Genomic DNA, 56,388 nt, shown 5'->3' with positions numbered 1-56,388 from the left:
CGGCCTTGGGGGCTGACCAGCCGGCAAGCCCAATACCACATGGTCGATCCGTTCCAGACCTTGTGCCCGGGCAAGTTGGGTGAGGCTGGCCGCCATGCGTTGGCTGGCTTCATCAGATGCGCGACCCAACGATGCGTCCAGCGCGTGGACGCCGGCGAGTGCTTGCTGGTGAAGCGATGCCGAGGCATCGCTCAGCGTTGGGATGCTGGTTTCCGGCCGTTCGGTTGCCGGTTGCGGCTGCGAAGGACTGGTGGGCCGCACGCGCTCTGCCTTGCGAATGGACTCGATCAGCTCCCGCGGTGTATCGGTGAACAGCAGTTCGCCTGCATCCAGGGACTGCCCGGTAACCTTGTTCACGGTACTGGTCGCCCACGATGCGCAGGTATTGCCATATGACCAGGTGACATTTTCGCCCAAGGCCTGGTCAAGTCGCTTGACCTGCTCGGGAGTCAATTCGTAATAGCGTGAGGCCGAAGGTGTGGCCCGGGCTTCCATGCCTTCGCGGATGTCCGAACCTGGGCCATTGTCCTCAACGAGTGGATGGTTGTCTGGCCACAGGCCATGGAACGTCGTATGGCCGTTTCGCGTCACCGAGATCCAGGCGTGGCCGTCCACGAACTGATTGAACGACCCCTGTGTATTGGGGTCTACGTGACTATGGATGCCGAGGACGACCTTGTCGCTCATGGGATGCCCTTACGGATAAATCTGTGTTTCGCCATCGGCGTACAGCATCACCACGCGCGGCGCCATCAAGGGAATTTCCTGACGGGCCGGGCCAGCAGGTCCGGGCTTCACGTCGCGCCGCAGCATGGTTGTGCATTGGCCGGATATGGGGCAGCGATCAACAACGACTTTCATGGTGTCCCCTTCCACGACATAGCTCATCCCTGCCGCGTAATACATGCTTTCCATCGGTTCATTGAACTGGACCTGGAGCTTCGACGCGGAGAGCTGGGTGACGACGACCGGCTCAAGGCTCGATTTGGAATAGCTGGGTTTCACGTGATCTCCTGAACACCCTGACAGGGGGGCCGCCAGCGCAACCCACGCGAGCGCAGCGTACACATGGCGGCGAGTGATGCAGGCTCTCGTCACGGAGCGGCTCCTTCGTTGGTCCGCTGATTATGCACGGGACGACCTATGAGGCGCGTGCAACAGAGCACAGCCTGGAAACCGGGTGCAGGAGCTGGCAACGGTATACGGTCAGGGCCGCGCCTGCCCCGAGGCCGCGGGCGGGTGTGTGGAGCAGCGCCGGGCAGGGCCCGGCGCACCCATTACCCCTTACCAGGTGTACTTGATCCGCCCGTACACATACGCACCGTTGAAGCCGAACGGCGAGTAGTTGCTGTACGGCAGCATGCCGAAGGTGGAGTTCTGCAGGTCCTCGGTGCGGTCCGGGTACTTGTCCAGCAGGTTGTCGGCACCCACGGTCAGGGTCCAGTTGCTGCTGGGCTTGTAGCTGGCCGAGGCATCCACCACCCAGGCGTCGCCGTAGGTCTGGTCACGCAGCGCGGTGGCCGAGTTGCGCACGGTGAATTTGCCGTAGCGGGTGGCGGCCAGGCCCAGTTCCCAGTGGTCCGAGCGCCAGGTGCCGCTCAGGATCGCCTTGTCGCGCGGGTAGCTGTCCTCGATGCGACCGATCTCATCACGGCCGATCAGCGACTGGGTCAGGCCCAGCGTGCCGAACACCGGCGGGGTGCCGCCAACGCGGCGCACTTCGGTGTCGTTGTAGCTGTATGCCGCGGTCAGCTCCAGGCTGCTGGCGCTGAACGGCACCGTGTAGCTGGAGACGAAGTCGACACCGCGGGTGCGCGTATCCAGGCCGTTGGTGAAGTAGGAGAACGCGGTCACCTGCGGCAGGCCCAGGGTGCCCAGCAGCGCGCTGGTCGCGGCATTGGTGGTGATGCTCGACGACAGCGCGATGCGGTCATCGATGTCGATCTGGTAGGCATCGACGGTGATGTACAGGCGGTCGACCGGCTGCAGCACCAGGCCCAGGCTGTAGGAGGTGGAGGTCTCGGCCTTCAGCGGCGAGGCGCCCAGCGCCTGCGCGGCCTGGCTGGTGGTCGGGAAGGTGCCGCGCTCGACGAATACGCCATTGAGGAACTGGCTGGTCACCGCCTGGTAGCCCTGCTGCGCCAGCGAGGGCGCGCGGAAACCACTGGAGGCGGTGGCCCGCAGCGCCACCTTGTCGGTGAACGCGTAGCGCGCCGACAGCTTGCCCGAGAAGCGGTCGCCGAAGTCCGAATAGTCTTCGTAGCGGCCGGTGATGCCGGCCGAGAACTTCTCGGTCAGGTCCGCTTCCAGGCCGGCGTAGACCGCGTAGTTGTGGCGGTCGGCATGCACTTCATTGGTCGGGGTGAAGCCCGCGAAGCCCTGCGCGCCGCTGCCGGTGTACGAGTTCAGTTCGCCCGGGTTCTGGTCCCACTTTTCCTTGCGGTACTCACCACCGAAGGACAGCGTGACCGGGTAGGCCAGGCCCCAGTCCAGCGACTTGGTCAGGTCGGCATTGAAGATGTCCTGCTGGTACTTCAGCGTGCCGTCGTAGAACGAGCGCGGGCTGGTTGCGCCGAGGCTGTAGTTGATGCTGTTGCGGGTGTGGAAGTCCAGGGTGTTCTCGCCGTGGTTCAGGCTCAGGTCCCAGGTCCAGCCGTTGTCGGTGTTGCCCTTGACCCCGGCCACCAGCGAGCGGTCCTTGGAATACTGGTTGATCTCCGGCACGTAGCCGTCCGGGTAGGTCTGCGCCAGCAGCGCGCTCTGCCCGCTGTGGTTGCGCGAACGGTAGAACGCGAACGAGGTGATGTCGCGGTTGCTGAGCAGCGCGCTGGCGTAGCCGGTCACGTGGTCGCTGAAGTCGAAGCTGGCGTTGGCCGAGGCCGCGGTGGCATCCACGCGCGGGTCGCCGACGATGAAGGTCTTCTGGCCGATGCTGGGGAAGTTGCCGGTGTTCGGCGTGGTGCCGCGGTACGGGCCGGCGCGGTTGCTCTCGTCCTGCTGGCTGATCTGGCCGGCCACCTGCACGCGGCCGCGGCCGTTGCCGAACTCGACGCCGGTGTCGCCGGACAGCTGGTACTTGTTGCCGTCGCCGGCCGAGTACTGGCCGTAGTCCACTGCCAGGCTGCCGCCACGGCCGCTGCCCTTGAGCACGATGTTGATGACGCCGGCGATGGCGTCCGAGCCGTACTGCGCCGAGGCACCGTCGCGCAGCACTTCCACGCGCTCGATCGCGGCGATCGGGATCGCGTTGATGTCCACCGCCGACGAGCCACGGCCGATGCTGCCGTTGACGTTGATCAGCGCCGAGGTGTGGCGGCGCTTGCCGTTGACCAGCACCAGCACCTGGTCCGGCGACAGGCCGCGCAGCTGCGCCGGGCGCACGCCGCTGGTGCCGTCGGTCAGCGCCGGGCGCGGGAAGTTCAGCGAGGGCAGGGCGCGCGACAGTGCGGTGGCCAGTTCACTGGTACCGGTGGACTGCAGCACTTCGGGGGTGATGATGTCGATCGGCGACTGCGATTCGGCGACCGTGCGGTCGGCCACGCGGGTGCCGGTGACGATCACCGTGTCCAGGGTGTTGGCGGCGGTGCCGGCCTGCTGTGCAGCGGCGACGAACGGAGAGCCACCGAGTGCGACAGCGACGGCGGCGGCGATCAGGCGGGTCTTGCGGGTCATCGGGATGGGCTCCGGTTGGCGGGGGGCGGCACCGGAATCGACATCACGAGCGTGAGGCGGACGGCGGTTGTTGCGGTGCGCAATACAGCAATTAACGGGATATTCAGTGCCTGTCAAATGCCAGGCTTCAGAAAAAACGTTGCAGCAGCAACCATTTAGCCCGGATCAGCGCTGGCAGGAAGGGACCCCGGGACGCGCGCGGCGGGGACGTGGGAGAGAGGAACGTCGGCCACTGCGCATCCCGGGACGCGTCAAGTATTCGTTAACGCTAGAATTGCGTCGCAGGAACAGTGCTCACCAGCACATTCCATCCGGTTATATGGACCCCTCCCCCGATGATCTCCCTTCGTAATTTCGCCTTGCGCCGCGGCGAGCGGCTGCTGTTGTCCAATGTCGACCTGACCCTGCACGCCGGTTACCGGGTAGGTGTGGTCGGCCGCAACGGTGCTGGCAAGTCCAGCCTGTTCGCGGCGGTGAAGGGCGAGCTGGAGGCCGACAAGGGTGACGTCGACCTGCCCGGCAAGGTGCGCATCGCCAGCGTGGCCCAGGAAACCCCGTCGCTGCCGGATCCGGCGCTGAGCTTCGTGCTGGGCGGCGATACCGAGGTGGCCGCGGTGCTGGCCGAAGAGGCCGAGGCGACCGCGCGCGAAGACTGGGAGGCGGTGGCCAACGCGCACACCAAGATGGCCGAGATGGGGGCCTACGACGCCGAAGCGCGTGCCGGCAAGCTGCTGCACGGCCTCGGCTTCCCTGCCGAGACGCACCACCGTGCGGTGTCCTCGTTCTCCGGCGGCTGGCGCGTGCGCCTGAATCTGGCCCGCGCGCTGATGATGCCCAGCGACCTGCTGCTGCTCGACGAACCGACCAACCACCTGGATCTGGACGCGGTGTACTGGCTGGAACAGTGGCTGCTGAAGTACCCGGGCACCCTGCTGCTGATCTCGCATGACCGCGAGTTCCTCGACAACGTGGCCACCCACACCCTGCACCTGCATGGCGGCGGCGCCAAGCTCTACCCGGGCGGCTACACCGATTTCGAGCGCCAGCGCGCCGAACAGCTGCGCCAGCAGCAGATCGCGCATGAAAAGGAACAGGCCGAGCGCGCCCACCTGCAGAGCTTCATCGACCGCTTCAAGGCGCAGGCCAGCAAGGCCGCGCAGGCGCAGAGCCGCATGAAGCGCCTGGCCAAGCTGGCCGGCACCGAAGCGGTGCGCGCCGAGCGTGAGTTCCGCATCGAGTTCGCGCCGCCGGCGAAGCTGCCGTTCTCGCTGATCCGCCTGAACCACGTCGAGGCCGGCTACGGCAAGGACGCGGTGATCCTGCATAACGTCGGTTTTGGCCTGGAAGCGGGCCAGCGCATCGGCCTGCTCGGCCCGAACGGTGCCGGTAAGACCACCCTGGTGAAGACCCTGGTGGGCGAGCTGGCGCCGATCGTTGGCGAGCGCATGGCGCATCCGGACCTGAAGATCGGCTACTTCGCCCAGCACACGGTGGAGTCGCTGCACGAAGGCCAGTCGCCGATGGAGCACTTCCGCGAGATCGCCCCGGACGCACCGAACCAGTCGTTCCGCGATTTCCTCGGCAAGTGGAACTTCCCGGGCGACCGTGCATTCGAGCCGGTCGATGGGTTCTCCGGTGGCGAACGCGCCCGCCTGGCGCTGGCGCTGATCGCCTGGCAGCAGCCGAACGTGCTGCTGCTGGACGAACCGACCAACCACCTTGACCTGGAAATGCGTGAAGCGCTGGCCGAAGCGCTGGCCACCTTCGAAGGCGCGATCGTGATGGTCTCGCATGACCGCCACCTGATCGGCCTGGTCTGCGATACCTACTGGCGCGTGGCCGATGGCGTGGTCGAGCCGTTCGATGGCGACCTGGATGCCTACGCCGCGTGGCTGCGCACCCGCCCGCAGGCGCAGGGCACCAAGGCACGCATGGAGCAGGTGGAAGAACCGGTGGTGGTCAAGACCGCGCCGGTGGCGCAGGTGGTGCAGAAGAAGCCGGTGAACCCGCACAAGCTGGCCGCCGCCGAGGCCAAGGTGGCCGAACTGGAGGGCGCGCTGGCCGAGCTCGACCGCCAGCTGGCCGACCCGGCCAACTATGCCGATGCCACCCGCATGGCGGTGATCGGCCGCGACCGCGAAACCACCGCCGCGCAGCTGGAGAAGGCCGAAGCGGCGTGGATGGAGCTGCTGGAGTCCTGATCACGCAAAAAAGGGGACGGAGGGGATTAAGTCGTTTGTGCCACAAACGACTTAATCCCCTCCGTCCCCTTTTTTGTTACGTGCCCTGCGCCTGCAGCCATTCGCGGAACCGCTTGGCCGGTTCGCGCTCGGCGCGCGAGCGCAGCCGCGTCAACCAGTAGCGGCCCAGCTCCAAGGTGGTGCCGAAGGGCTGCAGCAGGCGGCCTTCGGCCAGTTCCTGCTCGAACATGCACAAGGGCAGCAAGGCCACGCCGGCGCCCCCGGCGGCGGCCATCGCCACCGTCAGTGAGGAATCGAACACCGGCCCGCGGGCTTCCACGCCGCTCACCCCGGCCGCCTGCAACCAGCGCGGCCATTCGTCGCTGCGGTAGGAACGCAACAACGGCAGTGTGGCGAGGTCCCGCGGTTGCTTCAGCCGCCGCGCCAATGCGGGGGCGCACAGCGGTGCGAAGGGCGCATCGAGGATTGCCGTGCAGGCCTGGCCCTGCCAGTCGCCATCGCCGAAGCGGATCGCCAGATCCAGCCCTTCGCCGGCCAGGTCGATACGGTTGTTGTGGGTCTGCAGGCGCAGCTCGATGTCCGGGTGCGCGGCTTCGAACGCCGCCAGCCGTGGCAGCAGCCAGCCGGTGGCGAAGGTACCGACCACGCCCAGCGTCAGTACTTCCCGGGCCGGCCCGCCGGTGTAGCGCGCAATGCTGGCGGAGATGCGTTCAAACGATTCGTTGAGCACCGGATACAGCGCCGCGCCCTCGTCGGTCAGCGCCACGCCGCGCGGCAGGCGATGGAACAGGCGGATGCCGAGCCGGTCTTCCAGGCCCCGGATCTGGTGGCTCAGTGCGGCCTGGCTGACGCACAGCTCCAGCGCGGCTCGGGTGAAGTTCTGGTGGCGGGCGGCCGCCTCGAACGCACGCAGCGCGTTCAGTGGCAGGGTGGGGTGCAGCATCGGAGAGCCGTGAGCCAGGGTGATGGCTGATCCTACCCGTTCAATGAGGAATTTCGTAAATCTCAAACATTTGATCGCGTCAGGCATGAGTTCAACTTATGGCTTGCCCTGATTTTTCGCGCTGGTCGGTCGCAGGGGAGGCGCCAATAATCGAGCGGTCACCAGGAGAACCCCTATGCTCGCCCGTCGCCGATTCCTGCAGTTCAGTGGTGCTGCCGTTGCGTCCTCGCTGCTTGCCCCGGCGCTGGCGCAACCGGTTTCCGCCTCGTCTGGCATACCCGCCGCGAACGCCGCCATTGCCGGCGCCGCCGATTTCGCCGCGCTGGAGAAAGCCAGCGGTGGCCGCCTGGGTGTCACCGTGCTGAACACCGGCAACGGCCGTCGCATCGGCGGGCATCGGCAGGATGAGCGCTTCCCGATGTGCAGCACGTTCAAGTCGATGCTGGTCGCCCATGTGCTGAGCCTTGCCGATGCAGGCCGCGTTTCGCTCGACACCCGTGTGCCCATCGCCGGGAAGGATCTGCTGTCCTACGCTCCGGTGGCGCGCCGCCACGTGGGCAAGGATCTGACAGTGCGCGACCTGTGCCGGGGCACGCTGACCACCAGCGACAACACGGCGGCCAACCTGCTGCTGGAGGTGGTGGGCGGGCCATTGGCGCTGACGGCATTCCTGCGCGGGCAGGGCGACAGCATTACCCGCAATGACCGCAACGAGCCGGACGTGAATCTGTTCGTGAAGGGAGACCCGCGCGATACCACCAGCCCGGCCGCGATGGCCACCAGCCTGGCCCGCTTCGCGGTGGGCAATGGCCTGCAGCCTGCATCGCGCCGGCAGTTCGCCGATTGGCTCATCGACAACCAGACCGGCGATGCCTGCCTGCGCGCCGGGCTGGGCAAGCGCTGGCGGGTGGGGGACAAGACCGGCAGCAACGGTGATGACACGCGCAACGACATCGCCGTGCTGTGGCCGCATGCGGGCGGCACCGCGTGGGTGGTCACCGCCTATCTGCAGGGCGCATCGGTCGATGACGACCAGCGCGCAGCAGTGCTTGCACGGGTGGGGGCGCTGGCCGATGCGATGATCGGATGAGGTAACCGGGGTCATCGGGAAATGGCTTGCCGGATCGGTCGGGCACGCGCATCCTGCGCGCGTTCGAACCCCACGGAAGACCCCGATGAGCCATGAGTTGATCTACCTGCTGCTGATCTTCGCGCTGCTGGTGATCCCGCGCGCACTGCAGCGCTTCAGCCTGCCGGCGCCGTTGACCTGCCTGCTGTTCGGCATCATCGGCATGCTCTGGCTGGGCGACCAGGCACACGACGCGGTGATCGGCCTGCTGGCCACGCTGGGCATTTCCTCGCTGTTCCTGTTCGCGGGCCTGGAAGTGGATCTGCAGGCGCTGCGGCGTGGCATGTGGCCGCTGCTGGCGCACCTGGTGATCCGTACCGGCACGCTGTTCGGCGTGGGCTGGCTGGCCTGGCGCTATGCGGGGCTGCCATGGCAGGCCGCTGGGCTGCTGGCGCTGGCGCTGCTGACGCCCTCCACCGGCTTCATCATGGATTCGCTGTCGCGGCTGGGCTTGAGCGAGGACGAGCGGTTCTGGGTCACCAGCAAGGCCATCGCCGGCGAACTGCTGGCGCTGGCGGCGTTGTTCATCGTGCTGCAGGCCGGCGACCCGGGGCACATGGCGCTGTCCAGCCTGGCCCTGCTGGCGATGATGATCGGCCTGCCGCTGCTGTTCATCGCGCTGGGCCGCTGGGTGGCGCCGCACGCGCCGGGCTCGGAGTTCTCGCTGCTGGTGATGGTCGGCATGGTGGCGGCGTACATCACCTATCTGCTGGGCGTGTATTACCTGGTGGGCGCGTTCATCGCCGGCCTGGTCGCGCGCCTGCTGCACCAGCGCATGCCGCTGCTGGCCTCGCACGAGAACCTGCACGCGCTGCGCCTGTTCGCCTCGTTCTTCGTGCCATTCTATTTCTTCAATGCCGGCACCAAGGTGCCCAGCGAAGCCCTCAGTTTCGAGGCGCTGGGGCTGGGCATCGTGATCACCCTGGTGGTGCTGCCGCTGCGCATCGGCGTGGTCTGGCTGCAGCGCCGGGTGATGTTCGGCGAGAGCTTCCGCAGCAGCCTGCGCGTCTCGCTGGCGCTGGCCCCGACCCTGATCTTCACGCTGGTCCTGGCGGCGATCATGCGCGAGCGTTTCCAGATTCCGGCGGTGCTGTTCGGCGCGCTGCTGCTGTACGCCGCACTGACCACACTGTTGCCGTCGCTGGTGTTCCGCACACCCTTCGACGTCGATCCGGTGGAGCAGGAGCCGGCGGGCGAGGGCGAGTCCGCGCCGGTAGCGGCCACCGAGACGCGGCCGGAACCTCACATCGCCGAACGCTGACCGGTTGCCGCGCGCGGTTTGCGCCCGTCGGCCATGGCCGTTAGGGTTGGGGCATGAAACTGCCTGCCGTTGTCACCGCTTCCGCTCTCCTGCTCAGCCTCGCTGCCTGCTCGCAGCGTTCCGATACGGTCGCGCATGATCTGGCGACCGCACCGGCCGATGCCTTCATGGCCGCCATCGCCGCGCATTGCGGCCAGGCCTATGAGGGCCGGGTGGTGGAGGACACGCCGGCACCGACCGGCAAGGACCCGTTCGCCGGCCAGCGCCTGGTCATGCATGTGCGCGGCTGTGCCGACCCCGCCCATGAACTGCGGATTCCCTTCCATGTGGGGGATGACCATTCGCGCACCTGGGTGCTGACCCGCACCGAAAACGGCCTGCGCCTGAAACACGATCATCGCCACGAAGACGGTAGCCCCGACGCGATCACCCTCTATGGCGGCGACAGCACGCCACCGGGCACCGCCGAGCGCCAGCAGTTCCCAGCCGACTCCGATTCGGTGGCGATGTTCCGTCGTGCCGACATGCTGGCCTCCACGCACAACACCTGGGCGATGGAGATCGACCCCGACCAGACGTTCGTCTACGAACTGACGCGCCCGGAAGGCCGCCGTTTCCGCGTGAAGTTCGACCTGAGCAAGCCGGTCGAGCTGCCGCCCGCACCGTGGGGCGACGAGAAGGCGCCAGCACCCTGATCTTCGGGTCGGATCCCTCCTGCGGAGGGTCCGACCCGGTCACTGCATGAACCCATGGGTCAGAGCCCTGGCCGTCGGCCAGGGATCCGACCCCGGGGCTCAGCGCGCGCTGAAGCGTGCGCGGCAGCCGTTGCTCACCCACACCTGGCCGCGTGCATAGCCCCAGCTGCGGCCTTCCTGGCAGGCACTGCCGGACAGCTGCTGTTGCAGCACCGGCCGGCCCTGGCGCTCATCCCAGTCGCAGTTCTGCGTGCGGTTGTTGTTGCTGCTGCAGGTGATCGAATAATTGCTGTTGCCGCCGCCCCAGCCACCGCCGCCGCCGCCCCAGCCGCGGGCCTCGGCGAACTCGGCGCGGCAGCCGTTGCTGACCCAGACCGCGCCGTTGCGCACGCCCCAGGTGCGGCCTTCGTCGCAGGGGCTGCCGGACAGCTGGCGGACCAGGCGGGCGTTGCGCCAGCCGACCGGGCAGCTGCGCTCACGGTTGCTCTGGCTCTCGCAGCGGATGGTTTCGCCGGGACGGCCGTTGTTGCCGCCCCAGCCACCGCCATTGCCACCGCCCCAGCCGCCGCGGGCTTCAACGAACTCGGCGCGGCAGCCATTGCTGACCCAGATGCTGCCATTGCGGCTGCCCCAGGTGCGGCCCTCGTCGCAGGCGCTGCCGGACAGCTGGCGGACCAGCTGCGCATTGCGCCAGCCGGTGCTGCAGACACGTTCACGGTTGTTCTGGCTTTCGCAGCGGATCACCCCGTCCTGCGCAGCGGCCGGAGCAGAGGGCAGGGCGAGCACGGCCAGAGTGCTCAGGGTCACGGCCAGGCTGGCCAGGGACAACGATTTCATGGCGGCATCCCATACGGTGGCAGGTGCCCGACTATAGGGACCGGGGCGATCAAGCCGGCGTGACTGCCCGGATTTGCCCCGGCCGGGGCCTCGGCCGCAGAATACGAGGCTTTCCGGCCCCCATCCGGTGCCGGCGTTCTCCAGCGGAGCTTCCCCCCATGCGTACCCACTTCTGCGGCCTGGTCGACGAGACCCTGATTGGCCAGACTGTCACCCTCGCCGGCTGGACCGACGTGGCCCGTAACCAGGGCGGCGTCTGCTTCATCGATCTCCGCGATCATGAAGGCATCGTGCAGGTGACCGTGGAGGTCGACAACGCCGACGTGTTCGCCGTGGCCGCGTCGCTGGGCTATGAGGACGTGCTGCAGGTGGAGGGCGTCGTGCGCGCCCGGCACGCGGTGAACGACAAGATGCGCACCGGCAAGGTGGAAGTGATCGCCACCGCCATCACCGTGCTGAACAAGGCCGCCCCGCTGCCGTTCCACGCCCACGAGAACCCGGGCGAGGAAACCCGCCTGAAGTACCGCTACCTGGACCTGCGCCGCCCCGAAATGCAGCGCATGCAGCGCACCCGCATCAAGCTGGTGCAGGCGCTGCGCCGCCACCTGGACGAAAAGGGCTTCCAGGACATCGAGACCCCGATCCTGACCAAGGCCACGCCGGAAGGCGCGCGCGACTTCCTGGTGCCGGCGCGCATGCATCCGGGCGAGTTCTACGCCCTGCCGCAGAGCCCGCAGCTGTTCAAGCAGATCCTGATGGTGGCCGGGTTCGACCGCTACTACCAGATCGCGCGCTGCTTCCGCGACGAGGCCCTGCGTGCCGACCGCCAGCTGGAATTCACCCAGCTGGACATGGAGTTCGCCTTCGTCCGCGAACGCGATGTGCAGGACTTCGTCGAGGACATGATCCGCGCCATCTTCAAGGAAGTGGTCGATGTCGAGCTGGATGCCAGCTTCCCGCGCATGACCTGGGCCGAGGCGATGCGTCGCTATGGTTCGGACAAGCCGGATCTGCGCATCGCGCTGGAACTGGTCGACGTGGCTGAACTGGTCAAGGACAGCGAGTTCCCGGTGTTCACCGGCCCGGCCAACGACGCCGAAGGCCGCGTCGCCGCGCTGCGCATCCCGGGCGGCGCGTCGCTGAGCCGCAAGCAGATCGACGAGTACGCCGCGCATGCCGCCAAGTACGGCGCCAAGGGCCTGGCCTACATCAAGATCGCCGACAACGGCGAAGTCAGCTCGCCGATCCAGAAGTTCTTCAGCGAAGAGCGCTTCGCGGCGCTGGTGGCCCATGTCGGTGCCGGCAATGGCGATATCGTGTTCTTCGGTGCCGGTGGCTACAACAAGGTCTCCGACTTCATGGGCGCGCTGCGCCTGAAGGCCGGCAAGGACTTTGGCCTGGTCGCCGACGGCTGGGCACCGCTGTGGGTCACCGACTTCCCGATGTTCGAGTGGGACGAGGAAGAACAGCGCTACGTCGCCCTGCATCACCCCTTCACCGCACCGGCCGTGGACGACATCGCCGATCTGCGCGCCAATGCCCGTACCGCCGTCTCGCGCGGTTACGACATGGTGCTCAACGGCAATGAAATCGGCGGCGGTTCGATCCGTATCCACCGTCCGGACATGCAGAGCGCGGTGTTCGAGCTGCTGGGCATCGGTGCCGAAGAGGCCCGCGCCAAGTTCGGCTTCCTGCTCGACGCGCTGAACTACGGCGCGCCGCCGCACGGTGGCATCGCCTTCGGCATCGACCGCATCGCCGCGCTGATGGCCGGAACCGAGTCGATCCGCGACGTCATCCCGTTCCCGAAGACCACCGGTGCACAGGATCTGATGACCGACGCGCCGTCGCCGATCGTCGACGCGCAGCTGGCCGAAGTGCACATCCAGGTTCGCCCCAAGACCAACTGATCAGGAGATCCAGGCAATGACCGAGTTTGCGTTTTCGCTGGAGTGGGAAAAGCTGGGCAATGAAGGCTCCGAGGCCACCCTGGTCACCGAGCGTGCACGCGTGTTCGGGGGGTGGCTGGTCCGCGTCGGTACCAATCCGGCCGCGATGGCCCTGACCTTCGTCGCCGACGGCGAAGGCCGTTGGGACGGTGAAGACTTCGGCGTCGAGGACTACGAGGACGACGAAGAGGAAGAAGAGTACGACGAGGACGAGGAAGGCGAGGAAGAAGAGGACGAGGACGAAGAGGAATACGAGGAAGAGGACGAGGAAGAAGAAGCGGAATCGCCTGGAAAGGCTTGACCCGCGCTTCGCCCTGACGTCAACTTCCTGCATGTATTCGATCCGCCGCGCCACTGTGGACGACGCGCCGACCCTGTCGGCGCTGGCCGCACGCACGTTCACTGAAACCTTCGGCCATCTGTACCCGCCGCAGGACCTGCAGGCCTTCCTCGAGGAGGCCTACACGGTCGAGCGCCAGCGCGTGATCCTGTCCCACCCCGATTACGCGGTGTGGCTGCTGGAATTGGATGGGGAGGCGGTCGGCCATGCCGCCGCCGGCCCCTGTGGCCTGCCGCATCCGGATGTGAAACCCGGTGACGGCGAACTCAAGCGCCTGTACCTGGTCAAGACGCAGCAGAGCTGCGGCTGGGGCAGCCGCCTGCTGGAAACCGCGCTGGCCTGGCTGGAACACGAAGGCCCGCGCACGTTGTGGCTGGGCGTGTGGTCGGAGAACTTCGGCGCGCAGCGCTTCTACGCCCGCTACGGCTTCGAGAAGGCCGGCGAGTACCTGTTCCCTGTCGGCGACACCCAGGACCTCGAATTCATCCTGCGCCGCGCGCCGCGCGCGGCCTGACGTTCACCGCCGCTTGCCGCGCGCGCGTGTTCAATCACCTCACGTTCCTGCCCCGCTGACCGCCAGGCTGTTTGCATGACTCCCCCCGTATTGCTGCTGCATGGCATCTGGAATGCCCGTGCCTGGGTCGGGCCACTGGCCTGGCGCCTGCGCGCGCGTGGTTTCCAGGTACACGCGTTCGGCTATCCCTCGGTGTTCGGTGGCCCCGATGTGGCAGTGCCGCAGTTGCTGGAACGTCTGGCCGACGCCGGGCCGTTGTCGCTGGTCGGTCACAGCCTGGGCGGACTGCTGGCACTGGAGGCGCTGCGCCGCGATCCGCAGCTGCCAGTGCAGCGCGTGGTCTGTCTGGGCTCGCCGCTGCGCGGCAGTGGTACCGCGCGCTCGTTGTCCGATCATGGCTGGGGCCTGGCGCTGGGGCGCAGCAGCGAGCTGCTGCTGGACGGCCTGCCGGACTGGCAGGGCAAGGCCGAGGTTGGCCTGATCGCCGGTTCGGTGCCGCACGGGCTGGGCAGCCTGCTGGGCGCGATCGACGATGCGTCCGACGGCACCGTGGCCCTGGCCGAGACCCGCCTGCCGGGCCTGGCCGACCATTGCGTGGTGCGTACCAGCCACAGCGGCCTGGTGGTGTCGCCCGACGCCGCGCGGCAGACCGCGCATTTCCTGCGCCACGGCCACTTCGACCACAGCCGCGACGCGGCGGCGGCATAGGGGCAGGGGAGGCGGGGCCGCCTTGTAGCGCCGAGCCCATGCTCGGCTGCATTCCGTCGGGCCCATTGAGCCGAGCATTGGCCCGGCGCTACAACAATACGGGCCTAGACACGGTTGCAGCGCCCGATCAGGTAGAATCCGCGCCTTGATCCTGAAGCAGCCAGACGGTAGCACCCATGGGTAGAGGCCCCTCCATCGAAGCCCGCAAGAACGCGTCCGACGCGAAGCGCGGCAAGATTTTCACCAAGATCATCCGCGAGATCGGCGTTGCCGCGCGCGGCGGTGGAGGCGACCCCAACAACAACCCGCGCCTGCGCGTGGCGGTGGACAAGGGCTTGGCCGTGAACATGTCCAAGGACGTGATCGAGCGCGCCATCAAGAAGGCCACCGGTGAACTGGAAGGCGTCGATTACGAGGAAATCCGCTACGAAGGCTATGCCCCGGGTGGCGTGGCCGTGATCGTCGACTGCCTGACCGATAACCGCGTGCGCACCGTGGCCGACGTCCGCCATGCGTTCAGCAAGTGCGGCGGCAACATGGGTACCGAAGGCTCGGTGGCCTTCATGTTCAAGCGCCTGGGCGTGCTCAGCTTCGCCCCGGGTGCCGACGAGGAAGCCATCACCGAAGCAGCCATCGAGGCCGGCGCCGACGACATCGTGGTCTACCCCGATGACGGCTCGATCGACGTGGTCACCAGCCCTGACGCGTTCAACGCAGTCAAGGACGCAATGGTCGCCGCCGGGCATGTCGCCGACCACGCCGAGATCACCTTCCGCGCCGACAACGACATCAAGGTCGAAGGCGAGGTCGCCCTGCAGGTCAAGAAGCTGCTGGACATGCTCGAAGACCTGGACGACGTGCAGGACGTGTATTCCAACGCCGAACTCGGCGCCGACGCCTACGCCTGAGCCGTCCTCGACGGCCTGGGCGCGGGCCGTTGAACGGTCACCGCGGACAGTCATGAGCCCATACGCCTGCCAGCGCCCCCCGTTCCGCCCCGCCAGGAGCGCGGCATGACCCGCATCCTCGGCATCGACCCCGGTTCGCAGCGGACCGGGGTCGGCATCATCGATGTCGACGCCGCCGGCCGCGTCAGTTACGTGCACCACCAGCCGCTGGTGCTGCTGGGCGCCGACGACTTCCCGCAGCGCATGAAACTGCTGGTGCTGGGCCTGGCCGATCTGTGCCGCGAGTACCAGCCCAATGAAGTGGCCATCGAAAAGGTGTTCATGGCGCGCAATCCCGATTCGGCGCTGAAGCTGGGCCAGGCCCGCGGCGCGGCGATCTCGGCCGTGGTGCTGCGCGACCTGCCGGTGCACGAATACGCCGCCAGCGAGATCAAGCTCGCGGTGGTCGGGCGCGGTGGCGCCGAAAAGCAACAGGTTCAACACATGGTCGGGCTCATGCTCAACCTGAAAACCAAGCTGCAGGCCGACGCGGCCGACGCGTTGGCGGTGGCGATCACCCATGCCCACGTAAGGGCGACGGCCAACCGCCTGGGGCTCAGTGCCCGCCAGGCGTGGGGCCGCAAATGAGGAGCTGCACGCAATGATCGGTCGACTGCGCGGCATCGTCGCCTACAAGGCGCCGCCGTGGCTGGTGGTGGACGTGAACGGAGTGGGCTACGAACTGGAGGCGCCGATGAGCACCTTCTACGACCTGCCCGAGCTCGGCCGCGAGGTCACCCTGTACACCCATTACTCGCAGAAGGAAGACAGCGTCTCGCTGTACGGCTTCCTGCGCGAGGGCGAGCGGCGCCTGTTCCGCGACGTGCAGAAGGTCAGCGGCATCGGCGCGAAGATCGCGCTGGCCGTGCTGTCCGGTGTCAGCGTCGAAGAATTCGCGCGCATGGTCCAGGCCGGCGACATCACCGCGCTGACCCGCATCCCGGGTATCGGCAAGAAGACCGCCGAACGCATGGTGCTGGAACTGCGTGACCGCGCGGCCCAGTTCGGTGCCGGCGGCGCGCTGCCCACCGGCAGTGGTCCGGCCCCGGCCGATCCGCTGTCCGATGCCACCGTGGCCCTGCAGCAGCTGGGCTACAAGCCGGCCGAAGCGGCCCGCATGGCCCGCGATGCCTTCAATGAAGGCGACGAAGTGGCCACCGTGATCCGCAAGGCGCTGCAGTCCGCGCTGCGCTGAACCGCGTCCCTTTCCCCCAACCTACCGCCTGAGCTTCGCCAGGAGTCCCATGTCCAGCAGTCAAACCCCGCACGCAGCCGCCCCCGGCGGCCATGGCCACGCCCCCTCCGCTGGAGGACTGGCGCTGGTCATCGGTGCGATCGGCGTGGTGTTCGGCGATATCGGTACCAGCCCGCTGTACACCCTGAAGGAAGCGTTCTCGCCACACTACGGGCTCAACAGCGACCACGACACCGTGCTGGGCGTGCTGTCGCTGGCGTTCTGGGCGCTGAACCTGGTGGTGACCCTGAAGTACGTCACCATCATCATGCGCGCCGACAACGATGGCGAAGGCGGCATCATGGCGCTGATGGCGTTGACCCAGCGCACGCTGCGCAACGGCTCGCGCTCGGCTTATGTGGTGGGCATCCTCGGCATCTTCGGCGCCTCGCTGTTCTTCGGCGACGGCGTGATCACCCCGGCCATGTCGGTGCTCAGTGCGGTCGAAGGCCTGGAGGTGGCCGCGCCCGGACTTCATGTCTTCATCGTGCCGGTCACCCTGGTGGTGCTGCTGGCGGTGTTCGCCGCGCAACGCTTCGGTACCGAGAAGATCGGCAAGGCGTTCGGCCCGATCATGGCAATCTGGTTCGTGTCGCTGGCGGCAATCGGCATCTACAACATCGTCGATGCGCCCGAGGTGCTGAAGGCCTTCAACCCCTGGTGGGGCATCCGCTTCTTCATGGAGCACGGCTGGCACGGCATCTTCATTCTCGGTGCAGTGGTGCTGGCGGTGACCGGCGGCGAAGCGCTGTATGCGGACATGGGCCACTTCGGGCTGCGCCCGATCCGCCACGCCTGGTACTTCTTCGTGCTGCCGTGCCTGGTGCTGAACTACCTGGGGCAGGGCGCACTGGTGCTCAACCACCCCGAGGCCCTGAAGAATCCGTTCTTCGAGGCAGTGCCGTCGTGGGCGCTGTACCCGATGATCATCCTGGCCACCATGGCGGCGGTGATCGCCTCGCAGTCGGTCATCACCGGCGCATTCTCGGTCTCGCGCCAGGCCATGCAGCTGGGCTACATCCCGCGCATGCGCATCAAGCACACCTCGCACGACACCATCGGCCAGATCTACATCCCGGGCATCAACTGGGGCATTGCGGTGATGGTGTTCGGGCTGGTGCTGGCGTTCCGCAGTTCGTCCAACCTGGCCGTGGCGTACGGCATTTCGGTGTCGGCCACGATGCTGATCGACACCCTGCTGCTGGCCGTGGTGGCGCGGACGTTGTGGCCGAAGTCGCGTGGCTGGCTGCTGCCGCTGTGCGTGGTGTTCTTCATCATCGACCTCGGCTTCGTCATCGCCAACGGCGCCAAGCTGCTGCAGGGCGCCTGGTTCCCGGTGGTGCTGGGCATCTTCCTGTTCACCATGATGCGCACCTGGCGCCGTGGCCGCGAGCTGCTGCGCGACGAGATCCGCAAGGACGGCATCCGCCTGGATACCTTCCTGCCGGGCCTGATGCTGGCCCCGCCGGTGCGCGTGCCGGGCACCGCGGTGTTCCTCACCGCCGACCCGACCGTGGCGCCGCATGCGCTGATGCACAACCTCAAGCACAACAAGGTGCTGCACGAGCGCAACGTGTTCCTGCACGTGGAAACCCTGCCGATCCCGTATGCGATGGAAGGGCAGCGGCTGAAGATCGAATCAGTGGGTGACGAGTTCTACCGCGTCTACGTGCGCTTCGGCTTCATGGAGACCCCGGACGTGCCGCTGGCGCTGATGCGCTCGTGCGACCACGGTGGCATCTATTTTGATCCGATGGACACCACCTTCTTCGCCAGTCGCGAGACCATCGTCGCCACCGCCAACCGCGGCATGCCGATCTGGCGTGACAAGCTGTTCGCGCTGATGCACCGGAATGCCGCTCCTGCGACCGGCTTCTTCCGGATTCCGGGCAACCGCCTGGTCGAACTCGGGGCCCAGGTCGAGATCTGACGCGCGCGGGGTCGGATCCCTTTTCCGTAGGAAAAGGGCTCTGACCCCATGTTCCCGGTGTTCCGGTTCGGGGTCAGAGCCGTTTTCCTCTGGAAAACGGATCCGACCCCATACGCTTTTGCCGCATAATCAGCACATGACCGACGACCGTATCATCGGCGCCGGCGCCACCCGCGAGGATGACGCCGCCGACGCCAGCATCCGCCCCAGGCGCTTGGCCGACTACCTCGGCCAGGCCCCGGTGCGCGAGCAGCTGGAGATCTACATCGAAGCGGCCAAGGCCCGTGGCGACGCGCTCGACCATGTGCTGATCTTCGGGCCGCCCGGCCTGGGCAAGACCACGCTCAGCCACGTCATCGCCAACGAGCTGGGCGTGGCCCTGCGGGTGACCTCCGGCCCGGTGATCGAGAAGGCCGGCGACCTCGCTGCACTGCTGACCAACCTGCAGCCGCACGACGTGCTGTTCGTGGACGAGATCCACCGCCTGTCGCCGGTGGTCGAGGAAGTGCTGTACCCGGCGATGGAAGACTTCCAGATCGACATCATGATCGGCGAGGGCCCCGCCGCCCGTTCGATCAAGATCGACCTGCCGCCGTTCACCCTGATTGGTGCCACCACCCGCGCCGGCCTGCTGACTGCGCCGCTGCGCGACCGCTTCGGCATCGTCCAGCGCCTGGAGTTCTACAGCGTCGAGGAGCTGACCCGGATCGTGCGCCGTTCGGCCACCATCCTCGGCATCGACTGCACCGCCGATGGCGCCGGCGAGATCGCGCGGCGCGCGCGCGGCACCCCGCGTATCGCCAATCGCCTGCTGCGCCGCGTGCGCGACTACGCGCAGGTGAAGGCCGGCGGCCACATCGACGAGGCCGTGGCACAGGCCGCGATGAAGATGCTCAAGGTCGATCCGGAGGGCTTCGACGAGCTCGACCGGCGCCTGCTCAAGACCCTGGTCGACTACTTCGACGGCGGCCCGGTCGGCATCGAATCGCTGGCCGCGGCGCTGTCCGAAGAGCGTGGCACGCTGGAAGACGTGGTCGAGCCGTACCTGATCCAGCAGGGCTTCCTGGTGCGTACCGCGCGCGGCCGCATGGCCACCCACAAGGCTTACCGGCACATGGGCCTGAAGCCGAAGAACCCGCCGCAGGACCTGTTCGCGGAGGTTCCCGATGTCGGTTGAGCCCCGATTCAGTTGGCCGACACGCATTTACTGGGAAGATACCGACGCAGGTGGGGTGGTCTACCACGCCCGCTACGTGGCCTTCATGGAACGGGCCCGGACCGAATGGATGCGTGCGCTCGGCTACGGCCAGGAGCGCATGCGCGCCGAGCACGGGATGGTCTTCGCGGTGCGCTCGATGCAGATGGATTTCATCAGGCCGGCACGGCTGGATGACACCCTGCAGGTGACTGCCCGCCTGGTCCAGCTGAAGAAGGCCAGCATGGTCTTCGACCAGCAGATCCTGCGCGACGGCGAGCTGCTGCTGTCCGCGCAGGTCCGCATCGCCGCACTGGAAGCGGCCAGTTTCCGCCCGCGTGGCATGGACGATGCCGTCCTTGCCGTGCTGCAACCCCACCTCCACCCCGAATCCGAACATTGAGGAACAACGGATGATCGCAACGCTCCTGGCCCTGCAGGCCACGGTCACCGAGGCACTGCCGGCCGACGTCAGCAACGCCGCGACACAGACCCTTGCCCAGGCCACCACCGGCGGCGGCATCAACTACCTCGAACTGATGGCCAAGGCCAGCCTGCCGGTGAAGATCATCGTGCTGCTGCTGCTGGTCGGCTCGTTCGTCAGCTGGGTGATCATTTTCCGCAAGGCCCGCGTGTTCAAGCAGGCCACCCGCGAAGCCGACGAGTTCGAGAACCGCTTCTGGTCCGGCGCCGACCTGGGCAAGCTGTACAGCGCAGCCACCGACCGCAGCCGCAGCGTGACCGGCCTGGAAGCCATCTTCGAAGCCGGCTTCCGCGAGTACACCCGCCTGCGCGACAAGCGCCGGCTGGATGGCCGTGCGCAGCTTGAAGGCGCGCAGCGCGCCATGCGCACCACCTACACCCGTGAAGTGGACCAGCTCGAGCGCAACCTGGAGCTGCTGGCCAACATCGGCTCGACTGCCCCGTACGTGGGCCTGGTCGGTACCGTGTTCGGCATCATGGTGACCATGCACGACATGATCAGCAGCGGTGCGCAGGCCGGTATCGCCGCCGTCGCGCCGGGCATCTCCGAGGCACTGTTCGCCACCGCCATCGGCCTGTTCGTGGCGATCCCGGCGGTGTGGGCCTACAACCGCTTCACCACCCGCGTGGAGCGCATGTCGGTGCGGTTCGAGACCTTCGCCGAAGAGTTCAGCTCCATCCTGCAGCGCCAGAGCGCTGGCGACGAGTAAGCGCCTGACCCGGGAGTCCAAGCCATGTCCGCTGCCATCGGTCGCCGCAAGCGCCGCAAGCTGAAATCGGAAATCAACGTCGTTCCCTACATCGACGTCATGCTGGTGCTGCTGATCATCTTCATGGTCACCGCACCGCTGCTCACCCTGAGCTTCGACGTCGACCTGCCGCAGTCCAACGCCAAGGCGCTGGAGAGCAAGCAGAACCCGGTGATCGTCTCGGTGCGCCAGGACGGCCAGCTCAGCCTGAAGCTGCCCGACGCCAAGGAGCCGGCCGCCGTGTCGGCCGAGGAACTGGAAGGCCGCCTGGCCGGCATCGCCGCCCAGGACAAGGGCGTGCGCGTGATCGTCGCCGCCGACCGCGCCGTGGCCTATGAGAAGGTCATTGCCGCGATGGACGTGATCAAGCGCGCCAAGGTAGACAAGGTAGGCCTGGCCACCGATGCACGCTGACGCCCTGCCACCCCCGCATCAGCGCGAACCCGGCTGGGGTCTGCCCCTGGCGCTGGCTTTGCTGGTGCACCTGCTGGTCGCGCTGGTCTTCATCGTGGCCTGGCTGTGGTCGCCCCAGCGCAACACCGATGCCGCCGCTGGCGACCCCTCGGTCGAGGCCAGCCTGGCGCTGTCCGCCTCCGAGGCGTCCGCCGCACGCCAGGCGCTGCGCCAGTCAGAGAAGCTGGAGGACCTGCCGCCGCCGGTCGCCGAGCCGATCCCGGTGCCGGAAGACACCATTCCGCCGCCGCAGCCGATTCCCGAGCCGCGCCCGCAGGACGCGCCCACGCCCCAGCAGCAACAGGCGCAGGAGCGTGTTGCGCAGCCGGACACCAAGGACCAGGAAGCGGTGAGCGCACTGGCCATCTCGCAGGAGAAGGCCAAGCAGGAACAGGAAGCCAAGCGCCGCCAGGAGCAGATCGACCTGACCGAACGCAAGCGCCAGGAAGAAGCGGAGCAGAAGCTGCGCCTGGCCAAACAGCAGGAAGCGGACGAGAAGAAGAAGCAGGCCGAGCAGGAGCGCGTCGCGGCTGACAAGGCCGAGGCCGAGAAGCAGAAGAAGATCGCCGAGATCCGTGCCCGCCGCGAGCAGGCCGAGAAGGAAGCCAAGCTGGCCGAGCGGAAGCTGCGCGAGGTCGCCGCCGCGCGCAATGCTGCCGGCAGTGCCGCTGCGGGCTCCAGCGGCGCTTCCCAGCCGGCGGCCGGTGGTGGTGGCAACAGCGACGATCTTTCAGCCAAGTACGCCGCAGCGATCCAGGCCAAGGTGCTGTCGCAGTGGGTGCGCCCGGATACGGTGCCGCTGGGCCAGCGTTGCCAGATCACCATCACCCAGATTCCGGGCGGCACGGTGATGCAGGCCAAGGTCAGCCCGAACTGCCCCTATGACGAGGCCGGCAAGCGTTCGATCGAGGCCGCGGTGCTCAATGCGCAGCCACTGCCGTACCGCGGCTTCGAGTCGGTGTTCGCGCGTACGCTCAACTTCACCTTTACCGCCCAGGATCGCTGAGGCGGGCAGGGCAGGGGTGGCCTCGGGCCACTTCTGCCCACGGATGTCGCGCTTGCCTCTGGCGTGCTCGGTTTCGGCCGGGCAGGCTGCAGGCTGCTGTCGAACACCGCCCCGAGGGGCGGCGTGACCGGGGCAGGCAGGTGCGATGTTAGCCACGACGTTAACGGTGCGTGAGAGGACGGGCTGGAACTGACCCGGAATTCACGTACCCTTGGTTCATGATTGCGAAGCGGTTCACTCCCGCTTTGTTATCCCTCGTTCCGGTTTCCCCCTATTGAGCGCTCCATGAAAAAGATGCCTCGCTGGCTTGCCGTGTTTGCGGCCCTGTTGCTGCCCTTTGCTGCCGTCGCGCAGCAGAAGGGGCTGGATATCGACATCATCGGCGGCAATGCCTCCGCCCTGCCGATCACCATCGTGCCGATGCCCTACCAGGGTTCGTCGGCCGCTCCGCAGACCGACGTCGCCGGCGTGGTCCGCGCCGACCTGGAGCGTTCGGGCCAGTTCCGCACGCTGCCGGAAGCGCAGATCGTCGAGAAGCCCTTGCGTGGCGGTGACATCCAGTTCGCCACCTGGCGCGCGCTGAAGCAGAACTACATCGTGGTCGGCCGCGTGCTCGATGCCGGTGCCGGTGCCTACCGCGTCGAGTACGAACTGTTCGACGTGCCCAAGGGCGAGCGCCTGCTGGGCCTGGCGATGACCGCCCGTGGCAACGCCATGCGCGACGTCGCCCACCAGATGGCCGACGCCATCTACGAGAAGATCACCGGCGTGCGCGGCGCCTTCTGGACCCGCATCGCCTACGTGACCGCCAGCGGCAAGGGCGATGCCATGCGCTATGCGCTGATGGTGGCCGACTCCGACGGCTACAACCCGCAGACCATCGTGCGTTCGGCCGAGCCGCTGCTGTCGCCGTCGTGGAGCCCGGATGGCAGCAAGCTGGCCTACGTCAGCTTCGAGCGTGGCAATTCGGCGATCTACATCCAGAACATCGGCACCGGTGCGCGCGAACTGGTCACCAGCTTCCGCGGCATCAACAGCGCCCCGGCGTTCTCACCCGATGGCCGCAAGCTGGCCCTGACCCTGTCGCGTTCGGGCAACCCGGAAATCTACGTGATGGACCTGGGCAGCAAGCAGCTGACCCAGCTGACCAACCACTTCGCCATCGACACCGAGCCGACCTGGGCGCCGGATGGCAGCGCGGTGTACTTCACCTCCGACCGCGGCGGCCGCCCGCAGGTCTACAAGGTCGGCGCCGGTGGCGGCAGTGCCGAGCGCGTGACCTTCCAGGGCAACTACAATGCCAAGCCCTCGGTGTCCTACGACGGCAAGAAGATCGCCGTTGCGCAGGGCTCGGGCAACAGCTACAAGATCGCGATGATGGACAGCTCGCTGGGTTCGCCCCGCTGGAGCACGCTGTCCCCGGGTTCGCTGGATGAATCTCCGAGCTTTGCGCCCAACGCAAGCATGGTGTTGTACGCCGCCCGCGAGGGTGGCCGTGGTGTGCTGTACGCCGTTTCCGCCGATGCGCGCGTGCGCCAGCGGTTGGTTCTGGCTGACGGAGATGTGCGCGAACCGGCATGGTCCCCATACCGTACCCAGCGCTAAAAGAGTGTTAATATTTTCGCTGTCTTGAACCCCTCATCGGCCTAGGAGCCACAAAGGTATCGCCATGAACAAGTCCACCCGCGTTCTGCTTGTTTCCCTGCTGTCTGTGGCCGTCCTGGCCGGTTGCTCGAAGAAGGTGAAGGAAGAGCCGGCAACCCCGGTCGACACCGGCACCTCCACCACCACCCCGACCGGTCCGTCGACCTCCGGCCTGTACGGCCCGGGCGACCTGGACACCGACGCTTGCCTGCGCCAGCGCGTTGTCTACTTCGACCTGGACAAGGAAGACGTGAAGCCGGAATTCCAGGCCATCATGGCTTGCCACGCCAAGTACCTGCGTGACCGTCCGTCCTCGCGCATCACCCTGCAGGGCCACACCGACGAACGCGGTTCGCGCGCGTACAACCAGGCCCTGGGTGAGCGTCGTGGCAACGGCGTCAACTCGGCCCTGCAGGCCAACGGTGGCTCGGCTTCGCAGCTGACCGTCGTGTCCTACGGTGAAGAGCGTCCGGTCTGCACCGAGTCGAACGAGTCCTGCTGGTCGCAGAACCGTCGCGTCGAAATCGTCTACACCGCGCAGTAATCCATGCGCATTGGCATCAAACTGATGCTGGTCGTTGCGGCAGCCCTCGTGGCTGCCGCACCGGCGCATGCACAGCGACAGAGCCTGGCCGACCGTGTCGGCGCGCTCGAGCAGCAGATGTACAACAACAGCGCCAACCAGGACCTGTTGAACCAGATCAATCAGCTGCGGCAGCAGGTCACCAGCCTGCAGGCCTCGATCGAGCAGTTGCAGCACGACAACGCCCAGCTCAAGCAGTCCGCCCAGGACCAGTACCTGGATCTGGACAGCCGCCTGAACCGGTTGGAAGGGGGCAATGCCGCCCCGGCCCTGCCGCCCGTTCCGGCGAGCGCGCCGAAGGCCGCACCGGCCCCGGCAAAACCCGCAGCGGCGGCCACTTCCGAGCGGCCGCCTTCCGTCCACGGTGATGCCGGCAGTCTTGCCGCCACCGGCGACGAGCGCACCTCCTACAACGTCGCCTTCGATTCGCTGAAGGCCGGCAAGTACGATGATTCGGCGCAGTTGTTCCTGAGCTTCCTGCAGCTGTACCCGAACGGCGTCTACGCGCCGAACGCGCTGTACTGGCTGGGCGAGAGCTACTACGCCACCCGCAACTTTCCGATGGCCGAGACCCAGTTCCGCGAACTGCTCTCGCGCTATCCGACCCACGACAAGGCCGCCGGCGGCCTGCTCAAGGTCGGCCTCTCGCAGTATGGCGAGGGCAAGGTCGACCAGGCCCAGCAGACGCTGGAGGCCGTCGTGGCGCAGTACCCCGGCTCGGACGCCGCGCGCACCGCGCAGGACCGTCTGCAGTCCATCCGCCTCGGCAAGCAGATCCGCTGACCCGGCGTACAATAGGTGCCCTGTAGAGCCGAGCCCACGCTCGGCTGCTTTCGTTTCCGGTTCGGCAAACCCGCCCGGATCCGGCAGCGCCGGGCCCTGTCTGCCCGGTTGTTTTCGTAGAGCCGAGCCATGCTCGGCTGCGTTCGTTACCGGCCACGGTAGCCCACCCGCCACGTGTCCCACCAAGAAGTACCCGCCATGACCGCCGTTACTCCGTCCAGCGCCGCCGCCACGCCCAGTGAGATCGTGCAGTCGCCCCTGCCACGCCTGAGGATCACCGAGATCTTCACCTCGCTGCAGGGCGAAGCCGATACCGCCGGCTGGCCAACCGTGTTCGTGCGCCTGACCGGCTGCCCGCTGCGTTGCCAGTACTGCGACACCGCCTATGCCTTCCACGGCGGCACCTGGTGGGATATCGACGACATCGTGGCCGAGGTGCTGGCCCAGGGCGTGCGCCACGTGTGCGTGACCGGTGGCGAGCCGTTGGCGCAGAAGCGCTGCCTGGTGCTGTTGGAAAAGCTGTGCGATGCCGGCATGGACGTCTCGCTGGAAACTTCCGGTGCGCTGGACGTCAGCGCGGTGGACCCGCGGGTGTCGCGCGTCGTCGACATCAAGACGCCGGGTTCGGCCGAAGCCGCACGCAACCGCCTGGAAAACCTGCCGCTGCTGACCGCCCGCGATCAGATCAAGTTCGTCATCTGCAACCGCGAGGACTACGACTGGGCCAAGGCGATGGTCGCCGGGCACGGCCTGGTGCAGCGCTGCACCGTGTTCTTCTCGCCCAGCAAGGGCGAGATCACCGCGCGGCAGCTGGCCGACTGGATTGTCGAAGACCGGCTGCCGGTGCGCTTCCAGATGCAGTTGCATAAAATCCTGTGGAACGACGAGCCGGGCCGATGAGCCGGCGCAGCGTCCCCTGATGTAACTCCGGCGCGGGACAGCGTGCTGGCTTTCCCCTCCCAACCGGATGTTTTTCCCATGAAGAAGGCAGTCGTGCTTCTCTCCGGCGGCATGGATTCAGCCGCCGTCATCGCCATGGCCCAGGAACAGGGCTTCGCCGTGCATGCCCTGAGCGTGCGCTATGGCCAGCGCCATACCTCCGAACTGGACGCTGCCGCCCGCGTGGCCAAGGCCCAGGGCGTGGTCGCGCACAAGACCGTGGACGTGGACCTGCGCAGCATCGGCGGCTCGGCACTGACCGACGACATCGACGTGCCGGAGGCCGGCGGTGCCGGCATTCCGGTCACCTATGTGCCGGCGCGCAACACCATCATGCTGTCGCTGGCCCTGGGCTGGGCCGAAGTGCTTGGCGCCAACGACATCTTCTGCGGCGTCAACGCCGTGGATTACTCCGGCTACCCGGACTGCCGCCCCGAGTTCGTGGCGGCGTTCCAGGCGCTGGCCAACCTGGCCACCAAGTCGGGCGTGGAAGGTGCGGGCATCAAGGTGCACGCACCGCTGCAGTTCCTCAGCAAGGGCCAGATCGTCAGCGAAGGCGTGCGCCTGGGCGTGGACTTCGGCCTGACCGTGTCCTGCTACAACGCCGACGCTCACGGCGCCGCCTGCGGTCATTGCGATGCCTGCCGCCTGCGCGCGCAGGGCTTTGCCGAGGCCGGCGTGCCCGACCCCACGCTGTACGCCTGACCGCGTCTGGTAGAGCCGGCCGCTGGCCGGCTTCACTGCAGGTGCGAACCGCCCCTTCTTGGTGGGTGCAAGCCGCCCCCTCTCGGTGGGTGCGCCCGCCCCCCTCTCGGTGGGTGCGAACCGTTGGTTCGCACTCCTTGACCTAGCGGGCCTGCAACCATCCCGATGCCTCGATGAAGCCGCGCACCGCGTCCGGATCGGCGTAGTCCAGTTCGATCATCCGCGCGATGGCGGCCCCCTCGTCGGTCTGTTGGCGCATGTACTCCTGCGCGATGCGGTATCCGGCGTAGTAGCCCAGATCACTCACCCCGAACGGATTGCGCGCGCTGTTGTACAGCCAGTTGTCCAGGCTGTCACCGTGCATCTCGGCAAGGAAGCGCGTGCGGATTTGTGCCTCGTGCGCGGGCCCATAGGCGTACAGCGGCAGTGCCGGACGGCGACCGCTGATGCGCTCTGCCACGTATTCGGCTACGCCTTCGCGTACTGCGTACTGGGCCAGGCTGCCAGTGGTCTCGCGCTGCTGGGTATGCACGTACTCGTGCAGGTTGTTCTGCGCGTTGTTCGCACCGGGGCGGCTGTCGTAGAAGATCCGCAGGCGGCCGCGCATCGGCTCGGGCAGCTCGCTTACGTCCACGCGCTCATCGCCCAGCGCCATCTCCGCCCCGATCAACACCTTGTCGCCCAACGTGGTGCCGCCGGTACGCAGCACGCCCATCGCGTAGGTGATGGTGGCCGGACGCAGTGCAGGGTAGAGCGCGCGGAACGCGTCCAGGTCCCGGTCCAGCGTGGCGCTGGCCTGCTGCGCGTTCGCAGTCAACGGCCGTACCGAAGTCCAGAAGCGTGGCCATGACTGCATGGCCTCGGCGTATTCGCGGGCCGTGTAGTTGCGGACCTGCGTCAGTGCATGCAGTCCGGGGCTGCCGGGATCGATGTAGCGTTGCTGGACCAGCACCACGCGGCGTTCGGCATCAGGCTCGGCGCGCACCGCGTCATAGGTGGCCCAAAAGCGGGCGATGTCGTCAGTGACGACCTGGGACGGCGAGGCCACTGCTGTGCAGGGCAACAGCAGGATGGCGATCAGATAGCTGGAAAAGCGCATCCGTGGCTCCGGGTGTTGAACATGGATGGGATGCGTGGAAGGCCCGGAAGGTTTAAGCGGGCTGACCCGACCGGGTAGTGCCGGCCGCTGGCCGGCACACGCACCAACCCTGTACTTCGCGCGACCCGGCAAAGTAGGGTAGAATGCGGACCCCGCCGAAAGGCCGGGCGATGCATCGGGCCGTTAGCTCAGTCGGTAGAGCAGAAGACTTTTAATCTTTTGGTCGAAGGTTCGAATCCTTCACGGCCCACCATTGCATTGACGATCAAGGCGCCCAAGGGGCGCCTTTTTTGTTGCTTCCTTCAAAGCACTTCCGCAATGGGGGAAGTGCCGCTGCAACGATGCGGTGTTGCAGGTGCCATCGACTCCCCGGCGCCCGCTGGCAGCGGGTGCGGGGAGGCGGCGCTCCGCGCACCCGCTTCCGTCGCTGCTGCCCCCACGTCACTCACCTTAAAAAAAATTACCTTTAAGGTAACAATAATGGTAATTTCAGGTAATTGATCTCATCAGAACCGGCCGTTTCCGGCCGGCCAGGGACGCTGTCAGCCGTAATGCGCGCGCAACAGCCCGGCGTCGTGGAAGGAAATGCCCTCGCGGATGCACTCCTCCGCGCGCTCCATGTCCTTGTGCAACTGGATCAGTGCGTCGTCGGCGAGCTGCTCGATGTTGACCACACCGCAACATGCCTGATCGATCACATGCTGCATGGGTTCGCCCCAGCGTCGGCGTACGTTGCGGATCATGCGGCAATGCCACTCGCGCATGATCGCGTCCATGCGCCTCTCCCCGCGGACCACATGTGCGTCTCCCGCCACCACCCGCAATGCCGGCGCCGGGGTGCGCTCGCCGCGCAGTTCCTGGGTCCTAGCGGCCAACCGCTGTGCGAGCTCCTCGAGTCGCGTGTGAGTCATCCCTTGCCTCCCTGATCCGTCTTGCCAGAAGCTTCGTCAGGTCGAGCACATTGTCCGGTGCAGAGGGCTGACCGAACTCGTCCACGACCATGAATGCGGTCTCCAGCAGCACGGGATCGTAGATCCATTCCGGTGGATCGCCGACCAGCTCCAGGTAGTGCGAAAGCACCTTGACCGCAGCGCTCATTTTCTCGAAATCCAGTCCCGTAGATTGAGACTGAAGCGACACGTCCCCGTCCTGATCGACGCGATCCAGCGTTCCATGTGGAAGCTGCATCACTGATTCAAGATCGCGCGCAAGCCGATGGCCGATGCTCTTCGGGTTGCTCTCGGAAATCCACTGGCTGACCTGGGGCTGGGCCCAGCGGGTGCCACCGTACAGGCGGGCCCACTCGGCCGGGCCGCCGGCGGCGGCCACGCGGAGGCGCATGTTGAGGGTGCGAGCGGTACTGGCGTCCATCTGTAGATGGTGCGCTGCATTACCAATCCAGCAAATGACCAAAACGGTATTGACTACCCATTACCGTAGCAGTAATGTGTGGCCCATGAACCTCATCGACTACGCCATCTCCCAAGGGGGCTACGGCACCCCCAGCTGTCCCGTCATGCGCCGCCTGGCCCACCAGACCGGTTGCGCGCTGCGGACCCTCTACATGATCGCCCGCGGCCACAAGCTGCCCGGCGCGCGCCTGTGCCGGCGCATCGAGCTGGCCACTGCGGGCGCCGTGCGCCGCGAATCCCTGCGCCCGGATGTGTTCGGTCCGGCCCCGTCGCCCGTCAAAGGAGAAGCCACCCATGCAGCTTGATACGTTCGGTGAGTATGTCCGCAGCCGCCTGGAGCACTGGGGCGGCGAATATGCGCTGCATCGCGACTGCGAATACCTCGGCTTCCAGTCGCGCAACCTGCTGGCGGTGCTGATCGAGCATCGTGGTGACATGCCGGGGCGGGCCCAGGGCTACAAGCCTCTGGAAACCGATCAGCTGGCGCAGCAGATCGAAGACATCATCACGGCGGTCGCGCGTGACAACGTGGCGATGGCCTGTGCGCTGCGCGGCTACTACTGCGGGCGTGGCCGACGCAAGGTCGAACGATTCGAAACGGCGAATCTGCTGCTGGCCAACAGCGGGCAGCGGCCGGTATCCAACCGGCATTACCTCAACCTGGTCGAACTTGGCTTCCAGCGCGTACGTGGCTGGATGGAGGGCATCGCCCAGGCCGCATGAGCGGCGGAACCGATCTTCCGCCCGCCTCCCGACCGGAACAACCCTCGTGCCGAGCCGGCAGCGGGGCGGGCACCTCTTCGGGCCACGTCGATGCGACGCGGCCTGCATTCCCTCCAGGACCCATCATGAAAGAAGAAATCATCAGCACGGCCGGCGCGGCGGCCATCAAGTCGGCGCCGCCGGTTACCGTCGCCGGTGCGCTTGCAGCCGGCATCACCCTGGACCGCCTGGTCGTGGTCCTCACCATCATCTACCTGGCGGCGCAGATTGCCTATCTGGGCTGGCGCTGGCTGCGCGAATGGCGCCGCAGGGAGCGCGAATGAGCCGGCCCGGCAGTACATTGCAGGTACGCAGCCTGGTCGCCGCGCTTGCGCTGAGTGCTGCGGGCCTGATCGCCATCGTTGACCGCGAGGGATACACCGACGCCGCAGTGGTGCCCACGCGCAATGACCGACCCACCTATGGCTTCGGCTCGACCGTTCGCGAGGATGGCACGCCGGTGAGGCTGGGCGACCGTACCACGCCGGTACGCGCGCTGCATGCCGTGCAGGCTCATCTGGCCAGGGAGGAAGGGCAGTTCCGCGCGTCGCTGCCCGGTGTGGCGCTCAGCCAGGGCGAGTACGACGTCTATGTCGATTTCCTCTACCAGTACGGCATCGGCAACTGGCGCGCGTCGTCGATGCGCCGGCATCTGCTGCAGGGTGAGTATCACCAGGCCTGCGATGCCTTGCTGCTATGGAGGCGGGCAGGGGGCTACGACTGTTCAACCCGCATCGACGGCCGCCCCAACACCGTGTGCTGGGGAGTGTGGGAGCGCCAGCAGCAGCGCCATGCGCGTTGCCTGGCGGAGCAGTGACCCATGCCGCGCATGCTGGTGGTGATGGCGTCGCTGCTGCTGTGGTCGTTGCTGATGTTCATGACTGGCTGGCGTTGGCGCGGTGATCGCAGCGACCTCGCGATGGCGCGTGCCGATGTGGAGCAACAGGCCGGCGCGGTGCAGTCCGAACGGCGGTTGCGCCGGGATCAGGAAGAACGGAGCGAGGCGATGGCCTCACTGGGGGAACAACATGAACAGGATCGTGAGCGCGCGGCCGAGGTGGATGCCGATGTGGTGGCTGCCCTGCGCGCTGGCACTCTCCGCCTGCGCGACGACCTCGCCGCGTGCCATACCGGCCGTCTGTCCGAAGCCGCCGCCCGCACCGGCGAACGTGATGCGGGCGCCCAGTTACGAGCAGAGGTTGCGGCAGCGCTTGTTCGAATCGGACGCGATGCCGACGACCAGCTCCGTGCCTGCCAGGCCGTGATCGAACTGGATCGCCGTTGAGGGCGCCGGCGCAGTTATGCTGGCCGTCCTCTCGAAAATGGAAGTTCGCATGCGCGTCGTCGCTCTCTCCGCCCTGATCCTGCTGGCCGCCGCAGGGCCGGGCCTCGCAGCTGTTCCCACCGTGCCGGCAGCACCGCCGGCATCGACCGCTGCGGCCGCACCACTGGTTATCGGCGAGACCTTCACCGTGCAGTCGAAGGCACTGGGCGAGACCCGCCGCATCAATGTCTATCGTCCGCAGCCCTGGGGCCTGGATCCGAAGGCGCCGCTGCCGGTGCTGTACATGGCCGATGGCGGCATCGGCGAGGATTTCCTGCATGTGGCAGGGCTGGTGCAGGTGCTGACCGGCAATGGCAGCATGCGTCCGTTCCTGCTGGTCGGCATCGAGAATACCGAGCGCCGCCGCGACATGACCGGCCCCAGCAGCGACCCGCAGGACCAGAAGATCGCGCCACGCATCGGTGGCTCGGCGGCCTACCGCAGCTTCCTGCGCGATGAACTGATGCCGCAGGTACGCCAGCGCTACCCGACCACAGACGAGCGTGCGCTGATCGGTGAGTCGCTGGCTGGCCTGTTCGTGGTCGAGACGCTGCTGCAGGAGCCGACGCTGTTCAACAGCTATATCGCGCTGGACCCCAGCCTGTGGTGGAACCGTGGTGCGATGCTGGCCGGAGCATCCCGGCAGCTGCCGGCGGTGACGCGTGCACAGCCGCACGTGTTCCTGGCCAGCAGCGGGCAACCGGAACTGGCCGCCTCCACGGCACGACTGGCCGCGCTGCTGCAGCAGGCCTCGCCGTCGCCGCTGGTGAAGTACCTGCCGCTGCCGGAGGAAACCCACGCGACCGTCTACCACCCGGCCGCATTGCAGGCGCTGCGCACACTGTTCCCGGCGCCGCCGTCGGCCTCGCCCTGATCAGGAGGATTGGCGTGCCGCGGCATGCCATGTGAGGATGCGGCAGCGGCGCCATCCGGTGCGCCGCCCGCAATGGGAGCGTGTGGATGCAGCGTGTGCGTGGATGGAGTGTAGCGGCCTGCCTGGCCGTGAGTGGCTGTGCGATGTCGGTGGCGCCGCCAGCAACCCAGCCTGGAGCGAAGGAGGTCGCAGCCACGGTCGCCACGGGCGTGGTGCTGCCGGAGACCGAAGCGCTGCGCGTGCATGACCCGGCGGGGCGCGATTACCCGATCTGGGTCGCACTGCCGGCCGACTACGCCGCGCATCCGGAGAAGCACTATCCGGTGCTGTACGTGACCGATGCGCTGTACAGTTTTCCGCTGGTGCGCAGCGTGCGCAACCTGGTGGGGCAGCAGGGCGTCAACATCGAGAATTTCATCCTGGTCGGGCTGCCGCCGCAGGAGGGGCTGACCTCCAAGCAGAGCCGCTCGCGCGACTACACGCCCAGCACCCCGGCGCGTACGGTCGATGGCTACTACAGCGACGACGTCTCCTACGGCGGGGCCGCGCACTACCGCGATTTCCTGGCGGCGCAGGTGCTGCCGATGGTCGATGCGCGCTACCGCACCGATCCCACCCGCCGCATGTTCGCCGGCCACTCCTATGGCGCGCTGTTCGGCGCCTATGTGCTGACCACCCAGCCGGACTTGTTCAGCACCTACATCCTGTCCAGTCCGTCGCTGTGGTTCGACCAGCTACTGCTGCCACGCATGCAGGACGTCGCCGTCATCCCGGCGCAGCCCACGCGCGTTCTGTTGTCGGTGGGCAGCTATGAAACGGACAAGCCCGGGCCGCGCTATTCAACCGGCAACGACATGCTGCGCCAGACCGCCGACTTCACCGCCCAGCTTCAGCGCAGTGGCCGCAAGCTGAAGGTGGACAACGTGGTGATCGACGGTGAGGACCACCTGACCGTCTACCCGCGGGCGATCACCCGTGCGCTGCTGGAAGTGATGCCGGGCGAGGGGCCGTATACCGGCGGTTGATGGCCGGTGGCATCCACGCATGGCATGGATACCGGGGTGTGGTGTGGATGAATGCCTCAGGCGGCCTGTGCATCCGGCCCGGTCAATACGCCCACATCGGCGTGCCGGAAGCACAGCCGGATGGCGTCGAGCAGCTCGCTCATGTTGTAAGGTTTGGGCAGGAAATGGATGCCGTCGCGCAGCTGCGGCAGCACCTGGTGCTGGTCCATGCCCGACGTCACCAGGATCGGCAGCTGGGGATACAGGCTGCGGACCCGGTTGGCGGCTTCAATGCCACTGATCGCACCCAGATTGACGTCGGTGAACAGCAGGTCGAAACGCTCACCGGCCGCCAGCAGGCCCAGCGCCGCTTCGGCAGAGCTCACGCCCACTACGTGGCAGGCCTGGCTTTCCAGCGCCAGTCGGCTCAGCTCGCGGGTTTCCTCGGCGTCCTCGATGAGCAGGACGCGGGGTTCAACGTGGCGCTTGGACAGCAACATGACGCGACAACTCCGGACAGCAACGGTGAAAAGGCGCGCAAGTATGCGCAAGCCGGTAGTGATCCCGACGTGCACGGCAAGCTAAGCGGGCGTTACAGCCCTCTCTGGCGCCTGAACCGCACGTGCCAGGCCAGCACCGCCACCGCGAGCAGGGCGGTGCCGATGCGCAGGCCGGTGGCCTGCCAACCCAATGCGATGGCGTCATCGAGGCTGAACACATTCCAGGCAAGGTTCATCGAAACATGCAGGATCAGGCCGCACCACAGGGTGTCGCCGTCGAGGTGGTCGAGCCAGGCGAAGATGAAGCCGCCCAGCGCGATCATCGCGCCAATGAACAGTGCGATGCCGCCGCCGTCGAACCCGCCGAAGCCGAGCCAGTGCACCATGCCGAACAGCAGTGCCTGCGGCAGCGCGAGCAACGGCCACGGACCGCGCACGATCTTCACCAGCAGCACGAAGCCGAGGCCACGGAACAGCACTTCCTCGGCCAGCGGGAACAGCGCGGCCAGCATCGTGGCATCCAGCGCAGTCAGTGCCGTGTTCGGAGTTCCGAGCAGCGCCAGTCCCAGCCAGCAGGGCAGGCTGGCCAGCAGCACCCACAACGGGCCGCCCCAGCCGTTTCCGCGCAGTCCCAAGCTGGCCATCAGGCCCATGTCACGGGGCCGCAGCAGCGCGGCCAGCAGCAGTGCCACCAGCACCGCCAGCGCGTTGTCCAACAGGCTGCCGCCATAGGGGATGGGCAGTGCGGGAACCGGTGTGCCGATGGCCGCGGCGATATCCCGCAGGTTCAGGCCAAGGCCGACACCCAGCAGCACCAGCAACAGGCGCGCGGTGGTGGGCAGGCGGGACAATACGGGCATGTACGCATTCCCTGCGGAACAAGGGCGCAGTGTGCCGCGCGGTAGGCATGTGGGCACGCGCCGGAAGTCCCTGTGCCATCGGTCACGCGTTGCCGCACAGTCATCGCGGTGCAGGTACAGTCGAAACCAGACCGACAGGAGCAATACCGATGCTGTGCCCCGTGTGCAAGACCCAGACGCTGCAGATGGCCGAACGCCACGGCATCGAGATCGATTACTGCCCAAGTTGCCGCGGCGTGTGGCTGGATCGTGGCGAGCTGGACAAGATCATCGAGCGCGCAGGCGCCGGTGCGGCCGTACCGCCGCCAGCGCCCGTGCAGGCTCAGCCGGCGTCGCCGCCACTGGTGATGCACCGTGATACCCGCCACCTCGGCCAGCGCTACGAGGACAACCGGGGCCAGGGCTACAAGAAAAAGAAGAAGGACAGCTTCCTGTCGGAACTGTTCGATTTCTAGTTTGTAGCGTCGAGCCATGCTCGACTGGATATTGCAGACCCTGGCCAAGCATGGCTCGACGCTACATGGCTGCATGATCATGGCCGCCGCAGGATGAACTCGCGGTCGTGGGTATCACCGACGATGAAGTCGTACTCGCCGACCTTGCTGCAGCCATAGCGCGCGTAGAAGCGCTGCGCGCCGAAGTTTTCTTCCCATACGCCCACCCACAGGGTGCGGCGCTGCGGCTGGTCCAGCCAGGCCATGAACGCGTCCATCAGGCGTGCACCATGGCCGCCGTTCTGGTGTGCGGCCAGGATGTAGAACCGCTTCAGTTCGATGTCGCCCTCGCGTGCATCGGCATGCGGCAGGGTGTTGGCACCGGCGGCCAGGTAGCCGACCACGGCGTCGCCGTCCATCAGCAGCCAGATGGCACTGCGTGGGTCGGACAGTTCAGTGCGCTGCGGTTCGCTGCTGTAGTGCGCCTGCAGGAAATCATGCAGCTCCTGCGCGGGGTACGAGTCGCCCCAGGTTTCGGTGTAGGTGGTGATGGCGATCGCCGACAGGGCGTCGACATCGGCAAGGGTGGCGCGGCGGATCTGCAACGACATGGCGGTGCCTGCACTGGAACGTGGCGCAGTGTAGCCGGCCCCGGCGGCTGCCGGGGCTGGCCATTGCGCACGAGCCGCTGCTCAGAACCACATGCGCACGCCGGCCACCCAGCGTGTGTCGCGCGCGTGGTCACCGGCGTAGTCGGCGGTGTCGCCAAACGTGCGCTCGTGGCTGATGCCGATGTATGGCGCAAAACGGCGGCTGAACTCATAGCGCAGGCGCAGCCCGGCTTCGACCTTGTTCAGTCCGCGACCAATGCCGTACTCCGGTTCATCCCTGGCAGCGACGGTGGCTTCCAGCAGCGGCTGCAGGATCAGGCGGTTGGTCAGCAGCACGTCGTACTCGACCTCGGCCTTGGCCAGCACCTGGCCGCCGGAACCCATATACAGCGTGGCCGAGCTCTCGAACTTGTACGGTGCAAGTCCCTGGATGCCGACCGCTGCCCAGGTGCGCGAGTCGGCCGGCCGGAAATCCTGGCGCACGCCGACCAGCACGTCCCACCACGGCGACACGCTGCGGCCATACAGTGCTTCCAGCGACGATGACTCGGTGCGGCCGCGGCTGCGTTCGCCATCGGTGCGCAGCCACAGGCGGTTGATGTTGCCACCGATCCAGCCGGTGGCCTCCCAGGCCTGGCCGTTGCTGTTCTTGCCGTCCCAATGTTCGAGGCGGTCGATCAGCAGCAGGCTGTTGATCTCCGGCGCATGCTCCATCGCACCGTGCGCGATCGGTGGGAATGCAGCGGCACGATCGGCATCGGACGGCACCGGGATGGGGTCGCGCGGTTCGGTGGGCGCGGGCGTGGCATGGCCCATTGCCCCGTGGTCCATCTGCGAATGGTCCATCGCCGCCGGTTGCATCGCGCCATGGTCCATCTTCGAGTGATCCATGCCGGCATGATCTGTGGCGCCCGAATCCATCTTCGAATGATCCATCTTCGAATGATCGGCCTGTTCGACCGGCGCGTTGGCGGTCTTTGCGGGCGGATCCATCGCGGCCATGTCATGCCCGGCGTGCGACTGCGCGAACACCGGCAATGCGGCGGCCAGGCCCAGGGCCAGCAGGCTGGGGGAAAGCAGTGAGCGGCTCATTCTTCGATCCTCACTTCGCGCATCATGCCCGCTTCCATGTGGTACAGCAGATGGCAGTGGTAGGCCCAGCGGCCGAGCGCATCGGCGCGCACGCGATAGCTGCGGCGGGTGCCGGGCGGCATGTCGATGGTGTGCTTGCGCACCTGGAATTCCTCTTGCGCGTTCTCCAGATCGCTCCACACGCCATGCAGGTGGATCGGGTGCTGCATCATGGTGTCGTTGACCAGCACGATGCGCATGCGCTCGCCGTAGTTCAGCCGCAGCGGTTCGGCGCTGGCGAACGGAATGCCATCGAACGACCAGGAGAATTTCTCCATGTGCCCGGTCAGGTGCAGTTCGATCTCACGGCTGGGCTCGCGGCCATCGGGGTCCTCGAACAGGCTGCGCATCGCGCCATAGGTCAGCACCTGGCGGCCGTTGTCGCGCAGGCCGATGCCGGGGTCGTCCAGCTTCGGTTCGGTGGCCGAGCTCTGCATGTCCACCAGCGGGTTGTTGCGCTCGCTGGCCGGGTGCTTCGGCGCCTTGCTGGCGGTATCGCCACCGGCAGGCGCGCCGTGGCCCATGCTGGCGCCGCAGCCGCCCTCCATGCCCTTCATCGCGGCCATGTCGTGGCCGCCGTGGCCACCACTGCCCATGTCGTGGCCCATGTCGCTCATCGTCAGCAACGGGCGTGGGTCGCGCTCGGGAATCGGCGCCTGCAGGCCATGGCGCACCGCCAGCGTGCCGGCAGCGTAGCCGGTGCGGCCCATGTCCTGGCAGAAGATCGTGTAGGCATCCTGGCCGCTCGGTTCCACCAGCACATCGTAGGTCTCGGCCGGCGCGATGCGGAATTCATCGATGCTGACCGGGTGGATGTACTGGCCATCGGCGGCGACCACGGTCATCTTCAGGCCGGGAATGCGCACATCGAAGTAGGTCATCGAGGCGCCATTGATGAAACGCAGCAGCACCTTCTCGCCGCTGCGGAACAGCCCGGTCCAGTTGCCGGCCGGGGCGGTGCCGTTCATCAGGTAGGTGTAGGTGTGGGCGTTGATGTCGGAGATGTCGGTCGGCGTCATCCGCATCCGCCCCCACATGCCACGGTCGGACAGCGCGGCTGACCAGCCCCCGCGCTTCACGTCACGCAGGAAGTCGGGCAGGGTGCGCTTGTAGTAGTTGTCATGCTCGGCGAGCTTCTTCATGCGCCGGAACAGCGCACCCGGATCCATGTCGGTCCAGTCGGACAGCATGATCACGTGCTCGCGGTCGTGCCGGTACGGCGCCGGTTCGGCCGGATCGATGATCAGCGCGCCGTACAGGCCGGCCTGCTCCTGGAACATCGAGTGGCTGTGGTACCAGTAGGTACCCGACTGCTTCAGCTGGAAGTGGTAGTGGTAGGTCTCGCCGGGGCCGATGCCGTTGAAGCTCAGGCCGGGCACGCCGTCCATGTTGGCCGGCAGCAGGATGCCGTGCCAGTGGATCGAGGTCGGGTGGCGTTCCAGCGTGTTGCGCACGAACAGGTCCACGGTCTGGCCTTCGCGCCAGCGCAGGATCGGCGCCGGCAGCGATCCATTGACGGTGATCGCCGGGCGGGTGCGGCCGGTGAAGTTGGCCAGTGATTCGCCGATGGCCAGTTCGATGCGGGTGTCGCTGAGCACGGCTGGGGCGCCGGCCAGGCGCGGGGTGGCCGTGGCGGCGGCGAGCGCGCGCTGTGGTGCGCCGACGGCGGCGATGCCGGCAACCACGCCGCCGGCGGCCAGGCCCTGCACGAACAGGCGGCGCGACGGCATGGGCACGGCGCCCGGACCGGGGGGAATGCGGGTATTCATGGTGGTGACTCCAGACACGTAAAGACGCCGGCAGGTGGCCGGCTACGGTGCGCAGGGCGCACGGTGCATGTGGAATCAGCCGATGGGAGGGCGTGAGATCGGCGGCAGCGGCGGCGCCGGACGGCCGGTGGCCGGCATCGGCTGCGGGGCCAGCGACAGCGCCGGGCCGGCCATGAACGGCAACGGCTGCACCACCAGCAACGGGTGCTGGGCACAGCTGCGCACGCAGTCCTTGATCTGGCAGTGGGCGTCGTGGGCGGAGGCCTTGGCCTGCGGGGCCGGGTCGGCCTGCATGCCGGCGTGGTGGTGGCAGTCGGCGTCACCGCCAGCTGCGGCGGCCGCGACGGCGTGTGCCATCCGCCCCATTTCTTCATGACCGCTGGCCATGGCCGCGTTCAGCCCGTTGAGCAACAGGCTGAGCATGAGCACGACACGAAGCAGGGTCGAGGCCAGGGACATGGCGCTAATCTAGCCGCAAGCGGGCGCGGATGCACTTCCGGCTGAATGGCCGGTTCAAGGTTGGAGCTGCACCAAGGTGGAGCCGGGGCCGCGCTCGGCTGCTGTTCGCGCAGGGGCAGCCGAGCGTGGGCTCGGCTCTACCGGGGCGCCCGCGCGCCGTTGGGACCATGCCCGGCGGCCGCGCAGCGCGGCAACGCGATACCGTCAGCCCTCTTCGCGCACGATCTCGACCAGGCGCGGGCCGTAACGGCTCAGCTTGGTGCCGCCGATGCCGCCGACCCGTGCCAGTGCATCCAGGCTGGTCGGGCGCTGTTCGGCGATGTTGCGCAGGGTGCTGTCGTGGAAGATCACGAACGCCGGCACGTTCTGTTCGCGGGCCAGTTCGGCACGCAGGCCGCGCAGGGCGTTGAACAGCGCCAGATCCTGCGGCAGTACCGACAGCCCGGTACGCTGCGCACTGCGCTCGCGCCCGCTGGTGCTGCTGGCCGGGTCGCGGCGCATGCTGATCTGGCGGCGGCCGGTCAGTACGTCGCGGCTGGCGTCGGTCAGGCGCAGGCCGCCGTGGCCCTCGCTGTCCACTTCCAGCAGGCTGGCGGCGACCAGTTGGCGGAACACGCTGCGCCAGGTGCGCGCATCCAGATCGCGACCGATCGCATAGGTGCTGAGCTTGTCGTGGCCCTGCTGCTTCACCTTCTCGTTCTCGCTGCCACGCAGGATGTCGATCAGGTGGCCGACGCCGAAGCGCTGGCCGCTGCGGTAGACGCAGCTCAGCGCCTTCTGTGCCGGAATGGTCGCGTCCCACGAGGCCGGCGGTGTCAGGCAGTTGTCGCAGTTGCCGCAGGGCTGGGGGTAGGTCTCGCCGAAACCGGCCAGCAGCACCTGGCGGCGGCACTGCATGGATTCGCAGTAGCCCAGCAGATGGTCGAGCTTGGCCCGCTCCAGCTGCTTGCGCTCTTCGCCGGCCTCGGACTGCTCGATCATCTGCTTGAGCAGCACCACGTCGCCCAGGCCGTAGCACAGCCAGGCCTCGGCGGCCTCGCCATCGCGACCGGCGCGGCCGGTTTCCTGGTAGTAGCCTTCCATCGACTTGGGCAGGTCGGTATGCGCGACAAAGCGCACGTCCGGCTTGTCGATGCCCATGCCGAAGGCGATGGTGGCGCACATCACGATGCCGTCCTCGCGCAGGAAGCGGCGCTGGTTGTTCGCGCGCACGTCCGGCGGCAGGCCGGCGTGGTAGGGCAGGGCGTTGAAGCCCTGGCCGCAGAGGAATTCAGCGGTCTCCTCGACCTTGCGCCGCGACATGCAGTAGACGATGCCGGCCTCGCCACGGTGGCTGCGCAGGAAGTCGGTCAGCTGCTTGCGGGCGTTGTCCTTCTGCACCACGGTGTAGCGGATGTTGGGGCGGTCGAAGGAGCTGACGAAGTGGCGTGCTTCCTGCAGATCCAGGCGCTCGGCGATCTCGCGCTGGGTTGGCGGATCGGCGGTGGCGGTCAGCGCGATCCTCGGGATCTGCGGCCAGCGCTCGTGCAGCACGGTCAGCTGGCGGTATTCCGGGCGGAAGTCGTGGCCCCACTGCGACACGCAGTGTGCTTCGTCGATGGCGAACAGGGCGATCTGGCTGCGCGACAGCAGCGACAGGAAGCGACCGGTCAGCAGCCGCTCGGGAGCGACATAGAGCATGTCCAGCTCACCGGCGAGCAGTTCGCGCTCGACGCGGCCGGCAGTCTCGGCATCCAGGGTGGAATTCAGGTACTCGGCGCGCACGCCGAGCTGGCGCAGGGCTTCGACCTGGTCCTGCATCAGCGCGATCAGCGGCGAGATGACGATGCCGCAACCGTCACGCAGCAGGGCCGGGACCTGGTAGCACAGCGATTTGCCGCCGCCGGTGGGCATCAGCACCAGGGCATCGTGACCGGCAGCCACATGCTCCACGATGTCCTGCTGCGGACCACGGAAATCGTCGTAACCAAAGACGCGTTGGAGCAGGTCGTGCGCGGGACGGGAAGCCATCCGGTTAGTTTACCCCGGAGGGAGGGGTAGGGGTTCGGCAGGGCTGCGCCCTGCACCTGCTGCAAGCCAGTGCAACGTCAAAGGCAACAGCCGGCTCTGGGCTGTCTGCTTATTGGGCGGGGCGGTGTGGGCTTGCAGGACACGCCGTAAACCCGTCCTTGGGGGCTCGATGGCGCCATCCATGGCGCCAACGGTCCTGCAAGCCCACACCGCCCCACCCCCGACAGTTTCCCGGTGACGGGGGGCCAGATCAATCCACGCCATGCGTGGATGAAAACTGTCAGAACTCGACAAACAAAATGGGTCAGATCCGTTTTCCTGGGGAAAACGGATCTGACCCCAATGGCTTTGCCGGCAGATCGCGGAAAACTGCCGAAGGCGGGGTGGGTCCGGTGCCAGGGGTGTCCGCGGCATGGATGCCGCGGCCAAGCCCCCAAGGACGGGTTCACGGCGTCCCCTGCTACCGGACCCACCCCGCCTACCCACAGGAGGCCAGCTTTTGCTCTGGCTCTGGCCTTGGCTTTAAGGCCTCTGCGGGTGCAGGGCGCAGCCCTGCCGGGCCCCCCAACTCTTACTGCAGCAGCGAGCGCAGCATCCAGGCGTACTTCTCGTGGGTCTGCAGCCGCTGGGTCATCAGATCCTCGGTCGGGGCGTCGTCTCCCTTGGCCGCCACCTCCAGCACTTCACGTGCCGTACGGCAGACTGCTTCGTTGGCGACCACCAACTGGCGTACCATTTCACGCCAGTCCGCGCTGTCGGTCAGGCCCGGTTCCTCGGCGATCGAGGTCAGCGCAGCGAATTCCCGGTAGGAGCCCGGGGCATTGAAGCCCAGCGCGCGGATGCGCTCGGCCACGTCGTCCAGTGCCGCCCACTGCTCGGTGTACTGCGTCTCGAACATGGTGTGCAGCGAGTTGAACATCGACCCGGTCACGTTCCAGTGGAAGTTGTGCGTCTTCAGGTAGAGCGTGAACGCATCGGCCTGGAAGCGCGACAGACCGTCGGCGATCTTCTTGCGGTCGCCCTGGGTGATCCCGATATCGATGTTCGGCGCCGACGGTGCCGCCGCTGCAAGCTTCTGCTTGCCGGTCTTGGCCTTGGTCGTGCTCTTGGTCTTCGCCATGGGGTTCCTCCTTGTGGAATCGTTGGCCTTCACAATAAACCGGTCGTGATGACTGGTCGCTATCAAAGTTTTGAACGAACCGATTGATGAACTCTATCGATAAAAATCCATCGTCCCGCCTGCGCCAACAGCGCGCCGCCATCGACGGCGCCATGAGCCGCGACCGGGGCCGTTTGCTGGGGATGCTCTCGCGTTGCCAGGCCAAGCCACAGGATGCGGCGTTGGCCGCTACCTTCGAGCAGGCCTTGCAGGCGTCGGTGCAGCGCCGGCAGGTCCGGGCGCAGCAGCAGCCGTCCATTACTCTGGACCCGCAGCTGCCGATTGCGCGTGAAGCCGACGCCATCATCGGGCTGATCCGCGACCATCAGGTGGTGGTGATCGCTGGTGAAACCGGCTCGGGCAAGACCACCCAGCTGCCGAAACTGTGCCTGGCCGCAGGCCGTGGCCAGGCCGGCATGATCGGCTGCACCCAGCCGCGACGGATTGCCGCACGTGCGGTGGCAAGCCGCGTGGCGCAGGAACTGCAGAGCGAACTGGGCCAGCTGGTCGGCTACCAGGTGCGCTTCAACGACAAGGTCAGCGACGACAGCCGCATCAAGTTCATGACCGACGGCATCCTGCTGGCGGAGATCGCCAGTGACCGCTGGTTGTCGAACTACGACACGATCATCGTCGACGAGGCGCACGAACGCAGCCTCAACATCGATTTCCTGCTGGGCTACCTGAAGCAGCTGCTGCGCAAGCGCCCGGACCTGAAACTGATCGTCACCTCGGCCACCATCGATACCGAACGCTTCGCCCAGCATTTCGACAATGCGCCGGTGATCAGCGTCGAAGGCCGCACCTACCCGGTGGAAGTGCGCTATCGCGCGCTGGAAGGCGAGGGCGAAGACCAGGGCGAACGCACCGTCAACGACGCCATCGTGTCGGCCATCGACGAGATCACCCGCCTGGATGCGCGCGGCGACGTGCTGATCTTCCTGCCGGGCGAACGCGAGATCCGCGATGCGCACCAGTCGCTGGAGCGCCGCAAGTACCGCAACACCGAGGTGCTGCCGCTCTATGCGCGGCTGTCCAACCAGGACCAGGACCGGGTGTTCAATCCCGGGCCGAACCGGCGCATCGTGCTGGCCACCAACGTCGCGGAGACCTCGCTGACGGTGCCGCGCATCCGCTACGTGGTCGATCCGGGCTTTGCCCGCGTCAAGCGCTACAGTCCGCGCAACAAGCTGGACCGCCTGCACATCGAGCCGATCTCGCAGGCCAGCGCCAACCAGCGCAAGGGCCGCTGCGGCCGTATCGCCGAGGGCATCTGTTACCGCCTGTACGCCGAAGCCGATTTCCAGGCGCGGCCGGAGTTCACCGATCCGGAGATCCGCCGCTCCAGCCTGGCCGGGGTGATCCTGCGCATGCTGCAGCTGGGCCTGGGCCGCATCGAGGAGTTTCCGTTCCTGGAAGCGCCGGACGAGCGTGCGGTGGCCGATGGCTGGCAGCAGCTGACCGAACTGGGTGCGATCGACGCCGAGCGGCGCATGACCACCATCGGCAAGCAGATGGCACGCCTGCCGGTGGACGTGAAGCTGGCGCGCATGCTGGTCGCCGCGCAGGCCGCCGGCTGCCTGCGGCCGATGCTGGTGATCGCCTCGTTCCTGGGCATCCAGGACCCGCGCGAACGTCCGCCCGAAGCACGCGGTGCCGCCGACAGCGCGCATGCGCAGTTCGCCGATGGTCGTTCCGAGTTCGTTGGCGTGCTGCGCCTGTGGGATGCCTACCGGCAGGCCCATGAAGACCTGACCCAGTCCAAGCTGCGCGACTGGTGCGGCCGTCATTTCCTCGGCTTCCTGCGCATGCGCGAGTGGCGCGAGCTGCACCGCCAGCTGCGGCTGCTGTGCGAGGAACTGGGCTGGAAGGAAGAGGCCGACGAGGCGTCGATGGCGCCGTTGCTGGCCGGCAGCAGTGCGCCGGCGGCAGCGCGTGATGATGCCGCCGCAGTGAAGGCCACCCGTGGCCAGTTGCACCGCGCTGCACGCCTGGCCCGCGAAGGCAAGGCCGAAGCGGCGCCGACGCCGGTGGCCGTACGTGCACAGAAGGAGCAGGCACCGGCGGGCGGCGGCTTCAGCGAACGCGTGCGCGCGGCTGCCTACCAGACCCTGCACCGGGCGTTGGTGGCGGGCCTGCCGACGCAGATCGGGCACCGCACCGAGAAGGGCGATTTCCAGGCGCCACGCCAGCGCCGTTTCCTGCCGTTCCCCGGTTCGGCGCTGTCCAAGCGCCCGCCGCCGTGGTTGCTGGTGGCCAACCTGCTGGACACGCAGAAGGTCTGGGGCATGACCCTGGCCGCGATCGAGCCGGACTGGGTCATCGCCGAACTGCCGCACCTGCTGCTGCGCAAGCACTTCGACCCGCACTGGTCGCGCGCGCAGGGCCAGGTGCTGGCCTCCGAGCAGATCAGCCTGTTCGGCCTGGTGCTGGCACCGAAGAAGCCGGTGCACTACGGCCGCATCGCACCGGGCGAGGCGCACGACATCTTCGTGCGCCAGGCGCTGGTGACCGGCGAGATCAACACCCGCGCCAGCTTCGTGGCCGACAACCAGAAAGTGCTGGAGGTCGCCCGCGAGGAGGAAGCGAAGCTGCGCCGCGCCGGCATCGTGGCCGACGAGGACTGGCAGGCGCGCTGGTACCTGGACCGGGTGCCGCCGCAGATCCATTCGGCGGCAGGGCTGGATGCCTGGTGGAAGGGGCTGGCGCCGGAACAGCGCAAGACCCTGCACTGGTCACTGGTCGACCTGTTGCCGGGTGAGGGCAGCGAACAGGAGCGCTACCCGAAGTACCTGCCGCTGGGCCAGGCGCGCCTGCCACTGCACTACCGCTTCGAGCCGGGTGCCGATGATGACGGCGTGACCCTGGACGTGCCGCTGCACCTGCTCAACGCGCTGGACCCGGTGCAGCTGGGCTGGCTGGCGCCTGGCTTCGTCGCCGACAAGGCCTCGGCACTCATCCGCAGCCTGCCCAAGGCGATGCGCCGCAACTACGTGCCGGCGCCGGACTTCGGTCGTGCGTTCTTCGAGGCATTCCCGCAGCCCAGCGCCGATGCCATCACTGGCGAACTGGCGCGCTTTTTGTCACGTGCCACCGGCGCGACGGTGACGGCGCTCGATTTCGAACCCGCTTCGATCGAACCGCACCTGCACATGAACCTGCGCCTGCGCGACGAGCACGGCAAGGTGCTGGCGACCTCGCGTGATCTCGATGCGTTGCGCGCGAAATTCGGCGGCCGTGCCGGCGATGCCTTCGCTGCACGCGCGGGGCGCGAGATGGCGGCCGATGGCCTGCGCACGTTCCCGGCCGCGCCGATTCCGCTGCAGGTGCCCGGTGAAGCCGGCGTTCCGGCCTATCCGGCGCTGCTGGACGAGGGCGACAGCGTGGCGCTGCGCATCTTCGCCGATCGCCAGCAGGCGCAGGAGGCCCACCCGCTGGGTGTGCGCCGGCTGCTGGAGATTGCCCTGGCCGAGAAGGTCAAGCAGGCGCGCAAGCAGCTGCCGGTGGGTGCCAAGACCGGCCTGCTGTATGCCGCGATCGAATCGCAGGAACGCCTGCGTGGAGACCTGGTGGATGCGGCGATGAACGCGGTGCTGGCCGAAGGCCTGGAAGACATCCGCGATGCGGCAGCCTTCGAGCAACGCCGCGAGCATGCGGCCAAGGCCCTGTTCGGCGAGGCGATGTCGCGGCTGAAACTGGCCGAGTCCATCCTGGCGCTGGTGGCGGAACTGAAGCCGTTGCTGGAGGCGCCGTTGATGGGCTGGGCGCGTGGCAACCTGGACGACATGGAAGCGCAGCTGGCCGGGCTGATCCACCCCGGCTTCCTGCGCGACACGCCGGCCGACGCGCTGGCGCAGTACCCGCGCTACCTGAAGGCGATGATCCTGCGCACCGAGCGTGCCAAGCGTGATCCGCCGCGTGACCAGGCGCGCATGCTGGAATTGCACCCGTTCCTGGAGGCGCTGGAAGCGGGCGAGCAGCAGGGCCTGCGTGATCGCCCGCAATGGCAGGCGCTGCGTTGGGATCTGGAAGAGCTGCGGGTGTCGTTGTTCGCGCAGGAGCTGGGGGCGCGCACCGGCATTTCGGCGAAGAAGCTGGCGCAGCGGGTGGCTGCACTTCGCCAGGCGTGAACGCGCGCCATGGTCGCCCCATCGGGCGACCATGGCCGCCGGGCATGGATCCGGCACGGCCGGAATGCCCGGGCGTTACTTGGTGCGACGAACCTTCGGTTGCACGTTCACCCCGTCCACCTTCATGTACCAGGCGCCCATCACGCCCGGGCGCATGCTGACGTTCGGCGCTTCCTTGCGGCCACCGGAATAGTGCGTGGCGTCTATCTGCTCCCACTGCTGGCCGTTCTGCAGCACGTAGCGGCGGCCTTGGCCGAAGCCACGGAATTCGCCCTGCAGGGTGCTTTCGATCGGTTCGCTGCTGCCGAAGTCCAGGAAGCCGCGGTTCTTCTTGATCACTTCCTGGCGGCCTTCTTCGCGCGCTGCGGCGACGGCCTGGGTGGTGGCCGCCTCGACCTTGCCCTGCAGCCAGCGGTTGAGCGTGGCCAGTTCAGCGGCGCTGAGCTTGTCCAGGCCGGCGGCCTTGAACTCGGCGGGCGACATCTGCTGCTGCAGGTCGCCCTCCACCACGCGCTGGGCCAGCGCAGGCGCGGACAGGGACAGCAACACGGCGGCACAGGCCAGCAGCCGTGGACGGACGCGCAGGGCAATCGAAGGCATGGCGGGTCTCTCCTGGATGTGTTGGCGAGTGTAGCGGCATGTCTTCATGCCGGGTGATGGTGGCCGCAGTGATTGTCCCTGAACGGCACCGGCGCTAGTGTAGGGGCCTCTGTCTTGCCTGCTCGATGCTGTGAACCGCGCTTCCGTCCCTGGCCTGGATGCCTTGTTGAACCGTCCCTCGGCAGCGGTGCTGCCTGCTCCGCTGCGCCAGGCCCTGCGCGAGCATTGGGAAGCGCCCGATTGCGACCACCAGATGCGTGCCACCTGGTCGGTGCTGGGCGATACCCTCGATGCGCTGGCGATGCTCTCGGCCGACGAAGGCGCGGTGGTGGCAGCATTGCTGTTCGACCTGCCGGGCCTGCGCGCCAGCCTGGACCAGCTGCCGCTGGGCAGCCACCAGGCGGCGGTGATCGGCCTGCTCGACGGCCAGGATGCGGCCGACCCGGTGTGGGCGCTGCACGCCGGCCGTGAGGCCGGACGCAACAGCGAGGGCCTGCGCCGGCTGCTGCTGGCGATCATCCGCGACCTGCGCGTGGTGCCGATCCTGCTGGCGCGCCAGCTGGCGCGGATGCGCGCGGCCGACAAGCTGGACGACGAGCAACGCCGCGCGCTGGCCCAGCTGACCCGCGACATCCACGCGCCCCTGGCCAACCGCCTGGGCATCTGGCAGTTGAAGTGGGAGCTGGAGGACCTGGCGTTCCGCCACCTGGAACCGGAAACCTACCGCCGCATCGCCCGCGAGGTGGACGAAACCCGCATCGCCCGCGAGCGTTACGTCGAGAACGTCAAGAAGGTGCTGTCGCGCGAGCTGGTCGCCCAGGGCATCAAGGCCGAAGTCAGCGGCCGCCCGAAGCACATCTACAGCATCTGGCGGAAGATGCAGAAGAAGCGGCTGGCCTTCGACCAGCTGTATGACATCCGTGCGGTGCGCGTGATGGTCGACGACGTCGCCGCCTGCTACGCCGCGCTGGGCGTGGTGCACGCGCTGTGGGCGCCGGTACCAAGCGAGTTCGATGATTACATCGCACGCCCGAAGGCCAACGACTATCGCTCGCTGCATACCGCCGTGGTCGGCCCGGAAGGGCGCACCATCGAAGTGCAGATCCGTACCCATGAAATGCACTCGCAGGCAGAGCTGGGTGTGGCCGCGCACTGGAAGTACAAGGAAGGCGGCAAGGGCGCGGAGAAGTCCTTCGATCGCAAGATCACCTGGATGCGCCAGCTGCTGGAGCAGGCGCAGGACGGGCAGGGCAATGAACTGGCCGGGGCGCTCGATGCCGAGCTGACCGAGGACCGGGTCTATGCGCTGAGCCCGAAGGACGAGGTGCTGGACCTGCCGCAGGGCGCTACACCGCTCGATTTCGCCTACCAGGTGCACACCATGGTCGGGCATCGCTGCCGCGGCGCCAAGGTCAACGGCCGTATCGTGCCGCTGACCTATCGCCTGCGCAGCGGCGACCGCGTCGAGATCCTGACCGGCAAGGAGGCCGACCCGCGCCGCGACTGGCTGATGCCGGCCAATGGCTTCCTGGCCAGCAACCGCTCGCGCGAGAAGGTGCGCAGCTGGTTCCACAAGCTGGACCGCGCGCGCAACGTGCAGGCCGGTCGCGAGCTGCTCGAGCGCGAGCTGAAGCGGCTGGGCCTGCAGCACTCGGACCTGGCCGTCGCGGCCAAGAAGTTCCATGCCGACAGCGTCGATGACCTGTACATCCAGGTGGCGCTGGGCGATACCGGCCCGAACCAGGTCAGCCGGACGTTGCTGGAGGCGGAACGTGCCGCCAGCCAGCCCGCGCCCGCGCCGACCCTGCCGCGGCCGACCGCGCGCCGCGAGAACCTGGGCAAGTCCAAGTTCACCGTGCAGGGCGTGGGCAACCTGCTGGTGCAGCTGGCACGCTGCTGCCAGCCGGTGGCCGGCGAGCCGATCGTCGGCTACCTGACCCGTAGCCGTGGTGTCACTGTGCATCGTGCAGACTGTGCCGCGCTGGCCCGGCTGGCCGCCGCCAGCCCGCAGCGCATCCTGCCGGTGGAGTGGGGCCAGGCCGGTGGCGGCTACGAAGTGGACGTGGTGGTCGACGCGGTCGACCGCCGCTGGTTGCTGAAGGACATCACCAACCTGATCGCCCAGGAAGACGCTTACGTGCTCGACATCCACAGTGACAACGTGCGCAACAGTGGCCGTGCCCATCTGCGGCTTCGGCTGAAGGTCAGCGACTACGGGCAGTTGTCGACGCTGCTGGGCAAGCTTGATGCGCTGCCGGGCGTGAGCGAGGCGCGTCGCCTCGGCTGAGCTTCACGCTGCCCCGGCTACCCTGCACGCATGGAACGCGAGCCCCCGCATCGCCCGCATGGCGCTGAACATCCTGCGCTGGACCGCGTCCGTCGCGAGGGCCGCTGGTGGTGGCTGCAGGCACGCCATGCGCGCCGGGTCTGGCGCTGGGCGCTGCTTGCGGCGCTGGCCGTGTTCGTGCTGCTGGTCCTGCTGCGCAAGCCGCTGGCCGACTGGTTCTGGGATGAGCCGCAGATCGAACAGCTGCTGGCCGAGGGGGATCGTGCGCTGGCCGCCGGTCGTTTGAGCGATGCCGATGGCAGTGGTGCGCGCGAGCGCTACCAGGCGGTGCTGGCGCTGGACGGTGATCGCCCGCAGGCGCGCCAGGGCCTGGCCAATACCGGCGCGGCAGCGCTGCAACAGGCGCGCGATCGCCTGCACGCCGGTGACCTGGACGGCAGCGCGCAGGCACTGGCACTGGCCCGTGAGCTGCAGGTGCCGCAGGGCGAAGCCGATGCGGTCGCCCGCCAGCTGCAGGCGCGACGCAGTGCCGGAGCCGGTATTGGTGCGTTGTTGGCCCAGGCGCGCAACGCGTTCGCGGCCGGACGCCTGGATGATGGCGACAGCAGTGCGTTGCCCTTGTTCCAGCGCATCCTTGCCCTGCAGCCGGACAACCTGCCGGCGCTGGAAGGTCGCGAAGATGCGCTGAGCGACCTGCTGCTGCAGGCGCGCACGCTGGCAGGGCGCGGAGAGCTGGCCGAGGCGGCCGCGATCCTGCGTCGTGCCCGCCAGTTCGATGCCGGTCATGCCGATCTGCCGGCCAGCGAGGAAGCCCTGGCGCGCGCGGTGGACCAGCGCCTGCGGCAGGCGCAGCGGGCACTGCAACGACAGCAGCTGGACGCCGCAGCCCAGGGTTTCCTGGCAGTGCTTGCGGTGGCGGCCGATGATCCCAATGCCCAGCGGGGGCGTGAGCAGGCGCTGCAGGCGGTGGTCGTGCGCAGCCAGACATCCGCCGACGACTTCCAGTTCGATGCGGCGCAACGCGATGCAGCCCTGGCGGCGGAGCTGGGCGCTTCGCAGGCAATCCGGCAGCAACTGGCACAGCGCCTGCAGCGTGCGCGCCAGGCGCAACAGGCCCTGCAGCAGCCCGCGACCAGTACGGCGCAGCGCGAACGCCAGCTGCGCGACCACCTGCGCAAGATCGAGCGTGCCGAACGTGCAGGGCAGTGGATCAGCCCACCGGGGCACAGCGCGTTCGACGCACTGCGCGAAGCCCAGTCACTGGCCCCCCGCGACACGCGGGTCAAGGCTGCCGCAGCACGCCTGCTGCCCGCCAGTCGCCGCTGCTTCGACGACAATCTGCGGCAGAACCGGGTACAGGCGGCGGGTGCCTGCCTGCAGGCCTGGCAGACGCTGTCACCGACCGCAGCGGGCCTGCCCTCGGCGCGGCTGCGGTTGGCCCAGCGCTGGCTGGCGATCGGCAGCGAACGGCTCGGCAATGGCGACCTGGCCTTTGCCGCGCACGCTTCCGAACAGGCGCGGTTGCTGCAACCGGACCTGGCCGAACTGCCGGCGTTCGAAGACCGCCTGCGTCGCGCCGGTGGACGGGCGGACTAGGCGAAGAACACCCGCTGCACGGTCGCGCGGGCGGCATCTAGTGAGAAATGCTGGGCGACGTTGGCCAGGCCGGCATCGGACAACTGCTGCCACAGCTGTGGATCCTGGTACAGGCGGATCACCGCATCGGCGAAACCGACAGCGTCATCGGCCACCAGCACGTCCTGGCCGGGATGCAGGTGCATGCCTTCCACGGCGCAGGTGGTACCGACCACCGGCTGGCCATGGGCCATGCTCAGGTTGATCTTGCCCTTCACGCCGGCGCCGAACCGCAGCGGCGCAATGGCGATGCGCGCGCCGTCCATGTAGGGCGTGATGTCTTCGACGAACCCGTGCATCTGCACACCGGGCTGGCGTGCGGCCAGTGCCAGCAACGACTCCGGCGCCGCGGCGCCGATGCAGTGCAGGCGCACTTCCGGCAACCGGGCGCGGATGCGGGCAAAGACCTCGCCGATGAACCATTCCATGCCGTCCAGGTTCGGCGGATGACGGAAGCCGCCGACAAACACCAGGTCGCGCCGCTGCTCGAATACGGCGCCGGCACCGGCGACCTCATGCAGGTTGGAGATCAGCTCCACCCGTACCTGCGGCGCATCGGACTGCAGCTGCTCCCGTTCGGCCGCACTGACCAGCACGGTGATGTCGCACTGCTCCATCACGGCCAGTTCGCTGCTGCGGGTACGTTCCGCTGCACGCAGCAGGGTTGCGTCGCCGGCCACTTCGGCACCGCGGCGTTCGCGCAGGTAGTGCAGGTCGACGGTGTCGAACACGGTCCGTGCCTGCGGTGCATAGCGCTTGAGCAGCGGCAGGCATTCGTGGGCGACGTGGTGACGCACCAGCATTGCCACGTCGAAACGCGATCCGTGGCTGCGCAGCCAGCCGGCTACGCTGTCCAGGAAGGGCGCGTACCAGACTTCCACGCCCATCCGTTGCAGCGCTTCGGTGGCCGCACCGGCGTGCTCGCGCCGGGTCGGTACGAACACAACGTGGGCGCCGCCCTGCAGCAGCAGGCGGATCAGATTGACCTGGCGCAGTGACCCGGAATCGCGATCCGGTTGCGGTACTTCCTCGTCCAGGATCAGCACCTGGCGCCGGCCGCGCAGCAGCAGCGCCGGAGACGGCACTTCGCCGACCGCCGGATGACGGCCCAGTTCGGTGGCCCAGCGGGCGGCGAAGATGGCCTGGTTGCGTACCTGGTAGGCCTTCACCCCGCTGCCGGTGTCGGTACCGTTGCTGGTGCCTTCGTCGTGGATCACCCGGCTGGCCGGCTGCACCAGCACGCGCAGGCCGTGTGCACGCACGCGGAAGGCCAGGTCGGTGTCCTCGTAGTAGGCCGGCTTGTAGCGGGTGTCGAAGCCGTCCAGCTGCTGCCAGAGGGCGCGTGGCAGCATCAGCGCCGCGCCCGAGCAGTAGTCGACGTCGCGCAGGCTGGCAAAGCGCGGATCATCGGCGGCCTCGAAGCGGCCGTAGCTCCAGCCACTGCCATCGGCGAAGATCACCCCGCCCGACTCCTGCAGGCGGCCATCCGGGTACAGCAGCTGGCTGCCGACCAGGCCGGCGTCGGGCACGCTGCCGAAGGTGTCCAGCAGGGCGTCGAGCCAGCCCGGCTGCGGCACCGTATCGTTGTTCAGCAGTACCACGTAGCGGCCGCGTGCGCGCGATACACCGTCATTGCAGGCTTCAATGAAGCCGCCGTTGTGCGCACGCACTTCATAGCGCAGCCCGGCCACCTGCGGCATCCACTGCACGGTGGCATCGCTGCTGCCGTCATCCACTACCAGGATCTCGCACGCGGCGGCCGGCGGGTGCGCCGCCAGGGCGCGCAGGCAGGCCACGGTGTGGGCGACGTGGTTGTAGACCGGGATGACGATGCTCACCTCCGGCGACTCGCTGAACGGCACCGTGAAGGGGGCGAAATCCTGCGCTGGCGGCAGGAACAGTGGCGTGCGCGGGGCGGGGACGGCGCGCTGGGCATGCACGCGGATGCGTTGCCAGGTGGCACGCCAGCCACGGGTGCGCAGGCGTGCCAGGCTCCGGCGGGCCAGGCCCGACAGGCGGTTGATCAGGTATCGGATCTCGGCCAGGGACATCGCCATCCGGTTGCAACTCCAGCTTAAGCAGGGGAACCCGGGAGAATTCGCCAGCCGCAGCGGCTGGGGTAGACTCGCCAGACCCTACATTCTCGCATTCCCGTGCCCCGACGCTACGATTCCGACGACATCGACGATTCCGACGACGACCAGCAGGACAACGGTCCGCTGTGGCGGCGCCGGCTGATCACCTGGAGCATGGCTGCGGTCGCGTTGGGATTGGGTTTCCTCATTCCCTATACGCTGTACCTGAACCAACAGGTGACCCAGCGTTTCGGTGAACTGCGCTGGCAGATCCCGACGCGCGTGTACGCGCGCCCGCTGGTGCTCACCCCCGGCAAGGCGATGGATGCGTCTACGCTGAAGACCGAGCTGGCCGCCTCTGCCTACCGCGATGACGGGCAGGGCAAGGAGCCGGCCACCTATGCGGTGAACGGCGGGCGCTTCGTCATCTCCAGCCGCGGCTTCAACGACGTTGACGGCCGGGTGGCCCCGCGCCGGGTGGAGCTGTCGCTGGCCGATGGCGGCGTGGCCTCGCTGCGCGACGCCGACAACCGCAAGGCGCTGAAGGCCGCGCGGCTGGATCCGGCGCGCATCGCCACCCTGTACGGCCAGAAGCAGGAAGAGCGCCGCCTGATCCGCATGGACGAGGCGCCGGACCTGCTGGTGACTGGCCTGCAGGCGGTGGAGGACAAGGACTTCAACCGCCACCACGGCATCGACCTGTCCGGCATCGCGCGCGCGGTGTGGGTGACGATCCGTTCCGGTGGCCAGAGCCGCCAGGGCGCTTCGACGCTGACCCAGCAGCTGGCCCGCAGCGGCCTGCTCGGCATCGGCAAGGAGCAGACGGTCACCCGCAAGTTCAATGAGGTGCTGTACGCACTGATCATGGAAGCGCGTTATGACAAGCGCACCATCTTCGAGGCCTATCTCAACCAGGTGTACCTGGGCCAGCGCGGCAGCCAGGCGATCCATGGCATGTCCTCCGGCGCCGAGTTCTGGTTCGGCCGTGACCTGCAGTCGCTGGAGACCGAGCAGATCGCACTGCTGATCGGCCTGGTCAAGGGGCCGTCCTTCTACGACCCGCGGCGCAACCCGGAGCGCGCGCTGGATCGCCGCAACTTCGTGCTGGGCAAGCTGCACGAGGCCACGCTGATCGACGATGCCGAGTACCAGCGCGCGCTGAAGGCACCGCTGGGCGTGCCCAAGACGCCGGGCCTGGTGGCAGCCAACCGCTTCCCGGCCTACGTTGACCTGGTCCGCCGCCAGCTCGGCCATGACTATCCGGAATCGGCGCTGCAGGGCGCGGGCCTGAGCGTGATGACCGGCATGTCGCCGTCCGCGCAGGCCTATGCCGAAGGCGCGGTGACCCGCACCATCAAGTCGCTGGAAAGCAAGCGCCGCCCCGAGCTGCAGGCCGGCATGGTGCTGACCGACGTGCACAACGGCGACGTGCTGGCGGTGATCGGCAGCCGCGAGGTGTCCGAGGTCGGCTTCAACCGCGCGATCGAGGCGCAGCGTCCGGTCGGTTCGCTGCTCAAGCCGTTCGTCTACCTGCTGGCCCTGGCGCAGCCGGACCGTTACTCGCTGGCCAGCTGGGTGGATGATTCGCCGGTGACGGTGCAGCTCGGCCGCGGCCGCAACTGGAGTCCCGGCAACGCGGACAACCGCAGCCACGGCACGGTGCGCCTGATCGACGCACTGGCGCATTCCTACAACCAGGCCACGGTGCGCGTGGGCATGCAGGTCGGCCCGGAGCGCGTGACCCAGCTGATCCATGTCCTGGCCGGCATCAAGGCTGACGCCAACCCGGCGGTGATCCTCGGCTCGACCGACCAGAGCCCGTACGCGATGGCGCAGCTGTACCAGTTCCTGGCGTCCGGCGGCGAGATCCAGCCGCTGCACGCGGTGCGTGGCGTGCTCGATCCGCAGGGCAAGCTGCTCAAGCGGTACGACAAGACCCCGGCACCGGCGCAGGAAGGCGACTCGATTGCCGCCAACCTGATCAGTGTCGGCCTGCAGCAGGTGGTCGCCAGCGGTACCGCGCAGCGGCTCAATGCCGATGGCCTCGGCCGCCTGCAGCCCGCCGGCAAGACCGGCACCACCAACGATGGCCGTGACAGCTGGTATGCCGGCTACACCGGTGATCACCTGGCAGTGATCTGGATCGGCAACGACCAGAACGCGCAGGCCGGCCTGTATGGCGCCACCGGCGCGATGCGGGTCTGGTCGGGCATCTTCCAGCGCCTGCCGAGCGCGCCGCTGCGGGTCAGCAACAAGGGCCTGGACTGGCAGTCGGTGGCTCCCACCGGCCTCAACAGCACCGATGAAGGCTGCCCCGGCGCGCGTCGTTTCCCGTTCGTGGTGGGCTATGCGCCTGCCTATGCGCCGTGCGCGCCGGCCGCGTCGCCGGAGGGGCAGGGCGAGGCCGACGGCGAGGGCGGTGGCTGGCGCAGCTGGTTCGGCCTGGACCGCAAGCCGGAAGCGCCTGCCGAACCTGCCGCGGCACCTGCCGCCGCCACTCCTCCCCCGAGCCGATGATGCCGATGAACATGCGATCCCTGCTGCAGCCCCTGGCCCTGACCGGCCTCAGCCTGGCCCTGGCCGCCTGCGTGAGCAGCGCACCACCGGTGGTCAAGCCGGTCGATACCACCACGCCGGCGCAGCGCCTGGCTGCGGTGGATGCTGCAGCGGGTCCGGACGACAAGGAATTGTCGGTACAGCCGCTGCGTGATTCGCAGGTGGAAGATCTGCGGGTAACCGCACTGGCACAACGCCAGGCGAACGACCTGGCCGGCGCGGCCAGCAGCCTGGACCACGCGCTGGAGATCGTGGCGGGTGACCCGGCAGTGCTGCAGGAACGTGCCGAACTGGCGCTGCTGCAGGGCCAGTGGGCGCAGGCGGAGACGTTCGCGCGCAAGGCGGTGGATCTGGGCTCGAAGACCGGGCCGCTGTGCCGCCGGCATTGGGCGACGATCGAGCAGTCGCGCCTGGCGCGGGGCGAGAAGGAGAATGCGGTGTCGGCGCATGCGCAGATTGAGGGCTGCACGGTGCCGGGGATCAAGCGGTACTGAATTTCCAGCCAACGGCACAGCCCCTCGTGGCTGGCTGCTTGGCCGAGTAAAGCAAAAGCCGCGCTTGGCCGGGCGGGGTGGGTTCGCGGGGGACGCCGTGAACCCGTCCCTGGGGGCTTGGCCGCGGCATCCATGCCGCGGACACCCCCGCGAACCCACCCCGCCCGGCCTCTGACAGTTCCGTGTGCGTCCAGCCACGGAAAAGAAAAAGAAAATCAAAAGCGGGTCGCGCGCTGCGCGCACTCGTTGTGGGGTCGGATCCGTTTTCCGCAGGAAAACGGATCCGACCCCTTCTTGTTTCCG

General features: G+C 67.6%; 53 protein-coding genes and 1 tRNA gene (1 of these 54 only partly in view). 36 read left to right on the top strand and 18 right to left on the bottom strand.

Going from position 1 to position 56,388, the window contains the following annotated elements; all coding sequences use genetic code 11:
• The 3 genes from VG566_RS11195 to VG566_RS11185 form a co-directional block, all read right to left on the bottom strand.
• Positions 1-687: the 5' portion of an XVIPCD domain-containing protein gene (locus VG566_RS11195; RefSeq protein WP_050483532.1), read on the bottom strand. The gene continues 195 nt to the left of window position 1, outside the view; only the first 687 of its 882 coding nucleotides appear in the window; the start codon lies at positions 685-687; the stop codon falls past the left edge of the window.
• 9 nt (positions 688-696) lie between these two features.
• The gene (locus VG566_RS11190) at positions 697-1,005 is read right to left on the bottom strand and encodes a hypothetical protein (protein ID WP_241884279.1); all 309 of its coding nucleotides are present in this window, start codon (positions 1,003-1,005) and stop codon (positions 697-699) included.
• 279 nt (positions 1,006-1,284) lie between these two features.
• Positions 1,285-3,672, bottom strand: coding sequence for a TonB-dependent receptor (locus tag VG566_RS11185; RefSeq protein ID WP_241884280.1), 2,388 nt, complete (start codon positions 3,670-3,672; stop codon positions 1,285-1,287).
• A gap of 335 nt (positions 3,673-4,007) precedes the next feature.
• Here VG566_RS11185 and VG566_RS11180 point away from each other — a divergent pair, with 335 nt between their 5' ends.
• The gene (locus VG566_RS11180; protein ID WP_014648175.1) at positions 4,008-5,873 is read left to right on the top strand and encodes an ABC-F family ATP-binding cassette domain-containing protein; all 1,866 of its coding nucleotides are present in this window, start codon (positions 4,008-4,010) and stop codon (positions 5,871-5,873) included.
• 76 nt (positions 5,874-5,949) lie between these two features.
• Here the strand turns inward: VG566_RS11180 and ampR are convergent, their stop codons facing one another.
• A complete protein-coding gene (ampR, locus tag VG566_RS11175) occupies positions 5,950-6,816 on the bottom strand; it encodes a LysR family transcriptional regulator AmpR (protein WP_014648174.1) in 867 nt (288 codons plus the stop codon).
• Between the two features lie 175 nt (positions 6,817-6,991).
• Between ampR and blaL2 the strand changes: the two genes are divergently transcribed.
• The 3 genes from blaL2 (at position 6,992) to VG566_RS11160 (ending at position 9,901) form a co-directional block, all read left to right on the top strand.
• Positions 6,992-7,906 carry a L2 family extended-spectrum class A beta-lactamase gene (blaL2, locus tag VG566_RS11170; RefSeq protein WP_142235259.1) on the top strand — a complete coding sequence of 305 codons (915 nt, stop codon included), beginning with the start codon at positions 6,992-6,994 and terminating at the stop codon, positions 7,904-7,906.
• 85 nt (positions 7,907-7,991) lie between these two features.
• Positions 7,992-9,206 carry a cation:proton antiporter gene (locus VG566_RS11165; protein ID WP_032958940.1) on the top strand — a complete coding sequence of 405 codons (1,215 nt, stop codon included), beginning with the start codon at positions 7,992-7,994 and terminating at the stop codon, positions 9,204-9,206.
• A gap of 53 nt (positions 9,207-9,259) precedes the next feature.
• Positions 9,260-9,901: a hypothetical protein gene (locus tag VG566_RS11160; protein WP_134967264.1), complete on the top strand. Its 642-nt coding sequence runs from the start codon at positions 9,260-9,262 to the stop codon at positions 9,899-9,901.
• A gap of 99 nt (positions 9,902-10,000) precedes the next feature.
• Here the strand turns inward: VG566_RS11160 and VG566_RS11155 are convergent, their stop codons facing one another.
• Positions 10,001-10,738 (bottom strand): DUF3011 domain-containing protein, encoded by a 738-nt coding sequence (locus VG566_RS11155; RefSeq protein WP_164167222.1) that lies wholly within the window; start codon positions 10,736-10,738, stop codon positions 10,001-10,003.
• Positions 10,739-10,896: 158 nt separating this feature from the next.
• Here VG566_RS11155 and aspS point away from each other — a divergent pair, with 158 nt between their 5' ends.
• The 18 genes from aspS (at position 10,897) to queC (ending at position 26,900) form a co-directional block, all read left to right on the top strand.
• On the top strand, positions 10,897-12,648 hold the full coding sequence (aspS, locus tag VG566_RS11150; protein ID WP_046432163.1) for an aspartate--tRNA ligase: 1,752 nt from the start codon (positions 10,897-10,899) through the stop codon (positions 12,646-12,648).
• Between the two features lie 16 nt (positions 12,649-12,664).
• Positions 12,665-12,988 (top strand): hypothetical protein, encoded by a 324-nt coding sequence (locus VG566_RS11145; RefSeq protein WP_014648168.1) that lies wholly within the window; start codon positions 12,665-12,667, stop codon positions 12,986-12,988.
• Positions 12,989-13,019: 31 nt separating this feature from the next.
• The gene (locus tag VG566_RS11140) at positions 13,020-13,541 is read left to right on the top strand and encodes a GNAT family N-acetyltransferase (RefSeq protein WP_014648167.1); all 522 of its coding nucleotides are present in this window, start codon (positions 13,020-13,022) and stop codon (positions 13,539-13,541) included.
• 75 nt (positions 13,542-13,616) lie between these two features.
• On the top strand, positions 13,617-14,249 hold the full coding sequence (locus VG566_RS11135; RefSeq protein WP_032958946.1) for an esterase/lipase family protein: 633 nt from the start codon (positions 13,617-13,619) through the stop codon (positions 14,247-14,249).
• A gap of 176 nt (positions 14,250-14,425) precedes the next feature.
• Positions 14,426-15,157 (top strand): YebC/PmpR family DNA-binding transcriptional regulator, encoded by a 732-nt coding sequence (locus VG566_RS11130; RefSeq protein ID WP_014648165.1) that lies wholly within the window; start codon positions 14,426-14,428, stop codon positions 15,155-15,157.
• Positions 15,158-15,262: 105 nt separating this feature from the next.
• A complete protein-coding gene (gene ruvC, locus VG566_RS11125) occupies positions 15,263-15,784 on the top strand; it encodes a crossover junction endodeoxyribonuclease RuvC (protein ID WP_014648164.1) in 522 nt (173 codons plus the stop codon).
• Between the two features lie 13 nt (positions 15,785-15,797).
• Complete coding sequence (gene ruvA, locus VG566_RS11120) at positions 15,798-16,391, top strand: Holliday junction branch migration protein RuvA (protein WP_014648163.1); 594 nt, start codon at positions 15,798-15,800, stop codon at positions 16,389-16,391.
• Positions 16,392-16,440: 49 nt separating this feature from the next.
• Positions 16,441-18,360, top strand: coding sequence for a potassium transporter Kup (locus VG566_RS11115; protein ID WP_014648162.1), 1,920 nt, complete (start codon positions 16,441-16,443; stop codon positions 18,358-18,360).
• A gap of 136 nt (positions 18,361-18,496) precedes the next feature.
• Entirely contained in the window at positions 18,497-19,537 is a 1,041-nt protein-coding gene (ruvB, locus tag VG566_RS11110) for a Holliday junction branch migration DNA helicase RuvB (RefSeq protein WP_014648161.1), read from the top strand.
• Positions 19,527-19,958, top strand: a complete 432-nt coding sequence (ybgC, locus tag VG566_RS11105; RefSeq protein WP_014648160.1) for a tol-pal system-associated acyl-CoA thioesterase — start codon at positions 19,527-19,529, stop codon at positions 19,956-19,958. The genes ruvB and ybgC overlap by 11 nt, the downstream gene beginning before the upstream one ends.
• A 10-nt stretch (positions 19,959-19,968) precedes the next feature.
• Entirely contained in the window at positions 19,969-20,748 is a 780-nt protein-coding gene (gene tolQ, locus VG566_RS11100) for a protein TolQ (RefSeq protein WP_005410752.1), read from the top strand.
• Positions 20,749-20,772: 24 nt separating this feature from the next.
• Positions 20,773-21,201, top strand: a complete 429-nt coding sequence (gene tolR, locus VG566_RS11095) for a protein TolR (protein WP_241884281.1) — start codon at positions 20,773-20,775, stop codon at positions 21,199-21,201.
• Positions 21,191-22,246, top strand: a complete 1,056-nt coding sequence (gene tolA / locus VG566_RS11090; RefSeq protein WP_014648159.1) for a cell envelope integrity protein TolA — start codon at positions 21,191-21,193, stop codon at positions 22,244-22,246. The genes tolR and tolA overlap by 11 nt, the downstream gene beginning before the upstream one ends.
• Positions 22,247-22,531: 285 nt before the next feature.
• The gene (gene tolB, locus VG566_RS11085) at positions 22,532-23,851 is read left to right on the top strand and encodes a Tol-Pal system beta propeller repeat protein TolB (protein WP_100450490.1); all 1,320 of its coding nucleotides are present in this window, start codon (positions 22,532-22,534) and stop codon (positions 23,849-23,851) included.
• 64 nt (positions 23,852-23,915) lie between these two features.
• Positions 23,916-24,434 (top strand): peptidoglycan-associated lipoprotein Pal, encoded by a 519-nt coding sequence (gene pal / locus VG566_RS11080; RefSeq protein WP_014648158.1) that lies wholly within the window; start codon positions 23,916-23,918, stop codon positions 24,432-24,434.
• Positions 24,435-24,437: 3 nt separating this feature from the next.
• Positions 24,438-25,256: a tol-pal system protein YbgF gene (gene ybgF, locus VG566_RS11075; RefSeq protein ID WP_049406165.1), complete on the top strand. Its 819-nt coding sequence runs from the start codon at positions 24,438-24,440 to the stop codon at positions 25,254-25,256.
• 198 nt (positions 25,257-25,454) lie between these two features.
• A complete protein-coding gene (queE, locus tag VG566_RS11070) occupies positions 25,455-26,156 on the top strand; it encodes a 7-carboxy-7-deazaguanine synthase QueE (protein ID WP_241884282.1) in 702 nt (233 codons plus the stop codon).
• Between the two features lie 78 nt (positions 26,157-26,234).
• Complete coding sequence (gene queC, locus VG566_RS11065) at positions 26,235-26,900, top strand: 7-cyano-7-deazaguanine synthase QueC (protein WP_032958954.1); 666 nt, start codon at positions 26,235-26,237, stop codon at positions 26,898-26,900.
• A gap of 142 nt (positions 26,901-27,042) precedes the next feature.
• Here the strand turns inward: queC and VG566_RS11060 are convergent, their stop codons facing one another.
• The gene (locus tag VG566_RS11060) at positions 27,043-27,999 is read right to left on the bottom strand and encodes a DUF2268 domain-containing putative Zn-dependent protease (protein WP_049406164.1); all 957 of its coding nucleotides are present in this window, start codon (positions 27,997-27,999) and stop codon (positions 27,043-27,045) included.
• Positions 28,000-28,176: 177 nt separating this feature from the next.
• Here VG566_RS11060 and VG566_RS11055 point away from each other — a divergent pair.
• Positions 28,177-28,252 (top strand) — tRNA-Lys (locus VG566_RS11055).
• Between the two features lie 289 nt (positions 28,253-28,541).
• Here VG566_RS11055 and VG566_RS11050 read toward each other — a convergent pair.
• Positions 28,542-28,775 carry a hypothetical protein gene (locus VG566_RS11050; protein WP_032958956.1) on the bottom strand — a complete coding sequence of 78 codons (234 nt, stop codon included), beginning with the start codon at positions 28,773-28,775 and terminating at the stop codon, positions 28,542-28,544.
• An 88-nt stretch (positions 28,776-28,863) separates the two neighbouring features.
• Entirely contained in the window at positions 28,864-29,370 is a 507-nt protein-coding gene (locus VG566_RS11045) for a hypothetical protein (RefSeq protein WP_032958957.1), read from the bottom strand.
• A gap of 85 nt (positions 29,371-29,455) precedes the next feature.
• On the opposite strand from VG566_RS11045, the gene VG566_RS11040 reads away from it, so the two are divergent.
• The 7 genes from VG566_RS11040 (at position 29,456) to VG566_RS11010 (ending at position 33,396) form a co-directional block, all read left to right on the top strand.
• Positions 29,456-29,716, top strand: a complete 261-nt coding sequence (locus tag VG566_RS11040) for a YdaS family helix-turn-helix protein (protein ID WP_032958958.1) — start codon at positions 29,456-29,458, stop codon at positions 29,714-29,716.
• Positions 29,706-30,134, top strand: coding sequence for a hypothetical protein (locus VG566_RS11035; protein ID WP_014038211.1), 429 nt, complete (start codon positions 29,706-29,708; stop codon positions 30,132-30,134). The genes VG566_RS11040 and VG566_RS11035 overlap by 11 nt, the downstream gene beginning before the upstream one ends.
• 125 nt (positions 30,135-30,259) lie before the next feature.
• Complete coding sequence (locus VG566_RS11030; RefSeq protein WP_014038210.1) at positions 30,260-30,457, top strand: hypothetical protein; 198 nt, start codon at positions 30,260-30,262, stop codon at positions 30,455-30,457.
• Positions 30,454-30,990 (top strand): glycoside hydrolase family protein, encoded by a 537-nt coding sequence (locus VG566_RS11025; RefSeq protein ID WP_049406161.1) that lies wholly within the window; start codon positions 30,454-30,456, stop codon positions 30,988-30,990. Before VG566_RS11030 ends, VG566_RS11025 begins: the two co-directional genes overlap by 4 nt.
• Before the next feature lie 3 nt (positions 30,991-30,993).
• A complete protein-coding gene (locus VG566_RS11020; RefSeq protein WP_014648116.1) occupies positions 30,994-31,458 on the top strand; it encodes a lysis system i-spanin subunit Rz in 465 nt (154 codons plus the stop codon).
• A gap of 49 nt (positions 31,459-31,507) precedes the next feature.
• Positions 31,508-32,371 (top strand): alpha/beta hydrolase-fold protein, encoded by an 864-nt coding sequence (locus VG566_RS11015; RefSeq protein ID WP_164233001.1) that lies wholly within the window; start codon positions 31,508-31,510, stop codon positions 32,369-32,371.
• Between the two features lie 86 nt (positions 32,372-32,457).
• A complete protein-coding gene (locus VG566_RS11010) occupies positions 32,458-33,396 on the top strand; it encodes an alpha/beta hydrolase (RefSeq protein WP_032958963.1) in 939 nt (312 codons plus the stop codon).
• A 56-nt stretch (positions 33,397-33,452) separates the two neighbouring features.
• Here the strand turns inward: VG566_RS11010 and VG566_RS11005 are convergent, their stop codons facing one another.
• Together VG566_RS11005 and VG566_RS11000 are read right to left on the bottom strand one after the other, a co-directional pair.
• Positions 33,453-33,875, bottom strand: a complete 423-nt coding sequence (locus VG566_RS11005; protein ID WP_014648113.1) for a response regulator — start codon at positions 33,873-33,875, stop codon at positions 33,453-33,455.
• A 92-nt stretch (positions 33,876-33,967) separates the two neighbouring features.
• Complete coding sequence (locus tag VG566_RS11000; protein WP_241884283.1) at positions 33,968-34,735, bottom strand: type II CAAX prenyl endopeptidase Rce1 family protein; 768 nt, start codon at positions 34,733-34,735, stop codon at positions 33,968-33,970.
• Between the two features lie 149 nt (positions 34,736-34,884).
• On the opposite strand from VG566_RS11000, the gene VG566_RS10995 reads away from it, so the two are divergent.
• Positions 34,885-35,190, top strand: a complete 306-nt coding sequence (locus VG566_RS10995; RefSeq protein ID WP_241884284.1) for a zf-TFIIB domain-containing protein — start codon at positions 34,885-34,887, stop codon at positions 35,188-35,190.
• A 77-nt stretch (positions 35,191-35,267) separates the two neighbouring features.
• On the opposite strand, the gene VG566_RS10990 is transcribed toward VG566_RS10995, so the two are convergent.
• From VG566_RS10990 to VG566_RS10965, 6 genes are all read right to left on the bottom strand, one after another.
• Positions 35,268-35,780: a GNAT family N-acetyltransferase gene (locus tag VG566_RS10990; protein ID WP_032958968.1), complete on the bottom strand. Its 513-nt coding sequence runs from the start codon at positions 35,778-35,780 to the stop codon at positions 35,268-35,270.
• A gap of 81 nt (positions 35,781-35,861) precedes the next feature.
• Positions 35,862-36,872 (bottom strand): copper resistance protein B, encoded by a 1,011-nt coding sequence (locus VG566_RS10985; RefSeq protein WP_075075730.1) that lies wholly within the window; start codon positions 36,870-36,872, stop codon positions 35,862-35,864.
• Positions 36,869-38,680, bottom strand: a complete 1,812-nt coding sequence (locus VG566_RS10980; protein WP_075075731.1) for a copper resistance system multicopper oxidase — start codon at positions 38,678-38,680, stop codon at positions 36,869-36,871. Before VG566_RS10980 ends, VG566_RS10985 begins: the two co-directional genes overlap by 4 nt.
• 75 nt (positions 38,681-38,755) lie before the next feature.
• Positions 38,756-39,139: a CopL family metal-binding regulatory protein gene (locus tag VG566_RS10975; RefSeq protein WP_049406146.1), complete on the bottom strand. Its 384-nt coding sequence runs from the start codon at positions 39,137-39,139 to the stop codon at positions 38,756-38,758.
• 204 nt (positions 39,140-39,343) lie between these two features.
• Positions 39,344-41,149 carry a DNA helicase RecQ gene (gene recQ / locus VG566_RS10970; RefSeq protein ID WP_032958973.1) on the bottom strand — a complete coding sequence of 602 codons (1,806 nt, stop codon included), beginning with the start codon at positions 41,147-41,149 and terminating at the stop codon, positions 39,344-39,346.
• 571 nt (positions 41,150-41,720) lie between these two features.
• Positions 41,721-42,269: a Dps family protein gene (locus VG566_RS10965; protein ID WP_005410730.1), complete on the bottom strand. Its 549-nt coding sequence runs from the start codon at positions 42,267-42,269 to the stop codon at positions 41,721-41,723.
• Between the two features lie 86 nt (positions 42,270-42,355).
• On the opposite strand from VG566_RS10965, the gene hrpA reads away from it, so the two are divergent.
• The gene (gene hrpA, locus VG566_RS10960; RefSeq protein WP_241884285.1) at positions 42,356-46,438 is read left to right on the top strand and encodes an ATP-dependent RNA helicase HrpA; all 4,083 of its coding nucleotides are present in this window, start codon (positions 42,356-42,358) and stop codon (positions 46,436-46,438) included.
• A gap of 75 nt (positions 46,439-46,513) precedes the next feature.
• On the opposite strand, the gene VG566_RS10955 is transcribed toward hrpA, so the two are convergent.
• Entirely contained in the window at positions 46,514-47,038 is a 525-nt protein-coding gene (locus tag VG566_RS10955; RefSeq protein ID WP_197561946.1) for a hypothetical protein, read from the bottom strand.
• Between the two features lie 130 nt (positions 47,039-47,168).
• Here VG566_RS10955 and VG566_RS10950 point away from each other — a divergent pair, with 130 nt between their 5' ends.
• Positions 47,169-49,325, top strand: a complete 2,157-nt coding sequence (locus VG566_RS10950) for a RelA/SpoT family protein (RefSeq protein ID WP_032958977.1) — start codon at positions 47,169-47,171, stop codon at positions 49,323-49,325.
• A gap of 30 nt (positions 49,326-49,355) precedes the next feature.
• Complete coding sequence (locus VG566_RS10945; RefSeq protein WP_164111284.1) at positions 49,356-50,921, top strand: hypothetical protein; 1,566 nt, start codon at positions 49,356-49,358, stop codon at positions 50,919-50,921.
• On the opposite strand, the gene VG566_RS10940 is transcribed toward VG566_RS10945, so the two are convergent.
• Complete coding sequence (locus VG566_RS10940) at positions 50,918-53,017, bottom strand: glycosyltransferase (protein WP_414614211.1); 2,100 nt, start codon at positions 53,015-53,017, stop codon at positions 50,918-50,920. The genes VG566_RS10945 and VG566_RS10940 overlap by 4 nt on opposite strands.
• A gap of 96 nt (positions 53,018-53,113) precedes the next feature.
• Here VG566_RS10940 and mrcB point away from each other — a divergent pair, with 96 nt between their 5' ends.
• Both mrcB and VG566_RS10930 read left to right on the top strand, forming a co-directional pair.
• Positions 53,114-55,552, top strand: coding sequence for a penicillin-binding protein 1B (gene mrcB / locus VG566_RS10935; protein ID WP_032958979.1), 2,439 nt, complete (start codon positions 53,114-53,116; stop codon positions 55,550-55,552).
• Positions 55,549-56,085 carry a hypothetical protein gene (locus VG566_RS10930; RefSeq protein ID WP_014648099.1) on the top strand — a complete coding sequence of 179 codons (537 nt, stop codon included), beginning with the start codon at positions 55,549-55,551 and terminating at the stop codon, positions 56,083-56,085. Before mrcB ends, VG566_RS10930 begins: the two co-directional genes overlap by 4 nt.
• Positions 56,086-56,388 lie beyond the last annotated feature (303 nt).

Source organism: Stenotrophomonas sp. CASM114 (assembly GCF_049384325.1).
Taxonomy (GTDB): domain Bacteria; phylum Pseudomonadota; class Gammaproteobacteria; order Xanthomonadales; family Xanthomonadaceae; genus Stenotrophomonas; species Stenotrophomonas muris.
This window is presented reverse-complemented; position numbering and strand designations above follow the sequence as displayed.

Bases quoted from the DNA above. Each gene is read 5' to 3' on its own strand.
- VG566_RS11005 (WP_014648113.1), bottom strand. From the start codon at position 33,875: ATGTTGCTGTCCAAGCGCCACGTTGAACCCCGCGTCCTGCTCATCGAG.
- VG566_RS11040 (WP_032958958.1), top strand. From the start codon at position 29,456: ATGAACCTCATCGACTACGCCATCTCCCAAGGGGGCTACGGCACCCCC.
- VG566_RS11030 (WP_014038210.1), top strand. From the start codon at position 30,260: ATGAAAGAAGAAATCATCAGCACGGCCGGCGCGGCGGCCATCAAGTCG.
- VG566_RS11000 (WP_241884283.1), bottom strand. From the start codon at position 34,735: ATGCCCGTATTGTCCCGCCTGCCCACCACCGCGCGCCTGTTGCTGGTG.
- VG566_RS10990 (WP_032958968.1), bottom strand. From the start codon at position 35,780: ATGTCGTTGCAGATCCGCCGCGCCACCCTTGCCGATGTCGACGCCCTG.
- ampR (WP_014648174.1), bottom strand. From the start codon at position 6,816: ATGCTGCACCCCACCCTGCCACTGAACGCGCTGCGTGCGTTCGAGGCG.
- VG566_RS11050 (WP_032958956.1), bottom strand. From the start codon at position 28,775: ATGGACGCGATCATGCGCGAGTGGCATTGCCGCATGATCCGCAACGTA.
- queC (WP_032958954.1), top strand. From the start codon at position 26,235: ATGAAGAAGGCAGTCGTGCTTCTCTCCGGCGGCATGGATTCAGCCGCC.
- VG566_RS11045 (WP_032958957.1), bottom strand. From the start codon at position 29,370: ATGGACGCCAGTACCGCTCGCACCCTCAACATGCGCCTCCGCGTGGCC.
- VG566_RS11135 (WP_032958946.1), top strand. From the start codon at position 13,617: ATGACTCCCCCCGTATTGCTGCTGCATGGCATCTGGAATGCCCGTGCC.
- VG566_RS11025 (WP_049406161.1), top strand. From the start codon at position 30,454: ATGAGCCGGCCCGGCAGTACATTGCAGGTACGCAGCCTGGTCGCCGCG.
- VG566_RS11010 (WP_032958963.1), top strand. From the start codon at position 32,458: ATGCAGCGTGTGCGTGGATGGAGTGTAGCGGCCTGCCTGGCCGTGAGT.
- VG566_RS11015 (WP_164233001.1), top strand. From the start codon at position 31,508: ATGCGCGTCGTCGCTCTCTCCGCCCTGATCCTGCTGGCCGCCGCAGGG.
- tolR (WP_241884281.1), top strand. From the start codon at position 20,773: ATGTCCGCTGCCATCGGTCGCCGCAAGCGCCGCAAGCTGAAATCGGAA.
- VG566_RS10965 (WP_005410730.1), bottom strand. From the start codon at position 42,269: ATGGCGAAGACCAAGAGCACGACCAAGGCCAAGACCGGCAAGCAGAAG.
- VG566_RS11180 (WP_014648175.1), top strand. From the start codon at position 4,008: ATGATCTCCCTTCGTAATTTCGCCTTGCGCCGCGGCGAGCGGCTGCTG.
- queE (WP_241884282.1), top strand. From the start codon at position 25,455: ATGACCGCCGTTACTCCGTCCAGCGCCGCCGCCACGCCCAGTGAGATC.
- tolA (WP_014648159.1), top strand. From the start codon at position 21,191: ATGCACGCTGACGCCCTGCCACCCCCGCATCAGCGCGAACCCGGCTGG.
- tolQ (WP_005410752.1), top strand. From the start codon at position 19,969: ATGATCGCAACGCTCCTGGCCCTGCAGGCCACGGTCACCGAGGCACTG.
- ruvA (WP_014648163.1), top strand. From the start codon at position 15,798: ATGATCGGTCGACTGCGCGGCATCGTCGCCTACAAGGCGCCGCCGTGG.
- ybgC (WP_014648160.1), top strand. From the start codon at position 19,527: ATGTCGGTTGAGCCCCGATTCAGTTGGCCGACACGCATTTACTGGGAA.
- VG566_RS11035 (WP_014038211.1), top strand. From the start codon at position 29,706: ATGCAGCTTGATACGTTCGGTGAGTATGTCCGCAGCCGCCTGGAGCAC.
- VG566_RS10945 (WP_164111284.1), top strand. From the start codon at position 49,356: ATGGAACGCGAGCCCCCGCATCGCCCGCATGGCGCTGAACATCCTGCG.
- tolB (WP_100450490.1), top strand. From the start codon at position 22,532: ATGAAAAAGATGCCTCGCTGGCTTGCCGTGTTTGCGGCCCTGTTGCTG.
- VG566_RS11130 (WP_014648165.1), top strand. From the start codon at position 14,426: ATGGGTAGAGGCCCCTCCATCGAAGCCCGCAAGAACGCGTCCGACGCG.
- blaL2 (WP_142235259.1), top strand. From the start codon at position 6,992: ATGCTCGCCCGTCGCCGATTCCTGCAGTTCAGTGGTGCTGCCGTTGCG.
- VG566_RS11115 (WP_014648162.1), top strand. From the start codon at position 16,441: ATGTCCAGCAGTCAAACCCCGCACGCAGCCGCCCCCGGCGGCCATGGC.
- VG566_RS10995 (WP_241884284.1), top strand. From the start codon at position 34,885: ATGCTGTGCCCCGTGTGCAAGACCCAGACGCTGCAGATGGCCGAACGC.
- VG566_RS10985 (WP_075075730.1), bottom strand. From the start codon at position 36,872: ATGAGCCGCTCACTGCTTTCCCCCAGCCTGCTGGCCCTGGGCCTGGCC.
- VG566_RS11160 (WP_134967264.1), top strand. From the start codon at position 9,260: ATGAAACTGCCTGCCGTTGTCACCGCTTCCGCTCTCCTGCTCAGCCTC.
- aspS (WP_046432163.1), top strand. From the start codon at position 10,897: ATGCGTACCCACTTCTGCGGCCTGGTCGACGAGACCCTGATTGGCCAG.
- ybgF (WP_049406165.1), top strand. From the start codon at position 24,438: ATGCGCATTGGCATCAAACTGATGCTGGTCGTTGCGGCAGCCCTCGTG.
- VG566_RS11155 (WP_164167222.1), bottom strand. From the start codon at position 10,738: ATGAAATCGTTGTCCCTGGCCAGCCTGGCCGTGACCCTGAGCACTCTG.
- VG566_RS11140 (WP_014648167.1), top strand. From the start codon at position 13,020: ATGTATTCGATCCGCCGCGCCACTGTGGACGACGCGCCGACCCTGTCG.
- VG566_RS11145 (WP_014648168.1), top strand. From the start codon at position 12,665: ATGACCGAGTTTGCGTTTTCGCTGGAGTGGGAAAAGCTGGGCAATGAA.
- ruvC (WP_014648164.1), top strand. From the start codon at position 15,263: ATGACCCGCATCCTCGGCATCGACCCCGGTTCGCAGCGGACCGGGGTC.
- VG566_RS10930 (WP_014648099.1), top strand. From the start codon at position 55,549: ATGATGCCGATGAACATGCGATCCCTGCTGCAGCCCCTGGCCCTGACC.
- VG566_RS10975 (WP_049406146.1), bottom strand. From the start codon at position 39,139: ATGTCCCTGGCCTCGACCCTGCTTCGTGTCGTGCTCATGCTCAGCCTG.
- ruvB (WP_014648161.1), top strand. From the start codon at position 18,497: ATGACCGACGACCGTATCATCGGCGCCGGCGCCACCCGCGAGGATGAC.
- VG566_RS10980 (WP_075075731.1), bottom strand. From the start codon at position 38,680: ATGAATACCCGCATTCCCCCCGGTCCGGGCGCCGTGCCCATGCCGTCG.
- recQ (WP_032958973.1), bottom strand. From the start codon at position 41,149: ATGGCTTCCCGTCCCGCGCACGACCTGCTCCAACGCGTCTTTGGTTAC.
- VG566_RS11185 (WP_241884280.1), bottom strand. From the start codon at position 3,672: ATGACCCGCAAGACCCGCCTGATCGCCGCCGCCGTCGCTGTCGCACTC.
- VG566_RS11165 (WP_032958940.1), top strand. From the start codon at position 7,992: ATGAGCCATGAGTTGATCTACCTGCTGCTGATCTTCGCGCTGCTGGTG.
- VG566_RS10940 (WP_414614211.1), bottom strand. From the start codon at position 53,017: ATGGCGATGTCCCTGGCCGAGATCCGATACCTGATCAACCGCCTGTCG.
- VG566_RS10955 (WP_197561946.1), bottom strand. From the start codon at position 47,038: ATGCCTTCGATTGCCCTGCGCGTCCGTCCACGGCTGCTGGCCTGTGCC.
- pal (WP_014648158.1), top strand. From the start codon at position 23,916: ATGAACAAGTCCACCCGCGTTCTGCTTGTTTCCCTGCTGTCTGTGGCC.
- VG566_RS11060 (WP_049406164.1), bottom strand. From the start codon at position 27,999: ATGCGCTTTTCCAGCTATCTGATCGCCATCCTGCTGTTGCCCTGCACA.
- VG566_RS11020 (WP_014648116.1), top strand. From the start codon at position 30,994: ATGCCGCGCATGCTGGTGGTGATGGCGTCGCTGCTGCTGTGGTCGTTG.
- hrpA (WP_241884285.1), top strand. From the start codon at position 42,356: ATGAACTCTATCGATAAAAATCCATCGTCCCGCCTGCGCCAACAGCGC.